Raw genomic sequence first — 57332 nt, 5'->3', positions numbered from 1 at the left:
GTCCGGGAGCGTCGCCGCGCGTCCCGGCACCGCATCCTGGTCCGGCCCGAGCGGTCGACGGTCAGTGAGTTCTGCCGAGAGCTGACCGGGCTGACGCAGGACGAGGTGGCGCGGGGCGTGAGCTTCGCGCAGGCGTGTCGGACGCTGGTCGAGGAGTACGGGGCGGGGGTGCGTCCCTGGGCGAGTTGGGGCGAGTACGACCGCCGGCAGTTCGCCCGGCAGAGCCGCGCCGACTCGGTCGCGTACCCCTTCGGATACCCCACGGAGCGACTGCACACCAACGCCAAGGCCGTCTTCACCGAGGCGTACGGGCTGCGCCGCAAGCCGGGCATGGCCCAGGCGCTGCAGATCGCCGGCCTGCCGCTCGAAGGCCGGCACCACCGGGGCGAGGACGACGCGTGGAACATCGCCGCGCTCGTACTGGACCTGTTGGGGCGCGGGGCGTGGCCCGGGGCGGGGGCCACGGGGCGGTGAACCCGGCGGCCGACAAGGGGGTGAAGGCCCCGGGCGCAGCCCTGGTCATCGGCCGGACTCAGCCCAGCTTCTTCACCTGCGCGTCCGGTATCGCCGTCGACCGCGTCGCCTTCTCGCCGATCGGCATGGTGTAGAAGTTCGCGATGGTCGCGCCCTTGCGGACCGTCACCAGGTGGGTGTCGGCGAGCTCGCCGTCGACGTCCATCGTCAGGGTGTAGGCGAGGGCCTCGTCCCCGCCGCTGTACGCAGCCGGGGTCACCTTCGCCATCTTGGTCTTGTCGCCTTCCACGGTCACGGTGAAGCCGTCGGCGCACGTCGTGGCCGCCTTCTTCAGGGCCGCCATCGCGTCCGCCGCGCCGGTGCCGTCGTACGAGCTGAGCGTCGTGAAGGTCATGGTGGCGCTGTCGAGGGAGTCGGCCGCGTTCTTGAGCCCGGTTTCGATCTTCTCGTCCGTCGAGGCGCCGGAGGGCGTCGGGGCCGTCTTCGGCACCGGCATGACCATGCGCGTCAGCTGGGCGACGGCGGTGGCGGGAGTGCCCTCGGTGGCGGCTGCGGCTATGGGCCGGCAGTCCGGCTTGTCCGCGACGGCGCTCCCCGGCTTCAGGGCCTCACCAGGCTCCGGGGCCTTGAAGTCGTGGTCCTTGAGGTCGGTCTTGGTCAGGGCGAGCTTCTCCAGCTCGGCCTGGGTCAGCGCCTTCGCCGCGGGCGCGGCGGCCGACGGGGAGCCCTTCGCCACGGCCTTGGCGTCCTTCTTCTCGTCCTCGCTGCCACAGGCGGTGAGGGCGAGGCTCAGGGAGATCAGGGACGCGGCGACGGCAGTTCTTCGGACGGGGACCTTCGACACTTCGGTTCCTTCGAGAGTTCTGGTGTGGCAGGCGGGACGGCCTGAGGCCTTGCCCCGGGTCGGCGTGCAGCCGACGGGGTTGCCGTGACCTTCTTACTCGAACGGACGGACGGGTCGCGGCGCTTCGTGATATTCGGGCCTATCACGCCGTACATCTGGCCTGGACTGGCCTGGAGTGGACTGGCCTGGGGATGGCCGGGCCTGGAGGTGGCCGGGCGACGCGGCAGGCGTCGAAGGCTCCCGCTCCGGCAACCGTGTTGTGACGGCTGCCGGAGCGGGGACGCACTCAGCCCAGCTTCTTCACCTGCGCGTCGGCGATCGCCTTCGGCTGCTCCGTCTTGCCGCCGAAGCTCAGGGTGTAGAAGTTCGCCACCGTCGCGCCCTTGCGGACCGTCACCAGGTGCGTGTCGGAGGTCTTGCCGTCCATCTCCATCGTCAGGGTGTAGGCGACCGCCTCGTCCCCGCCGTTGTACGTCGCCGGCGCCACCTTCGTGAACTTGGTCGTCTCGCCCGCCGCGGTCAGGCTGAAGCCGGCGGCGCAGTCAGAGCCCGCCTTCTTGAGGGCCGCCAGCGCGTCCTCGGAGCCCTTGCCCTCGTACGAGTTGAGCGTGGTGGAGGTGAAGGTCAGGGTGCTCAGCGCCTTCAGCGCGGCCTCCGCCTTCTGCTCCTCCGTGGCGCCGGTGGACGCGCCGCCCGCCGGCATCGGCATGATCTGGCGCATCACCGCGGCGGTGGCGGGGGTCGGGGCGCCCTCGGTGAGGGCCGCGGCCAGCGGCTTGCACTCGGGCTTGTCCGAGGTGGCGCCCTTCGCCTTCGCGAGGTCGGCCGCCTTCGGGGTGTTGAACTCGTGGTCCTTGAGGTCGGTCTTCGTCAGGGTGAGCTTTTCCAGCTCGGCCTGCGTCAGCGCCTTCGCCGCGGGCGCGGCGGCCGACGAGGAGTCCTTCGCGTCGCCCTTGGCGTCCTTCTTGTCGTCCCCGCCGTCGCCGCCGCATGCGGCGAGCACCAGGCTGAGGGAGACGACGGACGCGGCGACGGCCGCTCTGCGGACGGGGGTTCTGTGCACTTTCAGGTCCTTCTAGCGGAGTTGCGAAATTTACGGGGATGGTCACGGGGCGGGGATGGAGACGGGGACGGTCACGGGCCGTGCACCCGGAGCTGTCTGTGCTGACCGGTGAGACTGCTACTGCTTGGTGTAGCGGAGCGGAGCCCCGCTGGAACCGACCAGTTCCCGGATGACGGTGGCGTCGTCGGGCATCACCAGACGGCTCCACTGTCCCGGGGAGCACTTCGTCGGATCGCCGGACTCGACCTTCGTGGGGCCGAGTTCGAGGGGGGTGCGACCCGACTTCAAAGTCGCCGACCACGTGCAGCTGTAGTCGGGTCCCGTACCGGTGAGCTCCATGACCTTCTCGCCGGACGAACCGGCTGTGATGGTCATCGTACGGGCGTTCTGCCCGGTTGCGGACTCGAATTTCGCGCGCCAGGTGCCGAGGTACGCATCGGGGACCCCGCCGTCGACGCCGGGGCCCGGCTCGCCGTCCGCGCCCTTGCCCGCGTCCGGGGCGCCCGCCGACGGCCGCGGCGACGCCTGGTCCTGGCCCCGGGCCCGGTCCTTCCCGTCGTCGGAGCCCGCGTACGAGGCGTACAGCACGCCGCCGACCAGGGCGGCGACCGCGGCGACGGCCACCAGGGCGACGGCCGCCTTCCGCCGACGGGGCCGGCGCGGCTGGTTCGGTTGGTGCAGTTGGTGCGGTTGGTGCGGGACGTGGGGCTGGTGCGGGGCCGGTGGCGCGGAGCCCACCGCGGTGGGCTCCCGGGGCGGCAACGCGTGCGCGTGCGTGGGCGGCGTGGGCGCCTGAACGGCCGCTGCGTGGGCTGCCGCTGCGTGGGCCGCGGCTGCGTGCGCCGCCGCCGCTTCCGCCGTGACCCGCTGCTGGGGCCCGGTGTGCTCCACTTCCAGCAGCCGTACGGCGTGCCGGCCGAGCTCCGCCACCAACGCGCCCGGAAGCCACGGTTCCGCGCTCGGCTCCGTCACCGTGCGCGCCAGGATCTCGGCCACGTCCGGCCGTTCGGCGGGGTCCTTGCGCAGACAGTCCCGTACGAGCTCGACGAGCCCCTCGGGCACCTCCGTCAGGTCCGGCTCCTCCTGTGCGATCCGGTACATCACCGCGTGACCGCTGCTGTCCGCCGCGCCGAACGGCAGCCGGCCGGTCGCCGCGAACGCCAGGATCGACCCCAGGCAGAACACGTCAGCGGCGGGCGTGACGTGCTGGCCGCGCACCTGTTCGGGCGACATGTAGCCGGGGGAGCCGACGATCGCGCCCGTGCGCGTCAGGCCCGAGTCCGTCGCGGTCTCCAGGGCGCGGGCGATCCCGAAGTCGATGACGCGCGGCCCGTCGATGCCGATGAGGATGTTCGACGGCTTGAGGTCGCGGTGGATCAGCCCCGCGCCGTGGATCGACCGCAGGGCGTGCGCGAGGCCCGACCCCAGGATGCGCACGGTGCGCTCCGGCAGCGGGCCGTGGGCACCGGACACCACCGAACTCAGCGCGGGCCCGGCGACGTAGGCCGTCGCCACCCACGGAACGGCGGCTTCCGTGTCCGCGTCCAGCACCGGCGCGGTCCACTCGTCGCCGACCTTGCGCGCCGCGGTCACCTCGTGCCGGAAGCGCTCGCGGAAGGACTCCTGCGCTGCCAGTTCGGGCCGTACGAGCTTCACGGCGACGGTGCGACCGCGGTTGCTGCGGGCGAGATAGACCTGGCCCATGCCGCCGGCGCCGAGGCGGGCGAGCAGCCGGTAGGCGCCTATTCGGGTCGGATCACCCGGTGCAAGCTGTTCCATCGCAGCATCTCCCCGACCCCGTCCCGCGTTGCTGGCTGGAACGAGGATAGGCGCCGATCCCCGCGGTGCGTTCGCCGGCCCTGGTCAGGACCGTGTGAAGGTCTGTTCATATGACCGGGGTTAAGGGGGTGGTCGATCGTTCATCCGTTGGCGGGAAGATCGCAGGTCGTGCCTTTCCCTTGGTCCTGCGCGGACGAACACTTTGCGGGCGGGGCGAACGGGTCGCCCGCGATTGCGAAAGGTGTTCCTATGCGTGCGGTGCGTGCGGGCATGACGGGCAAGAAGGGCAAGAAGTCGCTGTTGGCCCTGGCGGCGGCGGGAGCCGTTGCGGCGGGTCTCCTGACTGGGCCGAGCGCACAGGCGGCGCAGCCCGAGCTGTACGCGGTCCAGACCTTCGCGGACCTGTGCTTCGAGATGCGCGCGGGCACGCCGGGTGCGGCTGGTGCGGCGGCGGACCCGGCGCTGGTGCAGGAGAGCTGTTCGTCGATGGCGAACCAGCAGTTCGAGTTCCTGCCATCGGGCAGCCGGCTGTTCCAGATCCGCAACCTCGACACCGAGCTGTGCCTGGACGTGCGGGGCGCGAGCACGGAGAGCGGCGCGCGGGTCGTCGGCGCGCCTTGCGGCGCGGCGCCGAGCCAGCGCTTCGAGGTGGTGCAGAACATCGAGGGCTACGAGATCCGCACCTTCGCGGACAAGTGCCTGGACGTGCGGGGCGTGAGCACGACGGCGGGCGCGCCGATCGTCCAGTCGGACTGCGCCCTGGCGAAGGAGAACCAGATGTTCGTGATCGAGGTGATCCAGCCCTAATGCTGCGGCGTGCGATGGTGCGGGCCGCGGCGGTGTGGCCCGCGCCGTCTCCCCGCGGGTGTGGTTGCCCCTGCGGCCCGGTGGGTGGCTTGTCGCGCAGTTCCCCGCGCCCCTGATGTGGCTGACCTCCGCTGTTCGTCTGCGGAGCACCGACGGGGGGTTAGGGGCGCGGGGAACTGCGCGGGTGACCCACCACCGGGGCACACGGGGCCTACGCTCCCGCAGGGAAACGGCGGGGTTGCCCGGGCCGCGAGTGACCCGCACCACCTCACCCCGCACAGCACAGCGCAGCGCAGCGCACGCGCACGCGCAGTGGACAGATCGCCGCTGTCCGGCGCCGCAGCCCAGACAACGTGTACGTGTCCGCGCCCACCCGCCCCTGCCTACCCTGGCGCCCATGACCCCTCATGACGCTCCCCCGCCGCCCGCCCAGGGCCCCGCCCAAGCCGCAGCCGTACGCGCCGCGGACCGGGCCCACGTGTTCCACTCGTGGTCCGCCCAGGGCCTGATCGAACCGCTCGCGGTCGCCGGCGCGGAGGGCTCGTACTTCTGGGACTACGACGGCAAGCGCTACCTCGACTTCTGTAGCGCCCTCGTCTACACGAACATCGGCTACCAGCACCCGAAGGTCGTCGCCGCGATCCAGGCGCAGGCCGCGAAGCTCACCACCTTCGCGCCCGCGTTCGCGATCGAGGCCCGCTCCGAGGCCGCCCGGATGATCGCCGAGCGCACCCCGGGCGACCTCGACAAGATCTTCTTCACCAACGGGGGCGCCGAGGCCGTGGAGAACGCCGTGCGCATGGCGCGGCTGCACACGGGCCGGCCCAAGGTGCTCTCCGCGTACCGCTCGTACCACGGGGGCACGCAGACCGCGGTGAACGTCACCGGCGACCCGCGCCGCTGGCCGTCGGACACCGGCACCGCCGGCGTCGTGCACTTCTGGGCGCCCTTCCTCTACCGTTCGCCGTTCCACGCGAGCACCGAGGAGGAGGAAGGGGCGCGCGCCCTGCGGCACCTGGAGGACACCATCGCCTTCGAGGGGCCGGGCACGATCGCCGCGGTCGTCCTGGAGACGATCCCGGGCACTGCCGGAATCATGGTCCCGCCGCCCGGTTACCTCGCCGGCGTGCGGGAGATCTGCGACCGCCACGGCATCGTCTTCGTCCTCGACGAGGTGATGGCCGGCTTCGGACGCACCGGCGCCTGGTTCGCCGCCGAGCACTTCGACGTCGTACCGGACCTGCTGACCTTCGCCAAGGGCGTGAACTCGGGGTACGTGCCGCTGGGCGGCGTCGCGATCTCGCCGGAGATCGCGGCCACCTTCGAGACCCGGCCGTACCCGGGCGGGCTGACCTACTCCGGCCACCCGCTGGCCTGCGCCGCCGCCGTCGCCACGATCGAGGTGATGGCCGAGGAGCGGGTCGTGGAGCGCGCCGCCGACCTCGGGGCGACCGTGCTCGGCCCGGGGCTGCGGGAGATCGCCGAGCGCCACCCGTGCGTGGGCGAGGTGCGCGGCACGGGCGTCTTCTGGGCGCTGGAGTTGGTGCGGGACCGGGAGACGCGCGAGCCGCTGGTGCCGTACAACGCGAGCGGCGAGCAGAACCGGCCGATGGCCGCCTTCGCCGCGGCCTGCAAGGAGAGCGGGCTGTGGCCGTTCGTCAACATGAACCGGACGCACGTCGTCCCGCCGTGCAACGTCAGCGAGGCGGAGGCGAAGGAGGGCCTGGAGGTACTGGACGCGGCGCTGTCCGTCGCCGACGAGTACGTGCTCTGAGCCGACGGGTACGTGGCCTGAGGGACCGTACGTAAAGGGGACCGGGACGCCGGGACGCCCGCACGGCGCCCCGGCGTCCCGGCCGTCAGTGGGTCGGCCGCACGGTGATCGACCAGCGGCACTCCGTCGCCTGCACGGTCAGCAGTCGCGTACCGCCCTGGAGCCGGACCGTCTGCCGGAACGGCCCGGTCGCCCCCGACAGCAGGAACTCCACGCCCTCGAAGTCCGCCGCCGGCTCGTCGATGTCGTGCGGGGACATGGCGACCAGCGTGATGAAGCCGCCGGCCATCCCGGGCGCGTCCTCGATCGCCACCTCCAGGTCCGCGTCCGGACCCGCGTAGGCGAGTACGTCGTACGACTCCCCGTGCACCGGCTGGCCCGGCAGCAGACGGCGGGCCGCGGACACCGGCAGCGCGGTGACCGTCCAGTCCGCGTCACCCGCCAGAACGTTCAAGCACAGGGCGTACGAGCCGGGGGCGACGGCCGGCGCACGGCTGTGGACCGCCGGACCGGACTCGCTCAGCAGGTCGTAGCCGGGCTCGCGGCGCAGGTTGAGCTGCTGCACCTTCACCCAGTCGTCGTTGTTGTACGTCGCCTCCAGGATCACCGGACCGCGGGCGAAGCCCTCGGGGAAGGCGACCGTGCCGTAGCCGCGGCCGTGCACGGTCTGCGGCGCGAAGGAGGGGAAGCGCTCGAAGGGGTCGTCCGCGGCGGGTGCGTTCTGCACCGCCGGCTGGTGGTCGTAGGCGGCGGGCTGGTAGTCGACCGCGGGCGCGTACCCCTGCGCGGGCACGGCCCCTTCGGGCAGGTGCACGGGCGCGACGGGGTCGATGATGCGGTGTCCGGGGGAGTACGAGTGACCGGGCACGGGTGGCCGCGGGGACCCGACCTGCGGTGACACCGGCGCCAGATAGCCCTGCGTCGCGTAACCGACCTGCGGCTGGTAGCCGTTCGACGGCTGGTAGCCGACCTGCGCCTGGTACGCGGCCTGGGGCTGGTACGCGGAAGCCTGGAAGGCGGGCGGGGGCGGCGGGGGCGCCGGCACCGCGGACAGGAACCGGGACGCCGCCCCCGGCAGGCCGAACTCCGCCGCGACGGCGGCCAGTCCGCCGGCGTACCCCTGACCCACCGCGCGGAACTTCCAAGCGCCGTCGCGCCGGTACAGCTCGCCCAGCACGATCGCCGTCTCGGTGGTGGCGTTCATCACGTCGTAACGGGCGACGGGCACCCCGTCGTACCCCTGCACCTGTACGTACAGCCCCGGCACCGCGCCGAAGGCGGTGCCCTCGACCGCGGCGACCACCACGATGCGCTGCACCTCGGGCTCCACGACGGGCAGGTTCACGTCCAGCCAGACCGCGACCTGACCGTTTCCTTCCGTGCGACCCGCGTACGCCACCGTGCCCGAAGGGTGCGGGGTTTGGGACGCGGCCACCACGTCGCCGCGGCCGGGGCGGGTGGTGCCGCCGGCGTCGAGCAGCAGCACGAGCGCGTCGAACGCCGGGACCGCGGGGGACAGCGCGTGCCCCACGGCCAGGCGCAACGGCGCGGTCGGGACGGGGGCGTTCGCGCCCCACGGGATGTTCGCCATGGTGCACATGCTGACATCCGGGACAGGACCGAGTCGACGATTCCTGCGGCTGTGTTCTCCGGGCGGTGTCAACGGGCCGTGTCCGGGCACGATGTGACGGAGGGGGCGGAATGGGACGGACCCGGTCAACGGGCGGTCCGGCAGGGCACGTTCGGAGAGGCCGTGCGCCACCCGTCGCCCTCGGGCCCGCAGCCCGTCCGGACACACATCGCGCGCGCCGCCGCGCCGGGGCGCCGACGAAGGCGCCCGGGAAGTGGGGTGCGGGGTGCTGACCTGCAACTCCGGTCCGCGGGACGGGGAGATCGGTGGCGGCCCCGGTCCGCCTGCGGCCGGGAGGGGCGCGCCGGGGGAGTGCGTCGGCTCCGTGTTTACCGGGCGGACCCCGTGGATCCCGGCTCCGTACGCCAGCGTGCGACCGTCCGACGGGAACGCGGGCGTCGACGTCTGCCCTTCCTCGCCCCCGGGGCGGCGGCGGGGTGCGCGGACATCAGTGCGGCGGCCGACCGGGGGCTGTGCGGTACGGGTCGGCCGCGCTGAACGTCGCTGCTCGCGGGGGCTTTTCGCGCGCTGCGGGTGAGGGCCGCCCGCGGCCCGCCCGTCACCCGCGCGCGGCGTCAACCGCGAACGGCCCCTGGGGTCAAGGGACTCGACGCGATTCCGCCCGGTCGTGTGCGGTTGGCTGCGCCGTGCTGTGCCGGGAGTCGGCGCGGCTCGCAGCTTCCGGCGGTCGCCCGCGCCTTGCCGCCAGGCCCAGGCCCAGGCCCAGGCCCAGGCCCCGGACCGTCCCGCCGTTTCCCTGCGGGCGCGTTGGTCTCCGCGGCCCGGTGGTGAGCTTGTCGCGCAGTTCCCCGCGCCCCTAAACACCCCTGCCCCAGCCCGCAGGCAAGTGACGGGGGTAGCGAAACAGGGGCGCGGGGAACTGCGCGAGCAAGTCTCACCGGGCCGCGGAGACCAGTGCTCCCGCGGTGTTACGGCGGGTGTGTCAGGGTGCTGGGGGTCCCCCATGCCCTCTGGGCATAGGGGGCGGAACTGCGCGACAAGCCCACCACCAGGCCGCAGAGACCAACGCGCCGCAGGGAAACGGCGAGACGGTCCAGGGCCCCGGGGTCCCCGGACACCGCGGCCAGCCCGCAGCCCGCAGCCCGCAGCCCGCCGCAGTCGCGGCGCTCCGCGGAGCGAGCCGCATCACCTCCCGCCCCGCGGAGCCATCCGTACCTCCACCTCCAGGAACCACCTTCCCCTTCCCGCCCGGTACGCCAGGACCTCCCAGCCGCCCGCCTCCTCCAGTACTCCCGCGCACTCCCGCAACCTCTCCTCCGTTTCGGTCGCCGCGCCGCTGCCCGGGGCGCCCAGCCAGTCCACGCGGACGACGCCGGGGCGTTCGCCGGGGGCGACGCGGTAGCCCGTGGCGGACCGCGCGCCGGTCGTCGCGTCCAGCGCGGACGGCGCGAACCCCGCCGCCTCCAGCGTGATCGCCACCGCCCGCGCCGGCTGGTTCCGCTCCCACGCCGCCGGCACCGCACCCGTGACCTGCCGGATCTGCCGCAGCCCGGCGTACGCGGCGCGCACCTCCGTCGCCCGTTGGTCCGGTGCCGTACGCGGACCTTCGGCCACCTCGTCGCCGTACGCCGCTTCGAAGACCTCGCCCACCGCTCCGCTCCCCTCTCCCGCGAACTCCGTGATCCGCTGAGTGCTCCTCGCTGGCCTATCGTGTCGGGAGCCCCTGGCGAAGGAGAAGCCATCGATGCCCGGTCCCGGCAGCACCTCTGTCACCCGCAGTACGCTGCGACAACAGATCGCGGACGCATTGCGTGACGAGGTGCTGGCCGGGCGCCTCCAGCCCGGGCAGGAGTTCACGGTCAAGCAGATCGCCGACCAGTACGGCGTCTCCGCGACGCCAGTGCGCGAAGCCCTCGTCGACCTCTCCGCGCAGGGGCTGCTCGAATCCGACCAGCACCGCGGCTTCCGGGTGCACCAGTTCTCCGTCACCGACTACCGGGACATGGTGGAGACCCGCTCCCTGGTCGTCGACGGGATCATCCAGCACGCCGAGCGGTTGGGGCGTACGCAGGTGAACGCCAGCGCGGTCGTGCCGGTCCGGCGCCGTGCCGAGGAGGCGGCCCGGGCCGCCCGCAGCGGGGACCTCGACATCCTGATCGGCTACGACCTGCGGTTCTGGCATGAACTCGGGACGATAGTCTCAAATCGCTACATCTCCGACTTCCTTCATCAGTTGCGCGTTCAGACCTGGGTGTTCGCCGTCCCCCACCTCAAGGGCGAGACGGACTGCCGGCGCTGGCTCTTCAGCGGGTACGAGGAGTTGGTCGACGCGCTCGTCCGGGGCGAGATCACCGAGGCGCGCGACGTGCTGTGCGGCTACACCGAGCTGTCGCTCTCCTGGGCGGACCGGTTGGACGAACGGATCGGCTCATGAGCCCGCAGCCGCACCCCGAACCGCAGCCCGAGTCGTCCTCGCCAAGCACGACAACCGACACCACCACCGGCGACATCGGCCTCAGCATCGTCGTACCCGCGTACAACGAAGAGCACCGCCTGCGCCCCACCCTCGACGCCATCCGCGCCCACCTCGACGCCGAACCCGAACGCTGGGGCGCCTGGGAGCTGATCGTCGTCGACGACGGTTCCACCGACGACACCGCCCGCGTCGCCCGCGAGGCCGCCGCCGAAGAGCCCCGCATCCACGTCATAACCAGCCCCCGCAACCGCGGCAAGGGCCACGCCGTGCGCAGCGGCGTGCTCGCCTCGTACGGGCGGCGCGTCCTGCTCACCGACGCCGACCTGGCCACGCCCATCGAGGAGCTGGACCACCTCGACAAGCTGCTTGCCGCCGACGACGTCTGCGCGGCCATCGGCTCCCGCGCGCACCCGGACTCACAGATCGACGTCCACCAGTGGCGCGGCCGGGAGTGGCTGGGCCGCGCCGGCAACCGCTTGATACGGCTGGCCGCCGTCCCCGGGATCCACGACACCCAGTGCGGGTTCAAGCTCTTCGACGGCGAGCGGGCGCGCACCGCCTTCGCCGCGTCGCAGCTCGACGGCTGGGCGATCGACGTGGAGATCCTGCGGCACTTCCAGCGCGCGGGCTGGCCGGTGGTGGAGGCCCCGGTGAACTGGTCGCACCGCTCCGGTTCCAAGGTGCGTCCGCTGGACTACGGGCGGGTGCTCGGCGAACTCGTCCGGCTGCGCGTGCGCACCGCCCGCACCAACCACACCGCCCGCACCCCCGGCCCCGCCCCCATCCCCACCCAGGCCGTCGGTGCCCAGAAGCCCGTTCCGCGCGCCACCGCCCGCCGCACGCACCTGCTCGTCGCCCTCCTCTTCTGCGTCGCCTCGTTCGTCCTCTACCAAAACCTGTGGCAGGACCTCGACCGCGGCTATCTGGCCGACGCCGGCCAGGACCAGAACCAGTGGGAGTGGTTCTTCGCCGTCACCGCCGACAACGTCACCAACCTGCGCAACCCGCTGTTCACCACCCTCCAGGGCTACCCGGACGGCGTGAACCTGATGGCGAACACGGTGATGCTCGGCGTCTCCGTGCCGCTCGCGCCCGTGACGCTGCTGCTCGGGCCGACTGTCACCTGGGCCCTCGTGCTGACCTTCGGCCTCGCGGCCACCGCCTTCGCCTGGTACTGGCTGCTCGCCCGCCGGCTGGTCGCCCACCGCGGGGCGGCCGTGCTCGGCGCGGCCGTCGCCGCCTTCGCGCCGCCGATGATCTCGCACGGCAACGCCCACCCCAACTTCCTCGTCCTCTTCATGATCCCGGTGATCCTGGACCGGGCGCTGCGGCTGTGCGAGGGCCGTGCCGTGGTCCGGGACGGGGTGCTCCTCGGCCTCTTCGCCACGTACCAGATCTTCCTCGGCGAGGAACCGCTGCTGCTCGCCGCGATGGGCATGCTGCTCTTCGCCGTCTGCTACGCCCTGCTGGACCGGGACGCCGCACGCCGCTGCTGGCGCCCCCTGCTCCAGGGGCTCGGCTGGGCCCTCGCGGTCTGTCTGCCGCTGGTCGCGTTCCCGCTGGGCTGGCAGTTCTTCGGCCCGCAGAGCTACTCCGACGTCATGCACGGGTCGAACACCTTCAACAGCCCGCGGGCGTTCGTCGAGTTCGCCGGCCGTTCGCTCTTCGGCACGGACGCCGCCGCCGACCCGCTCGCGATGAACCGCACCGAGCAGAACGCCTTCTACGGCTGGCCGCTGCTCGCGCTCGCGCTGGTGGTCGTCGTCCAGCTGTGGCGGCACACCCTCGTGCGGGCGCTCGCGCTCACGGCCGCCGGGGCCGCGCTGCTCTCGCTCGGCAAGGAGGTGTACGTCCCCTTCACGGACCTCTCCTTCCCCGGCCCCTGGGCGCTGCTCGGCAAGGCGCCGCTCTTCGAAGCCGTCATCGAGTCCCGTACGGCCCTGATCTGCGCGCCGCTGTTCGGCATGCTCGTCGCCCTCGCCGTCGACCGGCTGTCGGACGGGCCCGCCCGGTCCTTCCGCACCGCGGGGCTGGTCGCCGTCGCCGCGGCGCTGCTCCCGATCGTCCCGACGCCCTACCCGGTGCGCGAGCGCGCCGAGGTGCCGGCCTTCGTCACCGATGGGCTGTACCGCACCTACCTCGGCCCGGGCGAGTCGCTGGTGATCGTGCCGCTGCCGAACCCGGGCTCGGCGGACGCGCTGTACTGGCAGTCCTCCACGGAGCTCGACTTCCCGATCGCCGGCGGCTACTTCAACGGCCCCTGGGGGCCCGACGACGTCGGCATCTACGGCATCGCGCCCACCCACACCGCCGCCCTCCTCGACGACGTACGGGGCAGCGGCCGGGTCCCCGACATCGGCCCCGCCGAGCAAGAACAAGCCCGTGTCGACCTGGCGTCGTGGCAGGCGGGCGTGGTCGTGCTGCCGCCGCAGTACAACGAGGAAGCGCTGCAGACCGCGGTGGAACGCCTGCTGGGCCGGCCGGGACAGTGGGTCGGGGGAGTGCTGGTGTGGGACCTCGACCCCCCGGGCGCCCCCGGTCCGTGACCGCGACCTCGCCACACGCCCTTCGCCACGGCCCCGCCGACACCTACGCTGTTACGACGCGTCCCCGTTGGAGAGCGAGCCTCCCTTGGCATGTGACCTGTGGCTGGTCCCCCTCGTCGATGTGCTCTGTCACAGCCCCGACAACCCCTTCGCCGAAGAGCTCGCCTCGTACGACAAGGCGCTGACGGCGGCGGGCCTGCCGACGGTGCCCGTGTTCGCGTACATGCCCGGGCTCTCCGGGGACGTGGCCCCGGTCGCCGGGTTCGACTACGACGCCCTGCACTTCCTGCGCCGGGCGTACCTGCTCCAGCTCTGCGGCCTCGCGGTCACGCCCGTCGACGAACTCGGCGGCGACTACGAGCAGTTGCTGGAGATGTTCGAGCCCACCGCGCAACAGTCCCACCTGGTGTGGCACTACGACCACGCCGGCGCGTACGTCCCCGTCGACTTCGCCGCGCCCCTGTCGAACGACGAACTCCTGGCCGGCGGCGGCCCGTTGGGCTCCACGCAGGGGCTGCTGCGCGAGCTGGAGTACGTCGCCCCCTCGATCGGCATCGACCCCGCGAACCCGCCCCCGGCCCCCCGCCCCCCGGAGCGCGGCACGGCCCTGGAGGAGCCCGCGGCGCCCGTCCCGTACGACGAGAGCCCCTTCGCCCGCGAACGCCACGTCTGGCTCGGCCTCCACGCCGCGGCCACCCGCAGCCTGGGCCAGGGTTCCATGATCCTCTTCAGCTGAGTCGGCGAGTCGGCGAGTCGGCTGAGTCGGCTGAGTGAGCTGAGGCCCTTCGCCCAGGCCCCAGACCCCCCAGAGTGGGCTGGGCTACGGGCGCTCCGGCGGGCGTTGGCGGGGCATGTTCGGGCGGCCCGGAGGGAGGGGCGAGCGGGGCGGACCCGCCGCCCCGGGCTCCCCCGCGCGCCCCACACCGTTCAGCGGCGGCAACGCCGTCGACTGGAGCACCAACGCGTCCAACCCCCCGTGGAACGACCGCATCCAGTCCGCCGTCTCCGCCCGCACCAACTCCTGCACGTCCTCGGAGAACTTCCGCAGCACCCCCAGGCACCGCTCCGCCGCCTCGCTCGCCGTGCCCTCCGCCGGGCCCAGCACCTCACGCACGCTCTCCGACGCCCAGTCGAACTGGAGCGTCTGCAAACGCCGTTGCACCGCCTGCGCCGTCGCCATGTTCCGCATCCACCCGGCCGTCACGCCGAAGTACCGGTCGCACGCCAGACACGCCGCGCCCAGCAGCAGGGACACGTACCCCCACCCCGCGGCGCCGTCCACCAGGCCCGTGACGTCCAGCAGCGGGAGCACCGCACCGGCGATGGTGCCGGCGGCCGTACCGATGCGCAGCACGCGGCCGGTGCGCCGCTTCCAGACGCGGTCCGCGAGGTACCAGTCCACGGTGCGCAGCGCCGCCGTCTCGACCCAGCGGAACAGTTCGTCGAGCCGGTCCGCCGGCTCGCCCCAGTCGCCCAGCGGGAAGGGCCGGCCGGTCAGATCGCCGCGCGGCACCTCGCCCCGCTCCTCCCGGGCCGGGCCCCCGGGCTGCATCTCCGGCTGGCTCACCGGGGCACTCCTCTACGCGTCCGTATCCGTTGCACGTTGCTGCACTGCACTGTCCGCAACCACTTCAACCACTTCTTACCGTCGAATGATGGGCCGTGTGGTGGAAATCCCGGTATTTCCGTCCACGGGACGGCCTTGATCAGGTAGAGGCCCCGCAGCCTAGTCCCTCGAACGGGTCCCCGCCGCCCGACCCGGCGCTCCGGTGCCCGACCACGTAGGCTCGCTCATGGAGCGGTGCCCCGGCGGCGCCGCCCGCGGAAGTACGCGCAAGTGTCGTCGACGTGCCAGGAGTGACCGTGTTCCCCGGTGGTGGCCAGCCCAACATGCAGCAGCTCCTCCAGCAGGCCCAGAAGATGCAGCAGGACCTCGCGCAGGCGCAGGAGGAGCTGGCCCGTACCGAAGTCGAGGGCCAGTCCGGCGGCGGTCTCGTGAAGGCCACGGTGACCGGCTCCGGCGAGCTGCGCGCCCTGGTGATCGACCCCAAGGCGGTGGACCCCGAGGACACCGAGACCCTCGCCGACCTCGTCGTCGCCGCCGTCCAGGCCGCGAACGAGAACGCCCAGCAGCTCGCGCAGCAGAAGCTCGGCCCGCTCGCCCAGGGCCTCGGCGGCATGCCGGGCCTGCCCTTCTGAGCGCGTCGGGCTCGTCGAGGGCCGCTGCGCCCCGCTGGGCCTTGCTGAACCCCGCTGAACCCTGCTGGACCCTTCTGAACTGGCCGGTTCAGCCACTACCGTACGAGTCGTAGGGGTCGTACGACCCGAGCCTGAGGAGAGGCAGTCCGTTGTACGAAGGCGTGGTCCAGGACCTCATCGACGAGTTGGGCAGGCTGCCCGGCGTCGGTCCCAAGAGCGCGCAGCGGATCGCCTTCCACATCCTCCAGGCCGAGCCGACCGACGTCCGCCGCCTCGCCCAGGCGCTGCTGGAAGTGAAGGACAAGGTGCGCTTCTGCGCGGTGTGCGGGAACGTCGCCCAGCAGGAGCACTGCAACATCTGCCGCGACCCGCGCCGCGACACCGCGGTGATCTGCGTCGTGGAGGAGTCGAAGGACGTCGTCGCGATCGAGCGGACCCGGGAGTTCCGGGGCCGCTACCACGTGCTCGGCGGGGCGATCAGCCCCATCGAGGGCGTCGGCCCCGACGACCTGCGGATCCGGGAGCTGCTGGCCCGCCTCGCGGACGGCGCCGTCACCGAGCTGATCCTCGCCACGGACCCCAATCTGGAGGGCGAGGCCACCGCCACATACCTGGCACGCATGATCAAGCCGATGGGGCTGAAGGTCACCCGGCTGGCCAGCGGTCTGCCCGTGGGGGGAGACTTGGAATACGCCGACGAGGTCACGCTGGGGCGTGCCTTCGAGGGGAGACGACTTCTCGATGTCTGACGCCATGCTGCACGCCGTGAACCAGGACCCGGCCGACTTCGCGGTCCAGATCGCGGACTCGATCGAGTCCTTCATCGTCGCCGTGACCGAGGTCGCGAAGGGCGACGAACCGGACAGCGCCGTACCGTTCCTGCTGCTGGAGATCTCCCAGCTGCTGCTCACCGGCGGCCGGCTGGGCGCGCACGAGGACATCGTCCCGGACGAGCGCTACGAGCCCGACACGGGCCCGGAGCCGGACGTGGACGACCTGCGGGAGCGCTTCGCCCGGCTGCTGGACCCGGTGGACGTGTTCTCCGAGGTCTTCGACCCGTACGAGCCGCGCAAGGCGCCGGTGGCGTTCCGCATCTCGGACAACCTCGCGGACATCGTCACGGACCTGCGGCACGGCCTCGCGCACTACCGCTCCGGGCGGACCACGGAAGCGCTGTGGTGGTGGCAGTTCTCGTACTTCTCCAACTGGGGGCCGACCGCGTCCGCCACCCTGCGCGCCCTCCAGTCCCTGGTCTCCCACGTCCGGCTGGACCAGCCGCTCCAGGAGCTGGACGGCCTGGACACGGACGAGGACCTGACCGAGGAGGCGCTGGCGGAGGAGGCCGGCAGGGTGATGGCGGCCGAGATCGCCGCACCGCTCGGCCTGCGCGCGCCCTGACGCCGCCCCCGACGTCGCGGTGACGTCGTCCGGCTACGCACCGCTGCTGTGACGCCGCACACATGTCGCGTACGCCGCCGTCCCGCGGGCAGGTAGTGAGCCGAGCGGGGCTGATCACCAGGTGAGCGGCGCATCTCAGCATGTGATGTGCCGGAGGCCGGCGCGGTACCGCTCGTTAAACTGAGCCGACCGCAGCACTCATGGACTGCGGTGGAGAACCGAGCGAGGAGCGCACGTGGGCCTTGTCGTGCAGAAGTACGGCGGCTCCTCCGTCGCCGATGCCGAGGGCATCAAGCGTGTCGCCAAGCGGATCGTGGACGCCAAGAAGAACGGCCACCAGGTGGTCGTCGTGGTTTCCGCGATGGGCGACACGACGGACGAGTTGATCGATCTCGCCGAGCAGGTATCCCCGATCCCTGCCGGGCGCGAATTCGACATGCTGCTGACCGCCGGAGAGCGCATCTCCATGGCCCTGCTGGCCATGGCGATCAAAAACCTGGGCCACGAGGCCCAGTCGTTCACCGGTAGCCAAGCGGGCGTCATCACCGACTCGGTCCACAACAAAGCGCGCATCATCGATGTGACGCCGGGCCGGATCCGTACCGCGCTGGACGAGGGCAACATCGCCATCGTCGCCGGCTTCCAGGGCGTGTCCCAGGACAAGAAGGACATCACCACCCTGGGTCGCGGCGGCTCCGACACCACCGCCGTCGCCCTCGCCGCGGCGCTGGACGCCGAGGTCTGCGAGATCTACACCGACGTCGACGGCGTCTTCACCGCCGACCCCCGGGTGGTCGCCAAGGCCCGGAAGATCGACTGGATCTCCTTCGAGGACATGCTGGAGCTGGCGTCCTCCGGCTCCAAGGTGCTGCTCCACCGCTGTGTGGAGTACGCCCGCCGATACAACATCCCGATCCACGTGCGCTCGTCCTTCTCGGGGCTGCGCGGCACCTGGGTCAGCAACGAACCGCAGGGAGACCAGACGATGGAGCACGCGATCATCTCCGGAGTCGCCCACGACGTCTCCGAGGCCAAGATCACGGTGGTCGGAGTGCCCGACAAGCCGGGCGAGGCGGCGGCCATCTTCCGCGCGATCGCGGACGCCGACATCAACCTCGACATGATCGTCCAGAACGTGTCGGCAGCCGCCACCGCGCTCACGGACATCTCCTTCACGCTGCCCAAGACGGACGGCGCGCGGGCGATCGAGAAGCTGGAGAAGGCGAAGGACCGCATCGGCTTCGAGTCGCTGCGCTACGACGACCAGATCGGGAAGATCTCGCTCGTCGGCGCCGGCATGAAGACCAACCCGGGCGTCACGGCCTCCTTCTTCGAGGCGCTCACGGACGCGGGGGTGAACATCGAGCTCATCTCGACCTCCGAGATCCGCATCTCGGTCGTGACCCGCGCCGACGACGTCAACGAGGCGGTGCGCGCCGTGCACACCCGGTTCGGCCTCGACAGCGAGTCCGACGAGGCCGTGGTCTACGGGGGCACCGGCCGATGACCCGCAAGCCGGCGCTCGCGGTCGTCGGTGCGACCGGGGCCGTCGGCACCGTACTGCTCCAGATCCTGTCCCAGCACGCGGACGTCTGGGGCGAGATACGACTCGTCGCCTCCCCGCGCTCGGCCGGCCGCAAGCTGGCCGTGCGCGGGGAGGAGTGCGAGGTGGTCCCGCTGGCCGAGGAGGCGCTGGCGGGCGTCGACGTGGCGCTGTTCCTGGTGCCCGCTGAGGTCTCCGCCCAGTGGGCGCCGATCGCCGCCGCCAAGGGCGCGGTGGTCGTGGACGCCTCCGCCGCCTTCCGATCGGACGCGGACGTTCCGCTGGTCGTGCCGGAGGTCAATCCGCACGCCGCCCGGGTGCGTCCGCGCGGCATCGTCGCCGGGCCGCACGACACCACGCTCGCCATGGCGCCCGCGGTGGGCGCCCTGCACGCCGAGTTCGGGCTGCGGGAGCTGGTGATCTCCTCGTACCAGGCCGTCAGCGGCGTCGGCCGCGACGCGGTCACCGCGCTGCGCGAGCAGCTTTCCCTGGTCGCCGGTACGGAGTTGGGCTCCACCACCGGCGACGTGCGGCGGGCCGTCGGCGACTCCTTCGGCAACGGCTTCGGCCCCTTCCCCGCGCCCGTCGCCCTCAACGTGGTGCCCTGGGCCGGCGAACTGGCCGAGGACGGCTGGTCGTCCGAGGAGTTGGGGCTGCGCGCCGAACTCCGCAAGGTCCTCGACCTGCCCGCGCTGCCGGTGGCCGCGACCTGCGTACGGGTCCCGGTGCTGACCGCGCACTCGCTCTCGGTGCACGCCCGCTTCGAGGCCGAGGTGACGGTCGCGCGGGCGCACGAGATCCTGGCGACCTCACCCGGGGTGGTGCTCTTCGACGACCCGGCGGCGGGGGAGTTCCCGACGCCGGCGGACGTGGTGGGCACCGATCCGACGTGGGTGGGGCGGGTGCGCCGGGCGCCGGACGACCCCTGCGCGCTGGAGCTGTTCGTGTGCGGGGACAACCTCCGCAAGGGCGCGGCGCTGAACACCGTGCAGATCGCGGAGGCGATCGCCGCGGAGCTGCACGGCTGAGCCCGTCGCCCCCGCCGCCCCGTCGCCTCTTCGTCCTGTGCTGCTTGCTCCCGTTCCCACGCTCCCGTTCCAAGATCGGAAATCTTCCCCGATTTGCGGTTGAGCCCTGTCTAAGTGGCCCGCGAACTTTGTAGGATTCGTGAACGCCCCGTGAGAACGTCGCAGGTCCGTACCGTTTCGGCCCGGGGGCGGGACGATGATCGACAGTTCCTTATCCCCGGCCTGCAACCGCCAGTCGGGCCGGGAACGTCTTTGCGAGCACCGCCACCGATCGGTGCCGCAGACTTGGGGCAGGCAAGTACGCATGGCTGGAATCCATCCACAGTCAAAACCGCTGGCGCGCGCGTACAACCCCGACAGGGGGGAGCGTGTCCAACAGGCGTGGCAGAAGTACTCGACTTCACGAGGGCGACGGCGCCCGGCGTTCCGGTGCGTCCCCTCCGCAGGCCCCGTCCCCGCGGGGGCATGCCGGTGATCGCGCCCGTGCCGTCGACGCCTTCCGGCCCCTCGGCTTCCCCGCCGTCCGCGTCGTCTGCTGCGTCTGCTGCGTCCTCTTTGCGGCCGGCTCCGACCGCCAGCGCCATCCCCACCCAGCGCGGCGGCGTCGACGATACGACGGCCGCGGGCACCACCGTCGACCACCTCACCGAGACCTACCGCGCGCACTACCGCTCGCTGCTGGGCCTCGCGGCGCTGCTCCTCGACGACACCGCCTCCTGCGAGGACGTCGTCCAGGAGGCGTTCATCCGGGTCCACTCGGCGCGCAAGCGCGTGCGCGACCCGGAGAAGACCCTCGCCTACCTGCGGCAGACGGTGGTCAACCTCTCCCGGTCCGCGCTGCGCCGCCGCATCCTCGGTCTGAAGCTGCTCTCCAAGCCGATGCCGGACATGGCGAGCGCGGAGGAGGGGGCGTACGACCAACTGGAGCGGGACGCGCTGATCAAGGCGATGCGCGGACTCCAGCGCCGCCAGCGCGAGGTGCTGGTCCTGCGGTACTTCGCGGACATGACGGAAGCCCAGGTGGCCCAGGCCCTGGGCATATCGCTGGGTTCGGTGAAGGCGTACGGTTCCCGGGGCATCGCGGCGCTGCGCGTCGCGATGGAGGCCACGTCATGAGCGGGCACGACACGACGCCCGAGCGACCGCGGTCGGACGGGCCGTTTGACGACCTGACTGGAAACGGAACTGTGAACAACGCGCCGGAACACCGACACGGCGACGAGGCGCCGCCCCACGACCCCGACTCGGGCTCCGGTCCTGGCTCAGGCTCCGGCTCCGGCTCGGGTTCGGGTTCGGAGGAGCAGGATCTGCGGCGGCTCCTCCAGGGCGCGGTGGGCGACCTCCAGCCCTCGACCGGAGCGCTGGACCGCCTGCGCGTCGCGGTGCCCGCGCGCCGGGCCCGCAAGCGCCAACTGCTGATCGGCGCGGTCGCCACGGCCGTCCTGACCGGGACCGCCGTCCCCGCCTTCGTCACCGTGGCGAACTCCGGCGGCGGCAGCAGCACCAACACCGTCAACACCGGCCACGGAGAGGTCTCCGACGGCGGTCGCGGCGAGGGCCCCGGCGCCACCGGCGGGGACCACGACACGGGCGGGCCCGTCGACGGCGACCGCCCCGGCCGCGACACCGACCCCAGCCGCTCGCCCGCCGACCCCTCCGACGCCAGCAGCAGCGACAGCGCCACGGGCGACTCCGCGTCCCCCTCGAACGAGCCCGCCGCCCAGGCCCGGGCCTGCGCCGCCGCCCAACTCGACGTCACCACGGCACGGGCGGACAAGCCCGACTCCGACGGCCGGGTCTACGGAACCTTCCGCGTCGCCAACGTCTCCGCCACGGACTGCGAGGTCAGCGGGCGCGGCACGGTCGACTTCCAGGCGATCGGCGCGGCCGACAAGGACAAGATCAAGATCGTCGACCACACGGCGGGCGACCAGGCACCCGGCCTGCCCGACCCCTCGAAGGAGAAGCCCGCACTGCTGCTGAAGCCGGCCTCCGCGTACGAGGTGCGGTTCGCCTGGGTGCCGAACGAGACGTGCTCCCCCGGCGGCGCGTCCCCGACCCCGACCGCATCCGACGGCGGCGCTTCGGGCGGCGACAACGGCGGCGGCGCCGGCACGCCCCCCGACGGTGAGCCCCCGGCCAGCGCGATGGAGAGCAGCACCGGGAGCGACGGCAGCGTGGCCGTCACCCACACCGCGCAGCCGGGCGCCCCGACGGCCGAGGCGACCATCCCGAACGCCTGCGCCGGCACGATCTACCGCACCGGCGTCCTGGAGGACTGACCGCGGTGCGCACCCTGCGCGACTACCTCACCGAGCGCGCGTCCCGGTCCGACAAGGTCAGCTTCACGCTCCGGGACGGCCGGGAGTTCCTGGGCTGGTTGGTGGAGGTGTCCGCCGACCACGCCCTGCTGAGCTGGGCGCCGAGCCCGCTCTACGCGCAGGCGACGGACGGTGCGGAGTGGGAGCCGGAGGACGAGTGGCTCCCCTTGACGGCGATCGTCCCCGCCACCCCCGCGCACTACTCCCGCGCCGCGGGAAGCTGGATCCCCTTCGCCGGGGACCCTGACTAGGGCCTGATCCAAAAGACAGGCCCTAACCCACCCGCGCCGGCTACTGGTGGGCGGGCTCCCGCTCCTGCGCTGGGTCGGAGGAGGGCTCGGGCGCCTGCTGGGGGGCCAAGCCCAGCGCCTGGTCCTTCATCAGCTCCACGTCGCGACGGAAGAAGCGGAACCACATGAAGAGGATGAAGGCCACCCCGGCGAACCACTCCCCGGAGTAGCCCAGGTTCTGGAACGCCTTCAGGTCCAGCCCGCTGCCCTCCGGGAGCGTCGCCGGTACCGCTCGGAGCCCCGCGTCCCCGGTCGTGAGGGTGATCCACGCGTCGTGCACGTCGTCGGGGACGAGGTTCACCAACGACGCCGCGCTGATCATCGCCAGCTGCCCCGGCGGCAATCCGCCCGCCGAGTGGACCCCGTCCTTACCGACGGTCTCGGACGCCTGGAGGGCGCCCTCCACGGCGACCGTACCCGTCGGCGCGGCGGGCGCCGCCGCGCCCTCGGGGAGCCAGCCGCGGACCACCGGCAGGGTCTTCCCGCTCCCGTCGTCCGTCTTCAGCAGGGTCAGCACGTACGAACCGCGCTCGCCCTCCAGCTCCCGCCCCGGCACGAGGAACTGCTCGCCGTACCGGCCCGTCGCCGTCGCCGTCCGGCCGGACGTCTCCTTGTCGACCGGCAGCAGCTCACCCAGCGGCGTCGGCTTCAGCTCGGCCGCCGTGGGGGCCCGCTCCGCCTCCTTCTGCGTGGCGGCGCGGTCCTCGAACCTGCCGAGCTGCCAGGTCCCCATGAAGATGCAGAACGGGATCGCCAGCACGACGAAGACATTGATCCCCCACCAGCGGGGCGTCAGCAGGAACCGATACACCCCTCCACGGTACGGAACGCCCCCGGGCTACTCCTGCGCGCCCCCCTCTCCGGACCGGTCCTCTCCGGCTCCGTCCGGGCCCGGCAGGTGCTTCGCCGCGAAGGCGATCTCCTGCGCGACCTGCTTGATCCGCTCCTCGACCACCAGCGAGCCGTGCCCCGCGTCGAAGCGGTACACCTCGTGGACGGCGCCGCGGGCGGCGAGGCGGTCCACGTAGTTGTCCACCTGGCGGATGGGGCAGCGCGGGTCGTTGACCCCGGCGGAGACGTACACGGGGGCGCGGACCGCGTCCACGTACGTCAGCGGCGACGACGCGGTGAAGCGCTCCGGCACCTCCTCGGGCGTGCCGCCGAACAGGGTGCGGTCCAGCGCCTTCAGCGCCTCGATCTCGTCGTGGTACGCCGTGACGTAGTCCGCGACGGGGACCGCGGCCAGGCCCAGTGCCCACGCGTCGGGCTGGGTGCCGAGGCCGAGGAGGGTGAGGTACCCGCCCCAGGAGCCGCCGGACAGGACGAGGCGCTGCGGATCGGCGAGACCGGACTCCACCGCCCACGCGCGGACCGCGGCGACGTCCTCCAGCTCGATCAGGCCCACCCGGTGCTTGAGCGCGTCCGTCCAAGCGCGGCCGTACCCCGTCGAGCCGCGGTAGTTGACCCGGACGACGGCATAGCCGTGGTCGACCCAGGCGGCGGGGCCGGCCGCGAAGGCGTCGCTGTCGTGCCACGTCGGGCCGCCGTGGATCTCGAAGACCGTCGGCAGCGGGCCGCTCGCCCCCGCCGGCCGCTGCACCAGCGCATGGATCAGACCTCCCGGCCCCTCCACCCAGGCGTCCTCCACGGCCACGGACTCCGGCGCCTTCGCACCCGGCGGGTCCAGCACGACCCCGCCCGCGGTCGACCGCACCTGTGGGGGCAGTGCGGCGGACGACCACATGTACTCCACCGAGCCGTCGGGGCGGGCCGTCGCGCCGGAGACCGAGCCCGTCGGCGTCTCGATCCGCGCCAGCTCGCCCGCCGCGAGGTCGTAGCGCCACAGCTCGCCGCGGGCCTTGAAGCTGTGCGCGATCAGCAGCGCCGAGCCGTCCGGGAACCACTCGGCGCTGACGTCGCCCGGCAGGTCGATCGCGAGGGCGGTCTCCTCGCCGGACGCCACGTCCCACACCATGGGCTCCCAACGGCCCCGCCGCTGGTGCCCCACGAGCAGCCGGGTGTCCCCCTCGACCGGGGCGAACCCGAGGGCCTCAAGACCCAGCTCCTCCGTGCCGCCGGCGGTGTCGTCCAACTCCGCGACCGGGGAGCCGTCGAGGCGGACGACGCGCAGCGCCGAGTGCATCGCGTCGCCGTGCTCGGTGTGCTCGACGGCGATCAGGGTCCCGTCGTGCGACAGGGCACCCACGCCGGCCGACTCGCGGTGCCGATAGATCTCCACAGGGCCGTTGGAGCCGTCGGAGCCCTCGGATCCGTCGGAGCTGTCCGAGCCGGTGGGAGCGCCTTCGCGCACCACGTGGATCGTCGTGCCGTGTTCGTCCGTGGAGCGACCGACGACCGCGACGCCGTGCCGCCCGATGGCAAGTCCGGCGGGGTAGGAGGGGTCGAGCCCGGGGGCGGCGGGCTCGTCGGGCCCGCCGCCGAAGGGCTGCCGCAGCCATATCCCGAACTCGTCCCCGTCCGTGTCCGAGAACCACCAGATCGAGGCGCCGTCGGGGGACAGGACGCCGTCCGTCGTGCCGTTCGGCCGGTCCGTGACCTGGCGCTGCTCGCCCGTCGCGCGGTCCCAGGCGTACAGCTCGAAGGTGCCGGTGGCGTTCGACACGAAGAGCGAGCGGTCCGGGGCGTCCTCGGCCCAGTCGGGGAGTGAGACGCGCGGGGCGCGGAAGCGCCGCTCCCAGACGGGACCGGTGGTCGGCGCGGCCGGCTCGGTCCCGGCGTCCGTCTCCGTCTCCGGCACGGTCACCGTATCCGTCACGGTCGCGGCGTCCTTCGCGGAAGGGGCGTGCGTCGCCTGCGCGGCGGGCGTGGTCTCAGTCATGACCCCATTCTGCGCCGAGGGCCCGACAAACCGTTCGCTTCGCCCTCAGCCTGTGGATAACTTCGGAATCATGTATGCATCCACCCACCCCGACGACTGGCGCGAGCTCAATCGGGCCAACTGGGACGAGCGCGTCCCCATCCACGTCGCCAGCGACTACTACGACCTCGACTCCTTCCGCGCGGGCAAGGACCCGCTGCGCGACTTCGAAATCGCGGAGGTCGGTGACGTCAGCGGCCGTAGCCTGCTGCACCTCCAGTGCCACATCGGCCTCGACACGCTGAGTTGGGCCAGGCGCGGCGCCCGTGTCGTGGGGCTGGACTTCTCCGAGCCGGCCGTGGTGGCGGCGGGCGGGATCGCCGGCGAGATCGGCCTCGGGCCCGAGCGTGCGACGTTCGTGACCTCAGACGTGTACGACGCGGTCGCCGCCGTGCCCGACGACGCGTACGACATCGTCTACACCGGCGTCGGCGCCCTCGGCTGGCTCCCGGACGTCGCACGCTGGGCCGAGGTCGCCGCCTCGCTCGTGGCGCCCGGCGGCTTCCTCTACCTGGCCGAGTTCCACCCGCTGACCGACATCCTCGACGACGACACCGGATCCCGGATCGTGCACGACTACTTCTCCCGCGACGCGTGGGTGGAGGACGCCGACGGCACGTACACCGACGTGGACGCCCAGCTCGCCAGCAAACGCACGGTCGAGTGGCAGCACCCGATCGGCGAGGTGGTCTCCGCGCTCTGTGCGAACGGGCTGCGGTTGGAGTTCCTGCACGAGCACGACGTGTCGCTCTTCCAGCGGTTCGGCGCGCTGGAGAGCCAGGACGGCTACTACCGCTTCCCGGCCGACCGCCCGCGCATCCCCCTGATGTACTCGCTCAAGGCGTCCAAGATCTGACGCTCGATCCAGCCTGATCCACAAGACAGGGCCTAGCTCCGGGGTAGCCGCACTATCGCGCGGCCGGCGTCCAGGTCGACGGTGGAGCGGTGCGGCGGGGCGCCGTCCTCCTCGTCGTCCTTCAGCAGCAGGGCGCTCTGACGTTCCTTCAATTCGCTCTGCTTCCCGGGCGAGAAGGTGGCGTGCAGCTGCTCGAACCCGGTGGAAGACACCTGGCCCGACCGCTTCCCCAGACCCACGGCCCGCAGGATCTGGTCGAAGAAGGCAATGACCGTCAGCAGGATCACCAGGCCCGGCAGCGTCATGAAGACGATGAACTCCATGCCGGCAGTCTCCTTCAAGGGCGAGTGCTGGAGCCAGGGTTGGAGCGGTGCGACGGGCTCCGGAGGGCGACGGAAATGCGCGACGCCCCGGGAGCAGGACGTCTCCCGGGGCGTCGCGCGAACGCCTTAGGCCCGATGGCCGGAACTACCGAAGAACTCAGACGTTGACGCCGAAGTCCTGGGCGATGCCGCGCAGGCCCGAGGCGTAACCCTGGCCGACCGCACGGAACTTCCACTCGTCGCCGTGGCGGTACAGCTCGCCGAAGACCATCGCGGTCTCCGTCGAGGCGTCCTCGCTGAGGTCGTAGCGGGCGAGCTCGGCGCCGCCGGCCTGGTTGACCACGCGGATGAACGCGTTGCGCACCTGGCCGAAGGACTGGCTGCGGCTCTCGCCCTCGTGGATCGAGACCGGGAAGACGATCTTCTGGACCTCGGCGGGCACGCCCGCGAGGTTGACCTTGATCTGCTCGTCGTCGCCCTCGCCCTCACCGGTGAGGTTGTCACCGGTGTGCTCGACGGAGCCGTCGGGGCTCTTGAGGTTGTTGAAGAAGACGAAGTGGCCGTCGGACAGCACCTTGCCGTTCCCGTCGATCAGCAGCGCGCTGGCGTCCAGGTCGAAGTCGGTGCCGGTGGTGGTGCGGACGTCCCAACCGAGGCCCACGACCACCGCAGTCAGGCCCGGGGCCTCCTTGCTCAGCGAGACATTGCCGCCCTTGGAAAGGCTGACACCCATGGAAATCCCTGCGCAATCCGGCGCGGGCCGCGCCTCTTGACGTTTCCTTTGCCCACCGTGCCCAACGAGTCGTGGGCGACTCCGGTTCCCGGCACCCTCGGACGAGTGATTAAGTTTTGACTTATATAAGCTACGGCTGTAAGAGTGGGGTCGTGCACGCATTCGATGTCCTGGGGGATCCGGTGCGACGCCGGATATTGGAACTGCTCGCGGCAGGGGAGCAGCCGTCGGGCTCGGTCGCGGCGGTGATCCGCAAGGAGTTCGGGATCTCGCAGCCGGCGGTCTCGCAGCACCTGAAGGTGTTGCGCGAGGCCGGCTTCGCCTCCGTGCGGGCCGACGGCGCCCGACGGCTGTACGCCGTCGAGGCCGCGCCCCTGCGCGAGGTGGACGTCTGGCTCGACCGGTTCCGCGGCTTTTGGGAACAGCGGCTCGACGCGCTCGGCACGGAGCTGGCCCGCGGCAAGCGCGAGCGCCGCATCGCCGCGGAGCACGGCACCGACGCGGAGCGCCGAGCGGTGACCGACGCCCGTCCGCCGACCGGCGCGCTACCGCCCGGCGACGGACGATCAGAAGAGGGCGACGAACGACGCGCAGCCAGCGGCGGCACGTGAAGCACGGGCCGGCCCCGACGGAACGACAAGGGAACGACAGAGGAGCAACAGCGATGAGCGAGATCGTCGACCGGATCAACCAGGTCCACCGCGAGGTGGGCAGTCGGTCCGTCCCCAGCGGGGAGGCCCACACCGTCCTGCTCCGGCGCACCTACGACGCTACCGCCGACGACGTGTGGGGCGCCTGTACCGACCCCCAGCGCCTCCGCCGCTGGTTCCTGCCGGTCACCGGTGACTTCCGGCTCGGCGGCACCTACCAGCTCCAGGGCAACGCCGGTGGCGAGATCCTGCGCTGCGAGCCCCCGAAGCTGCTCCGCGTGAGCTGGCTGTACGGCCCCGACCCGGGCTTCAGCGAGGTCGAGGTGCGGCTCGCCCCCGAGGGCGACGACCGGACCGTCTTCGAGCTGGAGCACGTGGCCGTGGTGCCGCAGGAGTTCTGGGGCAAGTTCGGCCCGGGCGCCACCGGCGTGGGCTGGGACCTGACCCTGCTCGGCCTCGGCATGCACCTGGCCGCCCCGGACGAGATGCCCGACCCGGCGGAGTGGGAGCGCACCGAAGAGGCCCGGGCGTTCAGCACCCGCAGCAGCGAGGAGTGGGGGCGGGCGTACACGGCGTCCGGCGCGCCCGACGACGTCGTGGCCGCGGCCGTACGGGACACGACGGCGTTCTACGTGCCCCCGCTGGACGGGCCGGACGCCCCGGGGGCCTGAGGCACCGAATGCGGCGGGAGTCGGGCCGGTACGGGGGACCGGCCCGCCCCCGCGCCCTCTTGAAGAGGGCCCAAGACAACAGGCCTTAAAGACAACAGGCCCCAAGACAACAGGCCCCAAGACAACAGGCCCCAAGACAACAGGGTCAGCTTCTTCAACCGGCCGATCCTTTGGACGGGCCAGTCCCTTAGACCGGCCGGCAGGTCTAAACGGCCTCAATTGGCCGTTCTCTTCAGGCCGTGCGCCCCGGCCCCTTCAGATGGTCCACCAGCTCCGCGGTGACGAACCCGACGACCGAAGCCACCGCGATCAGCGGCATCTGGTTGGTCGCGTCCGGCCCCATCAGCAGCGCCGCCAGGACTGCGCTGGTGACCGGAAGCCGTGTCACCACCGCGGTGGCCGCCGAGATCCCGAGCGCCAGCCCCGGCGTCGCCCCCATCCCGGGCAGCCCCGCACAGGCGACCCCGAGCGCCGCGCCGAGCAGTACGGCCGGAAAGATCGGCCCGCCGCGCAGCGAGCCGAGCGCGACGCCCCACGCGAGCCCCTTGCACACCACGAGCGCGACCAGCGCCGCCACCGACCAGGCGCGCGGATCCGCCGCGAGCGCGCCCAGCGTGGTCTGCCCGGAGAGCGCGGCTTCGGCCGGCGAACGGCCGGTGAGCAGGGCGTACGCCGAGATCAGTACGCCGACGGCGACGGCACAGGCCACCGTGCGCCCCGCGGTGTGGCGCTCGGTCCACTCGGCGGTGACGAAGCCGATGCGGTGCGCCGCCGAGACGACGACGCCGATCAGTACGGCGACGGGGACGCCCCACAGGAAGTCCCCCGCGTCCGGAGCGAGGTCCGGCGGCACCGTCGGCAGCGACAGCGCCCCCACCGACAGCCCCGTCCACTGCCCGAAGCCGGTGAAGACGAGGGCGCCGACCCCGCTCGCCAGCAGACAGGGCAGCAGCAGGATCACCAACTGGGGCCCGGCGAGCCCGGCCGCCTCCACCATCATCACGACCGCCACCAGCGGACCGCCGAAGATCGTGGAGATCGCCGTCGTCGAGCCGCTGACGGCCAGGACCGTGGCCATCTTCGGGTGGGCGTCGCGCTTCGCCGACCGTACCGCGAGCAGCGCGAGGCCGCTGCCGAGCGCCATCAGCGGGGCCTCGGGGCCGAGCACCACGCCCAACGGCAGCGTCAGCAGCGCGGCGAGCAGCACGCCCGCCAGCGCGTTCGGCCCCAGCGGCGGGCCGCCGAGCCCCTTGACGGGCTTGTGGCCGCCGCCGCCCGGGAGACGGGTGACGATCGGCGCGAGGACCAGCCCCGCGAGCAACAGCGCGGGCAACGGCCACCACCAGGGCGGCTCGGCGTATCCGACGGCCTCGGGCAGGTGTTCCCACACGCCGCGCTGGATGGCGTGCTGGAGGCTGAGGAAGAGGAACGCCGCGAACGCGATCGGCGCGCCGATGAGCACCGACAGGAGCAGCAGCAGGGCGTAGCCGCGGCTGCTGAGGACGGCGCGCAGGGACAGGTCGCTCGCCGTGCCGCTGCCGACGGGCGCGACGCTCTCGGCGCCCCGGGCGCCCCGGGCTTCTTCGCCGGCCCCGCTGCCCCCGCCGGTCCCACCCGGTTCGGGGGCCGCGCCCGGCCCTCGTGCTGATGCGGTCATCTGGCCCCGCCGGCGTCCGGGCGCCCGGGCCGGCGGTGCGGTGCGCCGGTGTCGTACGTACGCATGCTCCCACTGAAAGCCCGGGGGGAGGTCGGCTGCGCGGGGGCGGGGCGCTGGCGGGGCCGTACGGGTGAGGTCCGCCCCGTACGGGGCACTGCGGCTCGCCCGCGCGGCGCCGCGCGGTTTCCCTGGCTACGGAGCCGGCAGCGCAGACGGGCCGTGGGCCGCGTCTTCAGTTCCGGCGAGTGCGCTCGGCACGGTGGAGGTGACGTACATGGCGGAGGGAACACCGGGCGCCGGGGAACGACCTGACGACGTACCGGGCTCGGGCGACGTACCCACATCGGACCCGTCCCAGCCGTCGGACCCGTCCCAGCCGTCCGACCCGTCCCAGCCGTCGCAGTCATCTCGGCCACCCCAGCCATCGCAGTCGTCCCGGCCGTCGCAGTCGTCCCCGTCGGGGGAGGAACTGCAACAACTCCACGCCCGCATCGCCGCGCTCGAAGGCGCCCAGGCCGGCGCCCGCCCCCGCCGCCACCGCGTCCGCGCCTTCTGGTCCGCCCTCTTCATCGTCGTGGGCTGCGTACTCGCCCCGCTGAGCGTCGTCGCGGCCTGGGCGTCGCAGGAGGTCGGCAACACGGACCGCTACGTCGCCACCGTCGCGCCGATCGCCCGCAACCCCGACGTCCAGGACGCCGTCGCCACCCGCGTCACCGACGCCCTCATGCAGCACATCGACCTCAACAGCCTGCTGGAAGGCGTCGCGCCGGCCGACCGGCCGCGGGTGGCCGCCGCGCTCGGCCGGCTGGGCGGCACCCTGGAGAACGCCCTCAAGAGCTTCGTTCACGACAAGGCGCAGGCCGTCGTCGCGTCCGACCGGTTCCAGACCTTCTGGACCGAGGCCAACCGCAAGGCCCACGACGCCGTGGACAAGGCACTCACCGGCAGCGGCGGCGGCGCCATCACCCTCACGAACAACGCCGTCGAGATCGACCTCGGCCCGGTGATCGACCAGGTCAAAGAGCGTCTCGTGGCGGACGGCCTGACGGCCGCCGGCAAGATCCCGGAGATCCACACCCAGTTCACGGTCATCAAGTCGGACGACATCGGGAAGATCAAGACCGGCTTCCGGCTGCTCCAACTCGCCGGCTTCTGGCTGCCGGTGATCGCCGTGCTGCTGGCCGGGGCCGGCGTGCTGCTCGCCCTGCGCCGACGGCGCGCCCTCGTCGCCGCCGCGCTCGGCGTCGCCTTCGCGACCCTGCTCCTCGGCGGCGCGCTGACCGCGTTCCGCGCCGTCTACCTGGACGCGCTGCCGGCCACGGTGTCCCAGCCGGCGGCCGGCGCGGTGTACGACGCGATGGTCCGGCTGATGCGGGTCACCGTGCGGATGGTCGTCGCCCTCGGCATCGTCGTGGCGCTGGGCGCCTGGCTCAGCGGCCCGGGCCGACGGGCCGTCTTCGTCCGCGGGTTCTGGCACTCGGGCATCCGGGCGGTGCGGTCCACCGCGGACCGGGCGGGGCTGCGCACCGGCCCGGTCGGGCGGTGGGTGCACCGCCACCGCCGCTGGATCGTGTGGGTACTGGTGGCCGCGGCGCTCCTCGCGTACCTGCTGTGGAGCTATCCGACGGGCTGGGTGGTGGTCGGGCTGGCGCTGGCGCTGCTGTTCGCGCTCGCAGTCGTGGACTTCCTGGACGAGCCGGAGGAGCGGGACGGGCCGGAGGAGCAGCAGGGCGCGGCCCGGGATGCTTCTCCGTGAGGACCTGGGGATCCCGACGCCCCTGAGGCTCCTGAGGTCCTTGACGTCCGTCCTGGCCCGTCTCCGTACGCATCCATCCGATTCACTCGAACGGGTGCATCTGGATGGCGGCGCCGAGGTCCCGGTCACACGCTCGAAGTCCGGAGCAGTCGGTCCGGATCCGTCCGGCCGGCCTCCGGAAACCCGTGCGCGTCGGGCGTACGGGACGACGAAGGGAAGTCCCATGACCCAGGCATCACAGCCGACCGGGACCCCGCCGCCGCACAGGTCGAGCCATGGTTCGCACAACGGTCCCGGCCAGCACGGGAACAGCGCTTGGGCGGCCGGCGGGGTCGTTTTCGCCGGGGTTCTGATGCTGTGCAGCGGTGTGCTCGGGATCCTCCAGGGCATCGCCGCGATCAGCAAGGACGTGGTGTACGGCACGGTCGGCGACTACGTCTACCGGATCAACCTCACCGGTTGGGGCTGGATCCACCTGATCATCGGCGTGCTGCTGGTGATCACCGGCTACGGGGTGCTCAAGAGCATGGAGTGGGCACGCTGGTTCGGCATCTTCCTCGCGTCGCTCAGCCTCGTGGCGCAGTTCCTGTTCCTGCCGTACCTGCCGGTCTGGGCGCTGATCGTGATCGCGATCGACCTGTTCATCATCTGGGCGCTGGCGGTGTACCGGGCGCCCGACGACCAGCCGCTGCTCTGACGCGGCGCGGACGCGGGTCCGTTCCCTTCCGCCTTTCCCGGACCGCTCCTCACCGGGTGAACGCCGGGGCATCTGCTCCGGCGTTCACCCGGTGAGCCGTGCGTTGAGCACGTGCGGATCGGTCAGCGTGTACGCGGCGGAGTTCGCGACGTGGACCGTCGAGCCGCGTCGGGCCAGCGCCGTGGGGTTCTGCAGGCCGTCCTCCTCGGTCAGCACGTCCTCGGTCAGCGTGTCGACGGCCGTTCGCTCGCCGCCGCTTCGTGCGTTGCGCACGAGGACGACGCGGTTGTCCGTGACGCCCGTGACGAGGAACGCGTCGCCGTGGCCGACGAACTCCAGGTCGTCGACTTCCCCGAGCCCGTCCACGACGGTCTCGGGAGCGCCCGCCTTCGCCCCCGTGCGGGGGAAGCGGAGCACCGTGCCCCGGTCGTGATTGGTGACCCAGACGGACCCGTCGTGGACCCGGATGCCGTTGGCGCCGAGGAAGTACTCCTCGTCCGACGGGGTCAGCGACGGGTGGTCGCTCCACTTCACGGCCCGCCCCCCAGCCAGCGGTGCCCGCCAGACGGCGCCGGCGACGGAGTCGGTGACGTACAGCTGCCGTGCGCGGGCGTCGACGGCGAGCCCGTTCGGCAGGGAGTCGGCGGGCAGCGGGATGGTGCGGCGCGGCTCGCCGCCGTCCGGCGGCAGCCGCCAGACGCCGGTCAGTTCGGCGGTGCCGGTCGCGTAGACGGTGTACAGGGCGCCGTCGTCGGTACGGGCGATGCCGCCCAGGAACGGCTCGCCGACCGCGGGGGTCTCCGCGTGCGGCGGGGGAGCGGGCAGGGTGGCGAGGACCCGTACGGAACCGTCCTGGTGGATGCGGGCGATCTGGCGCGCCTGGGAGAAGGTCGCGACGACCGAGCCGTCCGGCTCCGCGACGATGCCTTCCGGCTGCTGCCCGGAGTCCAGGTCGAGCTCGGCGAGGACCTCGGGTTCCACCAGCCCGACCGACCCGACTGCCCCGACCGACCCGGACGGTTCCGCGGCCTCCCGGGCCTTCTCGGACGCCGTCGATCCGGTCGGTGGTGACGCCTGGGCGGCGGCACCGGACGACGGGGCGACGGCGGGGGCTCTGGGCGCCGACTCGGGCGGGCAGCGCTTGACCCGTTCGTTCTTCGCGGCGAGTGGCGCCGCACCGGCCTGCGTGGTGTAGAGGCCGACGACCACGGCGACGGCGGCGACGGCGGTGAGCTTGCGCGGGGGCTTGGACATGGGGGTCTCCTGAGCGGAAGCGCATGCACGGGCCGTGTCCGGCGGGAGGAACCCGGTACCGGGCCGGCCGGGGCCATCACCATACGAGCCGGAACCGGTCCAATCCCCGCAACGCTCCAACTCGGCCGCGGCCTTGCGGTGCTGTCTGGGCAGACTGTGCTGTCCCAGCCCGTGCTTCCCGACTCTCCCCGTCGCAAACCTCGGGCGCATGGCGTACGACTGCCATTCAGGTGACGTCGAACGGTCCGCTAGGACACCCGCGTCGGCCGGTATCGGGCTCAGGCCGTCTCGGGTGTGACGAGCCCCGTTTCGTACGCCAGGATCACCGCCTGCGCGCGGTCGCGCAGGCCCATCTTGGCGAAGATGCGGTTGATGTGGGTCTTCACGGTGTGGTCGGAGATCGTCAGGGAGTCGGATATCTCGGCGTTCGACAGCCCGCGGGCGATCAGCACGAGCACGTCCATCTCCCGCGGCGTGAGGTCTGCCGTGGCCCGCCCAGGCAGCGCCGGCGGTCGGTGCAGCCGCGCGAACTCGGCGATCAGCCGCTTGGTCACGGCGGGCGAGAGCAGCGCCTCGCCCGCGGCGACCACGCGCACCGCGTGGAGCAGCTCCGGGAAGGTCGCGTCCTTGAGGAGGAAGCCGCTGGCGCCGGCGGCGAGCGAGTCGTAGATGTACTCGTCGAGGCCGAAGGTGGTGAACATCAGCACGCGGGTGGCCGCACCGGCGTCGGCGACGATGTGCCGGGCGGCGTCCACACCGCTCATGACGGGCATGCGGACGTCGAGCAGCGCGACGTCGGGGCGCTGCTCCCGGGCGATCCGTACGGCCTCGGCGCCGTCGGCCGCCTCGCCGACGACCTCGATGTCGTCCTGGGTGGAGAGCAGATTGACGAACCCGGCGCGAACCATGGCCTGGTCGTCCGCGACGACGGCCCGGATCACCACGAACGCACCGCCTCTCCCGGCTCCTTGCCCTTGCGGCCCTTGCTGCCTTCGCCGTCGCGCCGGCCCTCGCCGCCGCCCTGTCGCCCGGGGCCGATGACGCTCCATTCGTTCGTACCGTCCGCCGCGGACACCGGCAACTCGGCATGGACGGCGAAGCCGCCGCCCCGGCCGGGGCCACAGCTCAGCCGTCCGCCCGCCAGGGACACCCGCTCCCGCATCCCGACGAGCCCGTGTCCGTATCCCTGCCCCTTTCCCTGCCCCTGTCCATGCACCTGGCCTTGCCCGTGCTCCGCTCCGGCGCCAGGTCCGTCGTCCACCACCCGTACCACCAAACGATCGGCCCCGTAGCGGAGTTCCACCTCCGCGGTCGCGTTCGGCGCGTGGCGGCGGACGTTCGTCAGGGCCTCCTGGACGATCCGGAACGCGGTCAACTCGGCGGAGGCCGGCAGCCGCCGCCGTACGCCGATGACCGTGAGCCCGGCCCGCCCGCCGCCCGCGCCGTGCTGCGCCAGCAGTTCGTCGAGCCGGTCGAGGGTGGGCTGGGGCGCCTCCGCGCCCCGCCGGCCCGGCACGCCGTCCGCGGACCGCAGCACGCCGTCGGACGACCTCAGCACGTTGAGGAGTTGGCGCAGCTCGTTCAGCGCCTCGCGCGACGAGCCGGCGATCTGCTGGAAGCCGGTGCGGGCTTCGGGGGAGAGCCCCGGCGTCGTGTACGTCGCGCTCTCCGCCTGCACGGCGATCACCGACACCGAATGCGCCACGATGTCGTGCAACTCGCGAGCCACGGAACGCCGTTCCGCTTCCGCTGCCTCCTGCCGCGCCAGCCGGATCAGCTCCGCCTGTGCCGCCGCCCGCTCCCGGCTGGCGCCCTCCCGGCTGCGCACCGCGTCACCCGCGCTGACCGCCGCCACCACCGCCACCCCCATCAGGAAGGACTCGGCGAAGTACGCGAGCGAGCCGGGCGCACCGAGCGGCACGGGGTCGGAGTGCGGGCCGTCGAAGACGTCCGTCGCGACGTGCAGCAGATCGACGACGACCATGAGGCCGACGCCGTACGCCGCCACCACGCCCGGGTGGTGCACCCGGTGGCGGGCCAGGGTGTAGAAGCCCAGCAGACCGCCGAGGCACACCGCGACGAACAGGTTCGGCCGGACGAGGAAGTTCAGCGGCGCGGCCAGGATGACGAGGTGCCCGGCCAGCCCCGGGTGCGCCCGCCGCCACATCAACGGCAGCGTCGCGGCCAATGCGGTGGCGACGGCGGCCACGGCGGTCGCGTCGCCCATGCGCAGGGCCTCGCCCATCCCCAGCGCGCCGAGCAGGGCGCCGCTCACCCAGGGGAACGCGGGCGCGTCGAACCACGCCTTCGCGCGGTGCGCCCGGGCCCGGCCGGTCGGGCTTTCGGAGGCCGACGGCGGTTCAGGAGCGGTGCGTTCCATGTGCTGCTGCGGCGAGAGCAGCAGGAAGCGCGCCAGCCGCCCGGCGGGGCGGTCGAGATGTCGGGCCGGTCGGCTCATGGGGACATCGTGCTGGTCACGGGGGTGGGAGCGCGTCGAACCAGGGGTTGATTTCGGCTCGGTGGTGGACCCAGGGGTGACGCGGAAGACCGCACTCCGGTGTGACGAGTGCATGCCCCTCGCCTTCCTAGCCTGCATCGACATCGACAACAGCGGAGGTAAGGGGGGCTCGTGACCGTACTTCCGACGGCACCGACGGCATCGGCAGCACCGACGGCACCGGCAGCACCGACGGCACCGGCAGCACCGGCAGCACCGACGAGGCCGGAACGACTGCGTCCGCCGCGCCGGTCGTACGTGCTGTACGTGCTGTACGCGGCGCTCGCGGCCGGGTTCGCACTGGTCACGCAGCTGCCGACGCACCGCTTCTGGGGCGCCGTCGCGGCCGTCGGTTATCTGCTGGCCGCGCTGGTCCCGGCCCGCCGCGCGCCCGCGACGGCCTTCGCCCTCTCCGCGCTGCTCCCCCTGCTCGTGCTGACCGCGACCGGCGGCGCACAGTTGGAGGTGCGCGTGGTCGAGGAGTCCGCGGCCCGGCTGCTGGACTCCGGCACCCCGTACCACGGCGCGCCGGCGCACGCGCCGGACTACAACCCGTACCTCCCCGGCATGGCGCTGTTCGGGCTGCCGGCCGCGGTGTTCGGCGACGGTCCCTTCACGGACGCGCGGTGGTGGCTCGCGCTCTGCTTCGTGGTGCCGCTGCTGGTCGCGACCCGTACCCCCAGGACGATCGAGGCCGCCTCGACCTCGCCCGTACGCCCCGCGAACGTACTCGCGCTGCTCGCCTGCCCGCCCGTCGCGATGTCCCTCGCGGTCAGCGGCATCGACCTCCCCCTCATCGGCCTGACGTGCCTGGGCCTCCTCCTCGCCGCGCGCGGCCGGGCCGGGAGCGCGGGCCTGCTCCTCGGGCTGGCGTCGGCGATGAAGTGGACGGCGTGGCCCGCGCTCGCGGTGGCGTGCGCGGTGCTCTGGGCCGTACGCGGAGGCCGCGCCGTCGGCCGCTGCGCACTCGTCGCGACGGCGCTGGTCACCGCCCTGGTCCTCCCCGTGGCCCTGCGCGACCCCGGCGCCTTCGCCCAACACGTCATCGCCTTCCCCCTGGGCCTCGCGGACGCCCCGACACCCGCGGCCAGCCCACTGCCCGGCCAACTGCTGGCCACCGCCCTCCCCGGCGGCAGCGGCCGGGTCGTGGCCCTGGCACTGCTGGCCGCGGGCGCGCTGCTGATGGCCGTGTCGCTGTACGTACGCCCCCCGGCGACCGCGACCGCCGCGGCCAACCGGGTCGCCCTGGGCCTCCTCCTCGCCCTCACCCTCGCCCCCGCGAGCCGCTTCGGCTACCTGCTCTACCCGCTCGTCCTGTTCCTCGTCTTCCGCCCCGACCGCGGCGCCCGACGGAGCCGAGGCCGGCCGGCCCCGCGGGCACAGGCCCCATTGCCCTCCCGGCCCTCCCGACCAGGAACGTGAGACCACCACCCGTGCCCAAGACCCTGATCGTCACCAACGACTTCCCGCCCCGCCAAGGCGGCATCGAGACCTTCGTCCACGCGATGGCCGTGCGCTTCGCGCCGGGCGAGGTCGTCGTCTACACCTCCGCCGAGCCGGGCGCCGGCGCCCACGACGCCGCCCTCCCCTTCCCCGTCGTCCGGGACCGCGCCCGCACGCTGCTGCCCACGCGCCGCGTCACGGACCGCGCCGTGGACCTCGTCCGCGCGTACGACTGCGACGCCGTGTGGTTCGGCGCCGCGGCGCCCCTCGCCCTGATGGCGGGCGCGCTGCGCCGCCGCGCCCCGTCCGTACGCCGCATCGTGGCCACCACCCACGGCCACGAGGTCTGGTGGGCGCGCACCCCCGGCACCCGCCAGGCGCTGCGCCGCATCGGTGCGACCGTCGACACCGTCACCCACCTCGGCGACTACACGCGCCGCGCGATCGCCCCCGCGCTGGGCCGCTCCGCCGCCGCGCGCATGCACCCGCTGACGCCCGGCGTCGACCCGGAGGCGTTCGCGCCGCGCCCCGACGCAACGGCGCTCCGCACCTCGTACGGCGTCGCCCCCAACGCCCCCGTGATCCTGTGCGCGGCTCGCCTGGTCCCCCGCAAGGGCCAGGACGTCCTCATCCGCGCACTCCCCCTCGTCCACCGCAGCGTCCCGAAAGCCACCCTCCTCCTGGTGGGCGCCGGCCCGTACGCCCGCCGGCTCCGCCGCCTGGCCGCCGCGGAAGGCGTCCCGCACTCCGTGATCTTCGCCGGCGGCCACCCCCACTCCGCCCTGCCCGCCTTCTACGCCGCGTCCGACGTCTTCGCCATGCCCTGCCGCACCCGCCGCGCCGGCCTGGAGGTGGAGGGCCTGGGCATCGTCTACCTGGAAGCCGCCGCCACCGCCCTCCCCACCCTCACCGGCACCTCCGGCGGCGCCCCCGCCACGACCCGCGACGGCGAAACGGGCTACGTGGTCGACGGCCGCGACATCCCCACCATCGCCGACCGCCTTACCCACCTGCTCACCCATCCCGAACTGGCCCACGCCATGGGCCGCAAGGCCCGCTCATGGGTCCGCTCAACCCGGACCTGGAACCACACCCACGACACCCTCCGCGCCCTCCTCGCACCTGCTCCGCCGTGCTGAGCGCCCAACGCCTGATCCGCTACGTCTACGTCCGACGGCGACGAAGCAGGACGAGCCCGCGCCAGCGCTGCCGGGTCCGCTGCTCCCCGTCGGTCCAGCGTGCGCGCGCCGTGTGCCCTGACAGCGGCAGATCGGCCATGAAGTGGGCGATCTCGACGTAGTAGGCGTAGTTGTCGTTCTGGGTGAGCTCGCGGAGGCGGACGATCCCGGCTGCCACTCCGTCGCGGTCGTCGAGGACCGCGTGGTGGAAACAGAGCGCCAATTGCAGCTTGGTGGCGGCGTAGGCGAGACCCGAGTGCTCGATCTCCGCGAAGAGAACGGCAGCCCGCTCGGACAGGTCCGCTTCCCACCCCGCATCCCGTACGACATCGGCGATGCGGGCGGTCGTCTCACTGGAATGCGTACTGATGCGGGACAGCAGCCGCTGGGCCAGTTCGAGTTCGGCTTCGGCACGTGAGCGGTCGGCGAAGGCGCACGCAAAGGCGAGGTGCACCTGCACCATGGCGGCCTCCCCGATCGCCCCGTGCTCTTCCGCCTCGCGCCGCGCTGCCAGATAGGCGTCTGCTGCCCGCTCCATGTCCCCCTGGACCCACCACACATCCCCCAGCACTCGGTGGCCGACGCCGTCGATGCCCTCACCGCGGCCTGGGCTTTGGCGAGTGGCAGTGTCTGGGGCATGAGCCCCCTTCGGAGGAGACACGGGCGACCCGGTGTGGGACCGAGTCAACCCCCGGATGTTCATCCGGAACGGCGGCGGGTTCTCCCGTACCCAGGCGGCCTTCCGGGCTGCTTACTGCCTCCCCCGAGTCGGCACCCTGGCCGTCGGCACGGACGAACCCGCTCATCTGGCCGAACTGCTCGACGCCCTCGCAGCCGAAGCCGACGATCCACGAGTACCGCGCCCTCCTTCAGGAGCGTTCGAGCGGTCAGCCCGTCTGAAGCTCCGCGATGACCTGCCGTGCCGTGTGCCGGGCGGGTTCGATCCGGGGGTCCTCCGGGTGGGCGTCCGGCCCGAGGATCTTCGAGGCGGTGAACAGCGTCATCAGCTTGCCGTCCCGGCTCTCGAAGTCGTGCCGCCGTTCGTTCCGTACGCGGTCGGCGAGAGCCGGGACGGCGAGGGAGGCGGCCCACAAGGTGGCGGCGTCGAGGCTCCGAGGGGCGTTGCCCCAGTCCTCCCAGTCGAAGAGGGAGAAGACGGGCGCGCTCATGTTGGCCCAGTTCAGGTCGGCATGGGCCGGGACCCACCGCTCGACGGTCGTGTCGATCTCCTCGGGGAACACGCCGCGGATCGACGCGGTGACCAGGTCCTGCGTGATCGTGACGGTGTCCGGGGTGGCCACTCGCCGGGTGGTGTTCCGCGCGAGCGCGTCCAGGGAGGCTCCCAAGGCCCGCCACCACTCCTCGGGCAGTGCGCGCTCCTCGCTCAGCACGGCGGTTCCGATCGGCTCGCCGGGGAGGAGCCCGGTCTCGTCGGCCCGCCACATCACCGGCTCGTCCGCGTCCCGCCAGACCACACACCCCTGCCACGCCGGCTGCGCGACGCCCTCCAGCCGGGCGGCGCTCTCCGTACCGTTCCACCCCTGGTCGGTGATCTTGCCGAGCGGACGACGCTCCACCCGTACCCAGGTATCGCGCTCGGTCCGGACGCCGACCGACCGGCGCTTGCGCACCACCGTGCCCGGATCCAAGCACGTCTGAAGGGAGCGCTCGACGCGATCAAGCAACTCGTCGACCGGCTCGACTCGGAGGTCAACAGCGCGAACAGTGGAGACCGAGTGCGTCACGCGGGGACGGTAGCAGCGCCAGAACCCCAGGAATCGACGGAACGCAGTTGGTCACGCACAACGAATCAGGGCCAGCGACTCACGTGAGTCGGTGGCCCTGACCTGATACTTCACTGTCGGGGTGGCGGGATTTGAACCCACGACCTCTTCGTCCCGAATGAGGTTCGGCAGAGATCGACACCAGGGCTGATGAGTATCTGTGCTGGTCAGGGGCTTGGAGTGGGCTGGTTCTGAGCGGCCTCGATGGGCTTCGGGGCGTAGATCATCTCCCAGATTTCTCCCAGGCCGTGTGGCAGCCGATGCGTCCGTGGTGAAGCAACTGGCATGGTCGACCATTGCCCTCGCATTGGCAGCTCGACGACCCAGCGGGCCAGGGCGTCGAGGCCGTCCGCCCGATCCGCGACGAGATCAAGCAGCGCGTCCTCCTGCTGTGGCGGGAGCGGTTGCTGAATCGGGGACCGCGACGGCCTCGGTCTATCGGAGGCCGTGTGCGGTAGGGCCTCCGGTAGATGTTGGGCCAGTCGGTCTGCGCCCGTGTGCGGGGTGGAAAGTCAGCTACAGCTATCCCATCATCACAGGATGAGCGGACAGACGGACCTGGTGCAGTTGCGAGCCCTGATTGACCATGTGTTCTCTGCGCGGGCTCAGGCCAGCGGTCACCGGGACCTGCCCGCGTTGTGCGATCGGCTCGGCCTGCCGCAGCCACCGCCTCGGGAGGGAAATACCAAGGCCCAGCGGGCCGACGCGAGCCTTGCAGCCTGTCCGGACACCCACCTACCTGCCGTGGCAGAAGCAATCCTGTCCGGGGAGCCATTGACCGCGGTCGAGCGCAATGACCTTCAGGACATGCTGTGGGCCGGCCAACCCCACGTCCCCATCCCCGCCCGCACGCGTCGTGAACTGGCGCAGGACCTCGACCTGAGCGAGCACATCCGCTACGCCGACCGGTTCATGGCGCTCCTGGACTCCGTATGGGTTCTTGAACAGGATGTTTTCGGAGGATGGGTCACTAATCAGCCCAGCTTGCGCAGCGAGATCCAACGGCACGTCATCCGGTTCCCCGACGACTGGAGCACTGAGACCCTCTTTGAGGAGCTGGGGGCGTTCGAGGCACCTCATCCCCGCTTCGGCCGATTCCTCGAGCAGCTTGCCTCGTCCGCATTCCTTCCCGACGAACCGGCCCAGCGCGCCTACGTTGAGATGGCAAATCGGCACCTACAGCCGGTAGGCGCGCAGCTGCGGCACGACGGAGACCAAGACGGCTATCCGCTGTTCAATCTCGTCGGACACGGCCGCGGTACGGCGCGCCGGCCACGCAACCTCATCTTCGCCACCCTGGGCAAACCCGACATCAGGTTCACCAGCGCCCTCGACAACGACATCGAGATCGCCGAGCGTGCTGATCAAGTCCTCGTCTATGACCGGCCCGTCGGGAAGGACGGGCTGCGCTGGCGCGATCTGCGGGCCTGGTGGCAGGAAACCCGCCAGATCCAGCAAGGTGAGGATGCAGGGAAAGCTCTCTACGACCGCATGGAAGCCTGTCTGCCTTCTAACTCGCCGGGCCAGCGGAACCTGTTCTGGCTGTATCACCGCATCCACCGGGACCAGCTGGATGACGCCCCTGCTCTGCTGCCCGAGATATGGATCCACTGGGACCCCAAGAGCGTCCGCGCTCGCGGGGACAACGCCCTGAAGAACCTGCGCATGGACTTCCTGTTGTTGCTGCCCGGCGGCCGGCGCGTAGCCCTGGAAGTCGACGGGCTCCAGCACTACACCCGAAACCAAGGCACCGAGCCGGACAGCAGCCGGTACGCAGCCACCATGGCGGGTGATCGGGACCTGACGCTTCGTGGCTACGAGGTGTTTCGCTTCGGTCACGATGAACTTCGTGACCGCGACCGTGCGCAAGATCTACTCACGAACTTCTTCCAGCAACTACTCAACCGCTCACCGCAGCAGCGCACCTGACATACCGGTGTATCCGCAAGTGAGCCGCTCAGCCAGCATCGGGGGCGAACTCACTCCTACCTGTCAAGGGATCTGGGGGTTCCACAGTCGGCACGAGAAGGCCGTTGTCCTTTGCCATCCAATCGAGGCGTTTGACAGCGAATCTAATCGTGCGAGGTGAGCACGCACCTACGCCCAGGGGTGTTACCTGCGAGCCGGATCGGCGGACTACCGAAGACCTCAAGCCATTTCGTCCGGGATCGTCAGATTGTGAGCAAAGGGAGCGATGGCCGCAGCGGTGAGAGGGGAGGACAAGTACGCTCCGAAGGTGTGGAAGTCGATACGCCCAATAGGAGTGTCGGCGTGCTGGTCAACCGGGAATCGGTCACCGAGCCGACGAGGAATCGCCACCAGGTCACCTGTATCGGCAAGGTTTACCCAGTAGCGGACTCCGGCAGGCCGGGCGCCTCGATCGGCGATCGGCGTGGGTACGAGGTGATCGAAAATCCCACCCGGTAGGCCAAGGGGAGATCCCAAGGTCACGAAGCATTCCACGGTCAGTTCCGGGTGAGCATGGAGGGCCTCGTACGCTGCGACCGAGCCGAGGGAGTGAGCCAGCACCACGCGAGGGCGTACCCGTCGTATCGACTCGGCCACGGTCGAGCGGGCGGCAGCCCGTACCTGCGGTACGTGGAGGTAGCGACGGACCTCGCCCGCCAGCTGGACGGCGAGCCGAATAACCGTCCCGATGGGGAGGTTGCGGCGTTGGGAGACCCAGGACAGGACCTGCCGCATGGGTGCAGTAATCAGTCCCTGCCGTTCCTGGAGGGTGGGTGATCCCAGGGCCAGCGCCCAGGCGATGATCACGGACTGTTCGCGTTCGTCGAGGGCAAGTACATCCGGCGCGCCAGTCTGCCGCTCCGCTGCGTGGGTGTGGTGAGCGTAGTACGCGGCGTGCAGGGCGGGGAGTTGGTGCTCTCCCAGTCCGGCTGCCGTGAACCCCTGCTGAAGCTTGAGCTTCCACTGCCCTGCTAGTTCGGTGGCCGCCTGATCCGGCGAGCGGCCACTTTGGTGGTTGCCGATGCCGTGCACTGCGACGATCGTCACTGCTCTGGCCCTTCCTCTGAATGGCAATGAACGGAGTACGCCGGAAATCGCCAAGGACCCTCGCCGGTCACGCCGTTGACCTTGCTGATCTCGTACCAGTGTGCCTCCAGACGAACGACCTCAAATCCGTCGCGCGTCAGTACGTCGACGAGAGCATCCTGGAGTTCGGCCGTCGTCGCAGTGATGGGGCGGGTGTAGACGAGGCCGTGGGAAGGCGGCAGTCCTCCCTCCCACTCGTCGACAGTGTGCAACTCCCATCCGTCTGCGCGCGCATCACCACAGAGCAGTTCTCCCGGCAACCACGCCAGGACGTGGGTGACGTGGACGGCCGGCCGCGTTGGGCGGGGTGTCGACACCGCTGTGGAGCAGGCCCAGCCGAGGGCCGTGACGTGGCCGGTCTTGCTACCTACCAGCACGCCGCTCTCGTAGGGGACGAGCGTGTGCACTCGATCTGGCACTGGGGCCGGAGGTCCGAGTGGATCGCCGGATTCGGCATCCCAAGCCTGGACCTCCGCCTCGTTGACGGCGGCCACGAGTACCGGCCTGCCGTTCACTTGGCTGACAGTCATCACCTGCGGGCCGGCCACGGAGACAGAGCCCACGAGCCAGGCCGTCACAAGGTCCCAGATCCGCACCTGGTCGTCGTCCGACGATTGCTCGGCTGCGAACAGGCGTCCTCCTTGCATCGCGATCGCTCCGATCCGGTCTAGCGTGATCGATTGCAGCAGCGTGCCGTCAGCCATGGACCAGAGACAGGCCCTGCGTTCGTTGTGGACGCTGATCAGGAGAGATTCGCCGCCGACGTCGCCCGCGACCAGCTCCGTGACCGGTCCGTCCACGCCGGTGAGGACGTGGGAAGGCGACTCCTTGCTCGTGTCCCACACGTGGATATCACCGTCGGCACTGCCGAGCACGGCCCACACCGAATCGCCGTGCGGCACAGCGGCCAGCGCGGTGGCCGGAGCGGGGAGGCGGACCGTCGATTCCAGGGCGTCCTCACGGACATTCCAGGTGTCGAGCTCATTCTCCGTGGTCACTGTGACGACGTAAGACGCATCGCCAGCCGTCACGGTGGCGGCATGGCCAAGCCCGCCCAGGTCGGTCAGTTCGTGCTCCTCGGCGCCGGTGCTCAGGTCCCAAGCCTTGATCTCGCCAGACGCGAGTTCGGCGCTGAGGACGAGTTCCGAGCCGCCGAGCTGGATGGTGCCGAGGATTGTGGCAAGGTGCCAGTGGTTTTGGCCGTGGCCGAATTGCGGGCAAACGTCGAGGTCCCACACCCGCATGTTGCCGTCGCGATGGGCGGTCAGCGCGAGCTGAAAGCGGTCTACATGACGGATGTCTGCGAGGGTCAGCCTGCGGTCTTTGGCCCCCGTGACGACGTGGACGGTCTCACCGTTCCCCCTTACCGCATACATGCTGGGGTGGTAGGCGATGAGGGAGAACAGCGCAGTGCGCGCGTTGGTGGGCTGGATCCGCACCTCCCCGAGCGGTCCCTCCGACGAGATGGTGACGGGCCGCTCGCCCAGATTCCGCAGCACCCTCGGCCCATGTCCCTGAGGCGCGGGGGAAACGCAGTGGAAGGCGAGGGAGCCGTCTGCGGACTCCACGCCGAGCAACGAACCGATGGCGGCGCCCCCGGCTTCGACGGTGTCGAGGATTCTGCCGAACGACTCGCCTAGCAGGCCGACCAGGCTGATCTCGCCGCTGACCCGACCGACTGCAAGAGCCGTTTCGTCGCCGGTGCCGACGACCGCCAGGGCTGAGACCTTCGCGCCGTCGAGGCGTGTGTCGGCGACGAGTACACCCGTGGCGAGGTCGTACAGCAGGAGAGCGTTCTGGTCAGTCACCGAGGCGATGACTGCCCGCTCATCCAGATCCGCGATCGCCATTTGGGTGATGGCGCCCTTGTCTGTCCTCGGAGCCGAGAAGTACTGGACCGCGCTGTCAGGGCTCGGTGTGATGTCCCACGCTTGGAGGGAGCCATCGGTGCCGCCGAACACGGCGAGGAGCCGTCGATCGACGGCTCCCAGGGCGAGGGCTGACACGGTGGCGCCCAACTCATCCTCGCTGATGACGTACAGCAGGGACTCCTCGGGCAAGCCCGTGCTCCAGTGCGTGCGGAGCGGGGTCCGTTCGTCGTGGAGGCGGCGTGCGAGCCCGGCCGCCTGGTAGGTCACGAGGCTCTGCTGAAGCCTGGCACGTCGCGTCTCCAGCGGCATGCGTTGGCCGAAGAGGCTGTTGAGGTCGAAGCGGCCGAATGCCTTCCGGTACGCGACTCCGGCCCGCCGCGCCGTGGGGGTCTTCGCCCTGTGGACGGCCTCCCAGATGCCGGCGTGGTCGGCGCGGACTAGGTACTCCGGGTCTAGGAACAGCTGGTCGACCGCGGATCCGCCCGGAACAGCGACGGCATGCTCCATGAGATGTCGCAGCAGATACGGTGCGGCGAGGTCCCACCGAGGCCCTTCAGCGGCCCACTGCCCGGGGACGGCCGACAATAGCTCGTGAAAGAGCGTGTCGGCGAGCCCGTCGAGTTCGGCCCCGACGTCACGGAAGTGCTCGGTGATCGTCTCGTGGAAGAACCGGTAGAGCTGACGTCCGTCCGAGTCGATGTTCGTCCGTAGATAGAAGCGGGCGGTAGCCAGCTTCTCGCGGGCCTCGCCCGGGGTCAGCGGGCGGAGCTCCTGACCCGCGGCCATGGCGGCAGCGGTGGCCGCTGCGGCCACAAGCTCAAGAGGCATACCCTGACCCCGCGCTTGTGCCAGCCCCACCATCAAGTGCCGCATCCACGGGTCGCCGTCCAGCGTGGTCCGCAGGTGCAGTTCGAGCAGGTGCGGCAGGTTCTGCGGCAGTTGGGCGACCGCCTCCGCGGGATTCAGTGGTCCACCGGTTCGCAGGAAGTCGGCGAAGAGTGCTGCGACGAGGAAGGTGCTGCGATCGGGGCTATGAGCGATCTCGGTAGCGACCGCACGGGCTACGGACTCACGAAGGGCCTGGTCGCTGTAGTCGGGTGCGCTGTACAGGATGTCGGCGATGTAGGTCGTGAGGTCGTCCGCGAGGTCCTCGACATTGGAGGAGGTGTCCAGGTCGAGCACCATCGCGTGGTCACCGGGCACCTCGCGGAACCGGTGGCCGTCCGCCTGCGGCGGGCGCATCCCCACGAGCGCCCGGAAGGCGGGGCGGCCGTCCGAGCGGAGCGTGCGCAGAAGCTCGGGTAGCAGGTTGCCGATGATGCGGCCGCTCTCCAGGGATTCGTCAATGGCATCGAGGACGAGTACCACCGGTTCTGGCAGGTCCTGGGCGATGCGTTTGAGCTCGTCCAGAGCTTGCTCACTGCTAGCGATGGCCAGCTCCGCGCCCTCGGGCATCAGTTGAACCGTGATCGAGGCGACCACCTCGTCCATGTTCCGGTGCCGGGCATGGACGGCGACAAGAGTCGGATACCGACGCTCCGGGCGGTACTGAGCAGGAATGCGACCAACCAGCACGGTGCTCAGCTCCGCGAGCTGGTTGTGCGACAGAAAGACTGTCACCCCCAGCAGCGCCGACTTTCCAGCCCCGGGGCTTCCGGTGACCAGTAACAAGGGTTCGTCGCTTGCCAACCAGGAGCGAATCAGGGCCAGCTCTTGGGTCCGCCCAGTGAACAGGCTCGTCATCGCAGCGGCGTCGTCCAGGCGCCCGGACGCCCGGGTGAGGAAGTGCACTGGGTCCAGACCGGGGTCGAACTCCACCGCCAGTTCCCGAACTGCCAACCGGAGTCGGCTTCGAAGCCGCTGCCAGCCGTCGGTGCTGAACGCCGGATTGGCGAAGAACTCCGGCACCGGCAATGAGGCGGCTCGGCGCGGCGAGTGCATCACGGTCTGCGGATACCCCTCGCCGAGGCGGAGCAGCTCCCGCGCGATCTCGTCCGCGACAGCCTCCACCGGCACGTGGGACAGAGCCGGAGAGATATCCCAGTGCCCCAAGCGGAGCCGCTCCAGCGCCTGGGCTGTGGCCTTGGTGAACCGTGCGTCGAAGGCACTTTCGCCTGCAGTGCTGGCCGCAATTACCCAGGCCCTTCGGTCGCCCTCGGGAACATCCTGGAACAGCTGGTAGTCCGTCGCGGCCCCTGCACCGCAAACATCGAGGAGGAACAGAACGGGAGACTGGTCGGATCCGTGCTCGACCTCGTTCAGCCATCGGCCGATATCGATCGCCGAGTCCGGGAGGTCGGTCGGACGACTGTCGTGCGCGGGCAGATACAAGACCCGGCCACGAGGAATCCCGTGACCTGCAAAGTGAACGATATGCGGCGGGCCCCCCGAATCGTGGCGCAGCTGCCGCCAGCTCTCCTCAATGCTGGCCCGGTCCGCGTCGATCACCGGTTCACCGACGTTCAGTCCGTCGAAACGTGAGAGCGTCACAGCGAGTTCACGTACCCGCGGTTCAACGGACGGCAGCGGAGTCAACCCCTCCGACGTGGGGCTCCACTCGCCATCCGCCCCGTTCTCGAAGGTCCCAACTCCGAGCAGAAGTGCTCGAACCATCATCCCCCCCGTGCCTGTGCGATTCAGTCGCCAGGCTATCGGGATGGAGGCTATTGATCGTGCGGGATTAGGTTCACTGTCAAACGGCTTGCTTGGATGACAAAGGACAGTCGTTCGCCGGGGGCAGACAGAACACCTCGTGAAAGGACTGGTCCGCAGGCCAGGGCCATGCCAACGTACAACGCTCTGCTGGAAGTTCTACCTTGCCCCCTGGGAGCTGCTTCTGCGCCCGCACCACCCCATAGACCCTTCTGCCCCTGTGGCGGGCCCGCCGTCCTGGGTCACTCCGCGCCACTTGGCCGGCGACGACGGTGCTCTCGCCGAGCGGGTCGGCGACATGCTGGCCGGCCTCGGCTGGCGGATGTGGCCCACCGCTCGCAACACCCTTCTCCACGTGAGTCCGAACGGACTGTACGGCGCCGAGTAGATCCTCGCCGCCTACCCCTTCGAGCTGGGTGGACTGCCTGTCGCCTGGCAGTTGAGCGCCCGGCCGCATGCCGACTCCGCGATGGCGGAGTGGAACGCGTACTTCACCACCGACGTCGCCTACGAGGCCCTGACCGATCTCCTCATCCCGCTCGGCACGCGTACGGTTCCGGACATCGGCACCGCCGGGCCCCAGACGGTCCTCAACGCGCTGAGCGCCAAGGGCTGGATTCGCGATCTGGATCGGCCTCAGACCACCGCGACTGACGCCGCGTTCACGTGCAGCGTCTCCTTGGAACTGCTGCCGCCGCTGATTCAGGATGCTGATCCACGGCCTGATCAACTCGGTTGGCAGGCATGGGCTGAGCCGGTACTCGGCGCCCCCTACCTGTGGTGCGCGACCTTCAGCCTCAGCGTCCCCCATGACCTGGTCGCTGCGTTTGCCTCCTCGCTCGCGTCGCCAGCCTCTGTGCCCCGGCACTCCTTGCCCAAGAGCAGCGAGGGCCGTCTCACCGTCGTGCGCAGCGGCTGACGCTCACAGATCCGCATGAGCTTGTGCCGTACCGCGCCGTTCCTGAGCGGTGCGGTACGCCGAGCCTGCTGACAGAGAGGAAAACCCGCATGTTCCGACTACGTGCTCGTGACGACCGTGAGTTCCGTGAAGCCCAGCGCGCTGGCCAGGCGCTCCTGGCATTGCATACCGAATGGCCCCTGCTCGACCCTCCAAGACCGACGGCTGCTCCAGAAGCGGCGGCGCACCCCGATTTCCTGACACCAGACTTCCGGGCGCCGTCGCGGCAGGACGTAGAAGGTTTCATGATGCGCTGGGAGCGGCCCCTCGTCATCGGCGGCGACGTTCACGCGTGCCCGACGTGCGCCGAGTACCGCGACTGGATCGTCCTCTGCATGCGCGATGACTCGGTGTGGCTGCGCTGCAGGGCTGGTCACCAGGTGCGGGAACCGCGTCTCGATGCGGCCTGGTACAACCGCAACTCCGGTCCCGCCGACCGCTTCCATCCCACCCTGGAGGACGGCCTGCGCTACCTCGGGCACTGACGGCCTCAGGCGAACGCGAGGGCCCGGAAGGCGTTGCGGACATCGGTCAAGGGCTGCCGATCGCGGGTGTAGTAGAGCTTGTTCGTCAACAGCACCGCCCATCGGCCTTGTCGGGGCGAGATCCAGATGCCGGTCCCGGTGAAGCCGTAGTGGACCCAGATGTCGTCGGCGGGGTCGCTGCCGGGAGCTGGGTGCCAGAACAGGCCACGTACCGGCTCCAAGCTGCCGGTCTGGATGGTCAGTGACTCCTTGGTCCAAGCGGGACCGAACCCGGCTCGGTCCGGGGCTTTGGCGAGCATGTGGCGCAGGAAGATGCCGAGGTCATCGAGGACGGTGAAGGCGCCGGCGATGCCGCAGACTCCGCCCAGGAGCCGGGCGGAGAAGTCGTGGGCGACGCCCTTGAGGTGCGTGCCGGTGTCCTGGTCGAGTTCGGTTGGCGCGCAGCGCGCGGTGACCTCGGCGGGCAGTGGTCCGAAGCGCGTGTTGTCCATGCCCAGTGGTTGCCAGGTCCGGCGTGTGACCAGCTGGTCGAGCCGCTGTTCGGAGAGGTGCTCGGCCAGGTATCCGAGGATGAGGGCGGCCCGGTCGGTGTACTCGACGGCGTCGCCCGGCGGCCGGTGCAGGGCCTCGTGCAGGACTCCGTCGCGGACGTCTTGGGGGTCGGTGCCGTAGAGGTTCTTGAGCTGGGCTCGCAGCGGTAGACCGGCGGTGTGGGTCAGGAGGTTGCGAGCGGTCACGGCTTCCAGGGGGTGTCCGTCGACCTCGGGCCAGAAGGCGCCGAGCGGGACGTCGAGGTCGAGCTTGCCCTCTTCCCAGAGGGTCCCGATCGAGGCCCAGACGGCGAGGATCTTGGTGAGGCTGGCGGCGTCGAAGACGGTGTTGAGTCGCATCGGCACGTCCGGATCGGCGGGGTCGAGAACTCCGGCGAAGCCTTGGGCGTGGGTGCCATGGGCGTCACCGACAGCCCATACGGCACCTGGATAGACCTTGTCCCGAGCGCCTTCGCTCAGGAGCTGTTCGATGCGGTCGGTGCGGTACGTCATGGTCTCCCTGTTCGCAATCGGTGTCCCGCCGCGTCAGCGTAATGACGCGGGTGGAGCTGGTGGGGCAATGGCGCGTCGAGACCGGGCCATGGCCGTGTTTCAGGTGAGCTGGCGGCCGAGGTCGGCCAGGGTTCTAGCTGTCGCCGAGAGCGGGTAGCGGGCGGCGTTCGCGTAGCCTGCCTGCTGAAGGGCGGGGAACAGGCCCGGTGCGGCTCGGATCCGGTCGAGTTCGCGTGCGAGTGCGGCGGGGTGCGTGAAGTCGGTGGCTACCCCGGACGCGGCGAGGACTTCGTTGAGGCCGGGTACCGGCTGGTGCAAGACGGGCAGGCCGCAGGCTTGGGCCTCCAGCGCGACCAGGCCCATGGCCTCCAGCGTCGTGGAGGGCATGACCAGCAGGTCGTGCTCGGCGAAGGCTTTCCACAGTTGTGGGCGTCGGAGCCAGCCGAGATATCGCGGTCGTACTCCGACCCGTCTGAGTAGCGGGGCCATGGCGTGGAACTGGGCTCTGGGGGCGGCGATGCTCAGCTCGACTCCTGGAAGGGCTGACACGCTGGTGATCAGGTGCCCGACGCCCTTCTCCGCGGTCAGGCGACCGGCGTACAAGAGCCGTAGGTGGCTGGTCGGGGTTCGGGCGGGTCTGAACGGTGGATCGGTGAGCAGATGGTCGGGGATGCCCCAGGGGACGTGGACGATCTTTCGGCGGTCGGTCTGCGGGGCGAGCTTCAGAAGGTGGTCGGCCATCGCCTTGGTGGGCACGACGATGGCGTTGGCCGCCCTCGCGGTCTCGCGGAGCACTTGGAGTTGATCGCGGTGTGCTTCGGCGAAGATCAGGTCGGTGCCGTGGACGAGGGCGATCCTGGGGCGCGATGGCAGGGCCCGGAGCAGTGCGGGGGTGGCGCCGAAGGCGAGGTGCTGCAGGTGCAGGACCTCGATCTGGGCCGGGTCGACCGCGGCCACCAAGGCGCGTCGTAGAGCTGCGACGTAACGTGCGAATGCTGGGCCCTCCAGGCATTTGCCGGGTGCCGTCAGCAGGCCGAGGTTGGGGGGAAGACGAGGACTGACCCCGGCAGGGGCCAGCATGAATGCTCGCGCGGGGATGAGCGGCTGATCTCCGGTGTAGAGGTCGAGGAAGAGCTCGACGCTGCCGCCGGGGCTTCCGGCCGGCAGGTCGAGGAAGGTTGCGGCCACCGGACCCGCTTCCTGGCTTATGGCGGGGTTCACAGTGCTCCTTGAGGGATCTCTTCGTACAGACGGGAGATGTCGATGCCCTTCGTGGCCGCGTACTTGGCGTGCACCTGCTGGTAGCTGGAAGGGGCGCCGAGGGAGGTGAGGAAGACGAGCTTTCCGAAGGTCATTCCCGGATAGACCCGAGTAGGTAGAGCGGCGCGGATCTCCAAGGTCCAGCGGATCGCGTGCCCTTGGTGGCCGAGTGGGGCTGAGACGTGGACCCAGATGCCGAGGGCGCCGATGGTGCGGTTGCCGTTCAGTAGCTGCGCGTACGTTTCCGAGCCGGTCCGCTCCAGCGTGGCACCGAGGTAGAGCACGCCTGGCTTCAGGATCAGGCCGGAGGCGGGAATGGGGTGCTCGGTGAAGGCTGTGGGCGTTGCCGCGTCCAGGTCGTCGGCACAGACGCGGATGGTGTCGCCGAGGCGCCAGTCGTAGGCGTTGGGTGAGAGGCGCGCGGGGTCGTAGGGGGCGATGGTGATCTCGCCCGCGCTGACGGCGGCGGCGATGGCCGGGCCGGTGAGGATCACGAGGCGACCACCGGGATGGGGGCAGCGTCCCGCCAGTAGCCGGAGGGCTGGGGGCCGGCGGCGCCCTGGTACTTGCCGCGGTACAGATCGACGTCGCCGGTCGAGGCGAAGAACATGACCTGCCCGATCTTCATGCCCGCGTAGACCCGTAGCGGTCGGACGGGCGAGAGCATCAAGGTCCACTGGCCGTGGAAGCCGAGATCACCGATCGGGGCGGTGATCTCGACGAACAGGCCGAGGCGTCCGACCGAGGAGCGGCCAAAGAGCAGGGGGACGAAGACGTCCGAGCCGACCTCCTCGACGGTGTGGCCGAGGTACAGCTCGCCGGGCTGGAGGACGTGACCGTCCTTGCCGATCAGGACCGAGCGGGTGGGGTTGGGGCGGTGGGCGTCGATGACCTCGGTGGCGTACGTCAGCAGGGTCGGGCCGAGCCGGACGTTGTAGCTGTTGGGGTTCGTCTGGTCCGGGGCGAAGGGGGTGATGCGCAGGCGGCCGTCGGCCACGGCGGCGTTGATCTCGGGCCCGGTGAGGATCATCGGCGGTCTCCTTCGTCGGGCTCGGCGGATTCGGGCGGCGGTGAGGTCAGGACGTGGTGCACGGCCTGCCCGAGGCGGATGCCCGCTTGGTGGGTTCGTCCGCCGAGGAAGCTGTCGGCGAGGTAGTCGGTGGTCAGCACGGTGCGGATCGCCGGCGGAAGGGGAGCGGGGGCGACGACGAGAGGGCCGACGTCCTCGGCTAGGCGGCTGAGCAGCTCGTCGTGACCCTGGGCGTTTCCCTCGGGGAGGAACGCGTGCACGAGCTGGTTGCCGAACGGCTCGATGGCCAGCAGATCGCCGAGGGAGAGGGCCGTTCCGAGCCGGACGGTACGCAGAGCCGTCTCGTTGAGGACGACCGCGTCGGCTCCGAGGCCGGTGTGCAGACGCCCGGCGATCTCCTCGAGCAGCCGTCGGCGGTCCAGGGACGTGTTGCGGTAAGGCTCGCTCAAGGTGCCGACGGAACCCCTCAACTGCTGGTCGATGCTTGAGATCTCGTCCAACAGCGCGGCGAGGTCGCGTGGGACCTCCGTGACGTCGGGAAAGAGGCAGCTGCGAGCGGCCCAGCCGCCGTCGACCGGCTCTGCGACCGCATACCCCGCGCCGAGTTCGCGTCCCTTGACCACCAGGGTGTCACCGACGCGTGCGGGGCCGAGGACATCGCTGTGGCAGTGCCCGGCGAAGACGACATCGGCGAACGGGCAGGACTCGGCCAGCTTCAGATCCTCCTCGAAGCCGGAGTGGGACAGCACCATCCAGGCGTCGACGCGGTGGTGGTGCTCCAGCATCACCGTGCGCAGGGCCTGAACGGGGTCGCCGACGCGGTGGCCGACGCGCTGGGTGGACGGGATGGCGTTGAACGCCTGCGGGCCGATCAGCGCCGTGACGGCAACCCGTCGTCCGCCGATGTCCAGGACGCGGAGACGGTCGAAGAGCGGCGCACCGCTGCCATCGGTCGCGTTCGCGCACACCGTCATCTGGTGCAGCTGCGGTTCGAAGTAGTGCGGCCAGCCGTGGTTCCCGGGCGCGAGCACGTCGTACAGGGAGGTGAGGGCCGCACGCTCGATGCGCCCCTTGCCGAGGCGGTAGAAGCCGCTGCCCTCGAAGAAGTCCCCGCAGTCCACGATCAGGCTGTCGGACCTGGCGGCGTGGAGGTGGGCGAGTATCGGGGCGGCCGAGCCGAAGGCGGAGTGGACGTCGGTCGTCGCGACGATCTTCCGGAACTGCCGGTTCACGGGATCACCTCGCAGATGTCGGCGCCCAGGGCGTGCAGCTTCACGGGCAGATCGGCATGGCCGCCACGGAGTTGTTCGAGGCCGCCGAGGGTGGTGACGCCGTGAGCGGTGAGTCCGGCGATGAGCAGGGCGGAGCCCGTACGGATGTCGGTGGCCTCCACTCCGGCACCCGTCAGCTGCTGCGGCCCGGCGAATCGGCAGCGCGTGGGCGACAGTTCGTGGATCGTGGCGCCGAGGCGCACGAGCTGGGGCAGCAGGTTGCCGTGGCGGCCGGGGTTGATGTCGTCGGCGAACAGATGGGTGCCGGGAAGGGTGAGGGCCAGGGCCATCAGCGGGGGCTCGAAGTCTGCGTCCAGGCCGCCGGGGGCCAGGGAGGCGGCGGCTCGGAGCGGCAGGCCGGTGGCGCGGGCGTCCTCGGCCTGGACGGTGAGGGAGCCGTCCTCGGCGTCGGCGGGGACGCCGAGTCGGCGCAGTATGGCGACCAGGGGAGCGATGTCGTCGCGGCGCACGCCGAGGATGCGTGCGTTGCCGCCGCTCACCGCGACCGCGCAGGCCAGAGTGCCTGCCTCGATCTTGTCGCCGGGCACCCTCCAGGCAAGGACGTCATCGGACACGGACCGAGGCGGCCGGAGTACGAGGGCGGGCTCGCTGACCTGGCACTCCCACCCCGCGATCTCCAACGCCTCTATGACACGGAGTGCTTCGGGCGACAGGTTCGGTTGCCCCAGACGCAGCGGCTGCCCGGCGACGACCGCGCGCAGGAGAGCGGCGACAGTCGCTCCGCGGGACCGGAAAGGCAGCATGATCGACACCGTCCCGCGCCCGCCCGTGGCCTCCTCCACGAGGTAGCCATGGTCGTCGACGTACGAGCGGTCACCGAAGCGCTCGTACACCTTGAAGTGTTGCTCCATCCCGCGTTGCCCGATGGCGCAACCGCCTGGCCAGGGCAGGCGGGCCCGTCCGTACGCGCCGAGCAGTGCCGGGACCAGGTAGTACGAGGCCCGGATGCGGGCCGCGACCTCGAAACCGGACTCGGGACGTGGTCCGTCGCCCGGCAGGATCACCGTGACGTGGGGATCGCTGAGCGACCGGGTGGCGTGCCAGCCGGCCTGCCGGAGAAGGGCGAGCATCGTCTCGACATCCGTGTTCGCCGGGACGTTGCTCAGGTGCACCGGTCGGCGCATGGCCGCAGCAGCGGCGATCAGGGGCAGGGCCGCGTTCTTCGACCCGTCGACGGTCACAGCCCCGGCGAGCGGGGCGCCTGGCCGTACGGCGACCACTTCCGCGGCGACTGGAGGAATGCGTAAGGCTGTCAACAGTCAACTCCTCTGCTGGGGCATGTGTGTTGTGGCGGGCAGGGTTGCGGGGTCATGTACTCGAACTCGGCCCAGCAGCGCTTACCGGAAGGCAGCGGGTCGCATCCGTGGCGGTCCGCGAGCGCGGCTACGAGGAACAGGCCGCGCCCGCTCTCCGCCTCCGTGTCCGGCAGGCCGACCTCGGGGATCGCGAAGCCGGTGTCGGTCACTGCGATACGCAGAGCCTTGCCGTTCAGTTCGACGCCGGCCGTGATCGGGCCTCCGCGCGCGTGCCGCAGCGCGTTCGTGATCAGCTCGGAGGCCACCACCTCGGCCGAGTTCAGGAGTTCGGGCCCGAGCCCGGCGCCCCACGTCCGCATCTCCTCGGCGATCCGCCGGCGCGCGGACACGGCACCGGCAGGTGTACCGGAGACGGGAACCCGGATGCGGTGCACTTCCATCAGTGGCCTCCTGGATCGGTTCGGCACTCCACGCAACCGCCGTGCGGGCCTCTCGGACCAGGGCATGTGCCGGTGCTGCATCGTTCATGCAGGAGCTGCATCACGGTGAACTGCCAGTCGATTACGCTCAGTTGATCAGGCAGGATCAGCGACGGCGGGAGGAGCCGTGGCGCAGATGGCCGATGCGCAGAGCGAAGAGAGACTGATCGGCGAAGTGATCCGTCGGGCGCGCGTATTACAGCGGCGCTCACAGGCGGACGTCGCCTCCGCCCTGGGCTATCACCAGTCCAAGGTGAGCCGTCTGGAGAACGGCAGGGGTACAGGCGACGTCCGTATGCTGCGCGAGGTTGCTCAGGTGCTGGCGATTCCGCCGCATGACCTCGGCCTCTCTGCCGTACCGGACACCAGCCCTTCCTCTTCCGACTGCGAGACAGAAGACATGCGCCGCCGTACCGTTCTCGCCGCCGGCATCGCCGCACTCGCGGCCCCGGCCGCTTCCAGCACCGTCAACCAAGACCTGGTCCAGGCTCTGCTGCCCGGGACAGCCCAGGCGCCGGCCGAACCCGTGCCGGACCTCCAGAGCCTGAAGGACCAGGTCGCGGGCGTACGGCGCCTGTTCTGTACCTGCGACTACGTGCAACTGGAGAGCACCCTGCCCGTCCTGATCGGACAGCTGCGCCAGGCCATCAGCGACAACCCCGGCTCGACCGAGCTGTCCGGTCTTCTCGCCACGACGTTCCAGACCTCGGCGAGCCTGCTGCTCAAGCAGAGCGACCAGGGCAACGCCTGGCTCGCGGTCGGACGCGCCATGGCCGAGGCCGAACGCTCCGGCGATCCCGTCGTCCTCGCCTCCAGCGTCCGTGTCCATGCCCACGCGCTGGCCCGTGACAGCCACACCGCGCAGGCCGTCACGCTCGTCCGTCACACCGCCGACCAGCTCACGGGCTCGTACGACCGCCGCTCCCCGAAGTACCTCGCCGCGCTCGGCCTGCTGCTTCTGCGCGGGGTCACCGCCGCCAGCAGCGGCGGCGACCGCTCCGCCACCCAGGACTTCCTCACCGAGGCGAAGGAGGTCGCCCGTTTCGTCGCGCTCGACAGCCCTGACGTCTGGGCCAACTTCAGCCCGACCAACGTCGCCCTGCACGGGCTCAGCGCGGCGGTCGCCTTCGGGGACGCGGGCGTCGCCCTCGACACGGCCCGGCCGCTCATGCGCCGCCACATCCCCGTCCCCGAGCGCCGAGCCGCCCTGTGGGTCGAGGCGGCCCGCGCTTATAACCAGCAGGGCCGCCTCACCGACGGCTACCAGGCCCTGCGCATCGCCGAGAGCTGCGCGGCCCAGGACATCCGCCGCCCGGCAGTCCGTGAGCTGGTCGCCGACATGGCTGCCCGGGACCGTCGTCGTACCCTGCCTGAACTGCACCGCTTCAGCCGTCAACTGGGAGTCCCCGCGTGAGTGATCAGCCCGAGCCGCAGGCCAAGAA

At 71.3% G+C, this 57332-nt stretch carries 49 protein-coding genes and 2 pseudogenes (2 of these 51 cut by a window edge); 26 read left to right on the top strand and 25 right to left on the bottom strand.

Annotation, left to right across the window (positions count from 1 at the left end; translation table 11 throughout):
• Positions 1-474, top strand: partial view of a 3'-5' exonuclease gene (locus ABZ842_RS28810; RefSeq protein WP_361542895.1) — the 3' portion only. The gene continues 117 nt to the left of window position 1, outside the view; 474 of the gene's 591 nt are visible here — the last part of the coding sequence; the start codon falls outside the window, past its left edge; it ends in the stop codon at positions 472-474.
• 58 nt (positions 475-532) lie between these two features.
• Here ABZ842_RS28810 and ABZ842_RS28805 read toward each other — a convergent pair whose 3' ends face one another.
• From ABZ842_RS28805 to ABZ842_RS28795, 3 genes are all read right to left on the bottom strand, one after another.
• Positions 533-1318, bottom strand: coding sequence for a hypothetical protein (locus ABZ842_RS28805; RefSeq protein WP_361542892.1), 786 nt, complete (start codon positions 1316-1318; stop codon positions 533-535).
• Positions 1319-1604: 286 nt separating this feature from the next.
• Positions 1605-2381 carry a hypothetical protein gene (locus tag ABZ842_RS28800; protein ID WP_361542889.1) on the bottom strand — a complete coding sequence of 259 codons (777 nt, stop codon included), beginning with the start codon at positions 2379-2381 and terminating at the stop codon, positions 1605-1607.
• 117 nt (positions 2382-2498) lie between these two features.
• On the bottom strand, positions 2499-4160 hold the full coding sequence (locus tag ABZ842_RS28795; protein ID WP_361542886.1) for a serine/threonine-protein kinase: 1662 nt from the start codon (positions 4158-4160) through the stop codon (positions 2499-2501).
• A 249-nt stretch (positions 4161-4409) separates the two neighbouring features.
• Between ABZ842_RS28795 and ABZ842_RS28790 the strand changes: the two genes are divergently transcribed.
• Together ABZ842_RS28790 and ABZ842_RS28785 are read left to right on the top strand one after the other, a co-directional pair.
• A complete protein-coding gene (locus ABZ842_RS28790) occupies positions 4410-4967 on the top strand; it encodes an RICIN domain-containing protein (RefSeq protein ID WP_361542883.1) in 558 nt (185 codons plus the stop codon).
• Positions 4968-5364: 397 nt separating this feature from the next.
• On the top strand, positions 5365-6741 hold the full coding sequence (locus tag ABZ842_RS28785; protein WP_361542880.1) for an aspartate aminotransferase family protein: 1377 nt from the start codon (positions 5365-5367) through the stop codon (positions 6739-6741).
• 85 nt (positions 6742-6826) lie between these two features.
• Here ABZ842_RS28785 and ABZ842_RS28780 read toward each other — a convergent pair whose 3' ends face one another.
• Both ABZ842_RS28780 and ABZ842_RS28775 read right to left on the bottom strand, forming a co-directional pair.
• Positions 6827-8332, bottom strand: a complete 1506-nt coding sequence (locus ABZ842_RS28780; RefSeq protein ID WP_361542877.1) for a TerD family protein — start codon at positions 8330-8332, stop codon at positions 6827-6829.
• Positions 8333-9517: 1185 nt separating this feature from the next.
• Positions 9518-9982, bottom strand: coding sequence for a hypothetical protein (locus tag ABZ842_RS28775; RefSeq protein ID WP_361542874.1), 465 nt, complete (start codon positions 9980-9982; stop codon positions 9518-9520).
• 94 nt (positions 9983-10076) lie between these two features.
• Between ABZ842_RS28775 and ABZ842_RS28770 the strand changes: the two genes are divergently transcribed.
• The 3 genes from ABZ842_RS28770 to ABZ842_RS28760 all read left to right on the top strand — a co-directional run bounded on the left by ABZ842_RS28770 (position 10077) and on the right by ABZ842_RS28760 (position 14090).
• A complete protein-coding gene (locus ABZ842_RS28770) occupies positions 10077-10766 on the top strand; it encodes a GntR family transcriptional regulator (protein WP_361542871.1) in 690 nt (229 codons plus the stop codon).
• Entirely contained in the window at positions 10763-13354 is a 2592-nt protein-coding gene (locus ABZ842_RS28765; protein WP_361542868.1) for a dolichyl-phosphate beta-glucosyltransferase, read from the top strand. The genes ABZ842_RS28770 and ABZ842_RS28765 overlap by 4 nt, the downstream gene beginning before the upstream one ends.
• A gap of 85 nt (positions 13355-13439) precedes the next feature.
• Positions 13440-14090 carry a hypothetical protein gene (locus ABZ842_RS28760; protein WP_361542865.1) on the top strand — a complete coding sequence of 217 codons (651 nt, stop codon included), beginning with the start codon at positions 13440-13442 and terminating at the stop codon, positions 14088-14090.
• Positions 14091-14174: 84 nt separating this feature from the next.
• Here the strand turns inward: ABZ842_RS28760 and ABZ842_RS28755 are convergent, their stop codons facing one another.
• Positions 14175-14921 carry an SLATT domain-containing protein gene (locus tag ABZ842_RS28755; protein WP_361542862.1) on the bottom strand — a complete coding sequence of 249 codons (747 nt, stop codon included), beginning with the start codon at positions 14919-14921 and terminating at the stop codon, positions 14175-14177.
• A 296-nt stretch (positions 14922-15217) separates the two neighbouring features.
• On the opposite strand from ABZ842_RS28755, the gene ABZ842_RS28750 reads away from it, so the two are divergent.
• From ABZ842_RS28750 to ABZ842_RS28715, 8 genes are all read left to right on the top strand, one after another.
• Complete coding sequence (locus ABZ842_RS28750) at positions 15218-15553, top strand: YbaB/EbfC family nucleoid-associated protein (RefSeq protein ID WP_361542918.1); 336 nt, start codon at positions 15218-15220, stop codon at positions 15551-15553.
• A 149-nt stretch (positions 15554-15702) separates the two neighbouring features.
• Entirely contained in the window at positions 15703-16302 is a 600-nt protein-coding gene (gene recR / locus ABZ842_RS28745; RefSeq protein WP_361542859.1) for a recombination mediator RecR, read from the top strand.
• On the top strand, positions 16295-16951 hold the full coding sequence (locus ABZ842_RS28740; protein ID WP_361542856.1) for a DUF5063 domain-containing protein: 657 nt from the start codon (positions 16295-16297) through the stop codon (positions 16949-16951). Before recR ends, ABZ842_RS28740 begins: the two co-directional genes overlap by 8 nt.
• 235 nt (positions 16952-17186) lie before the next feature.
• A complete protein-coding gene (locus tag ABZ842_RS28735; protein WP_361542853.1) occupies positions 17187-18458 on the top strand; it encodes an aspartate kinase in 1272 nt (423 codons plus the stop codon).
• On the top strand, positions 18455-19522 hold the full coding sequence (locus ABZ842_RS28730; RefSeq protein WP_361542850.1) for an aspartate-semialdehyde dehydrogenase: 1068 nt from the start codon (positions 18455-18457) through the stop codon (positions 19520-19522). Before ABZ842_RS28735 ends, ABZ842_RS28730 begins: the two co-directional genes overlap by 4 nt.
• A gap of 381 nt (positions 19523-19903) precedes the next feature.
• Entirely contained in the window at positions 19904-20638 is a 735-nt protein-coding gene (locus ABZ842_RS28725; protein ID WP_361542847.1) for a SigE family RNA polymerase sigma factor, read from the top strand.
• Positions 20635-21804 carry a hypothetical protein gene (locus ABZ842_RS28720; protein WP_361542845.1) on the top strand — a complete coding sequence of 390 codons (1170 nt, stop codon included), beginning with the start codon at positions 20635-20637 and terminating at the stop codon, positions 21802-21804. The genes ABZ842_RS28725 and ABZ842_RS28720 overlap by 4 nt, the downstream gene beginning before the upstream one ends.
• A gap of 5 nt (positions 21805-21809) precedes the next feature.
• Positions 21810-22094, top strand: coding sequence for a hypothetical protein (locus ABZ842_RS28715; RefSeq protein WP_361542843.1), 285 nt, complete (start codon positions 21810-21812; stop codon positions 22092-22094).
• Positions 22095-22134: 40 nt separating this feature from the next.
• Here the strand turns inward: ABZ842_RS28715 and ABZ842_RS28710 are convergent, their stop codons facing one another.
• The gene (locus ABZ842_RS28710) at positions 22135-22944 is read right to left on the bottom strand and encodes an SURF1 family protein (RefSeq protein ID WP_361542841.1); all 810 of its coding nucleotides are present in this window, start codon (positions 22942-22944) and stop codon (positions 22135-22137) included.
• A 27-nt stretch (positions 22945-22971) separates the two neighbouring features.
• Positions 22972-24972, bottom strand: a complete 2001-nt coding sequence (locus tag ABZ842_RS28705; protein WP_361542838.1) for a prolyl oligopeptidase family serine peptidase — start codon at positions 24970-24972, stop codon at positions 22972-22974.
• 70 nt (positions 24973-25042) lie between these two features.
• Here ABZ842_RS28705 and ABZ842_RS28700 point away from each other — a divergent pair, with 70 nt between their 5' ends.
• A complete protein-coding gene (locus tag ABZ842_RS28700) occupies positions 25043-25867 on the top strand; it encodes a class I SAM-dependent methyltransferase (RefSeq protein ID WP_361542835.1) in 825 nt (274 codons plus the stop codon).
• A gap of 32 nt (positions 25868-25899) precedes the next feature.
• Here ABZ842_RS28700 and ABZ842_RS28695 read toward each other — a convergent pair whose 3' ends face one another.
• Together ABZ842_RS28695 and ABZ842_RS28690 are read right to left on the bottom strand one after the other, a co-directional pair.
• A complete protein-coding gene (locus ABZ842_RS28695) occupies positions 25900-26190 on the bottom strand; it encodes a DUF6191 domain-containing protein (RefSeq protein ID WP_361542832.1) in 291 nt (96 codons plus the stop codon).
• Positions 26191-26347: 157 nt separating this feature from the next.
• Entirely contained in the window at positions 26348-26923 is a 576-nt protein-coding gene (locus ABZ842_RS28690; RefSeq protein ID WP_361542829.1) for a TerD family protein, read from the bottom strand.
• Positions 26924-27075: 152 nt separating this feature from the next.
• Here ABZ842_RS28690 and ABZ842_RS28685 point away from each other — a divergent pair.
• Positions 27076-27402 (top strand): annotated as a pseudogene (locus ABZ842_RS28685) (metalloregulator ArsR/SmtB family transcription factor); the annotation flags it as partial.
• Between the two features lie 185 nt (positions 27403-27587).
• On the top strand, positions 27588-28244 hold the full coding sequence (locus ABZ842_RS28680) for an SRPBCC family protein (RefSeq protein WP_361542827.1): 657 nt from the start codon (positions 27588-27590) through the stop codon (positions 28242-28244).
• Positions 28245-28476: 232 nt separating this feature from the next.
• Here the strand turns inward: ABZ842_RS28680 and ABZ842_RS28675 are convergent, their stop codons facing one another.
• Positions 28477-29901, bottom strand: a complete 1425-nt coding sequence (locus tag ABZ842_RS28675) for a chloride channel protein (protein ID WP_361542824.1) — start codon at positions 29899-29901, stop codon at positions 28477-28479.
• Positions 29902-30175: 274 nt separating this feature from the next.
• Here ABZ842_RS28675 and ABZ842_RS28670 point away from each other — a divergent pair, with 274 nt between their 5' ends.
• Positions 30176-31657 carry a hypothetical protein gene (locus tag ABZ842_RS28670; protein WP_361542821.1) on the top strand — a complete coding sequence of 494 codons (1482 nt, stop codon included), beginning with the start codon at positions 30176-30178 and terminating at the stop codon, positions 31655-31657.
• 223 nt (positions 31658-31880) lie between these two features.
• A complete protein-coding gene (locus ABZ842_RS28665; RefSeq protein WP_361542818.1) occupies positions 31881-32354 on the top strand; it encodes a hypothetical protein in 474 nt (157 codons plus the stop codon).
• A gap of 84 nt (positions 32355-32438) precedes the next feature.
• Here ABZ842_RS28665 and ABZ842_RS28660 read toward each other — a convergent pair whose 3' ends face one another.
• The 3 genes from ABZ842_RS28660 to ABZ842_RS28650 all read right to left on the bottom strand — a co-directional run bounded on the left by ABZ842_RS28660 (position 32439) and on the right by ABZ842_RS28650 (position 36066).
• Positions 32439-33608, bottom strand: coding sequence for a hypothetical protein (locus ABZ842_RS28660; protein WP_361542815.1), 1170 nt, complete (start codon positions 33606-33608; stop codon positions 32439-32441).
• A gap of 278 nt (positions 33609-33886) precedes the next feature.
• On the bottom strand, positions 33887-34552 hold the full coding sequence (locus ABZ842_RS28655) for a response regulator transcription factor (protein WP_361542812.1): 666 nt from the start codon (positions 34550-34552) through the stop codon (positions 33887-33889).
• Positions 34546-36066 carry a histidine kinase gene (locus ABZ842_RS28650; protein WP_361542809.1) on the bottom strand — a complete coding sequence of 507 codons (1521 nt, stop codon included), beginning with the start codon at positions 36064-36066 and terminating at the stop codon, positions 34546-34548. The genes ABZ842_RS28655 and ABZ842_RS28650 overlap by 7 nt, the downstream gene beginning before the upstream one ends.
• Positions 36067-36237: 171 nt before the next feature.
• On the opposite strand from ABZ842_RS28650, the gene ABZ842_RS28645 reads away from it, so the two are divergent.
• Both ABZ842_RS28645 and ABZ842_RS28640 read left to right on the top strand, forming a co-directional pair.
• Entirely contained in the window at positions 36238-37527 is a 1290-nt protein-coding gene (locus ABZ842_RS28645) for a glycosyltransferase family 87 protein (protein WP_361542806.1), read from the top strand.
• A gap of 11 nt (positions 37528-37538) precedes the next feature.
• Positions 37539-38687, top strand: coding sequence for a glycosyltransferase family 4 protein (locus tag ABZ842_RS28640; protein WP_361542803.1), 1149 nt, complete (start codon positions 37539-37541; stop codon positions 38685-38687).
• Positions 38688-38712: 25 nt separating this feature from the next.
• Here the strand turns inward: ABZ842_RS28640 and ABZ842_RS28635 are convergent, their stop codons facing one another.
• Together ABZ842_RS28635 and ABZ842_RS28630 are read right to left on the bottom strand one after the other, a co-directional pair.
• Complete coding sequence (locus ABZ842_RS28635) at positions 38713-39264, bottom strand: hypothetical protein (protein ID WP_361542800.1); 552 nt, start codon at positions 39262-39264, stop codon at positions 38713-38715.
• A 349-nt stretch (positions 39265-39613) separates the two neighbouring features.
• On the bottom strand, positions 39614-40471 hold the full coding sequence (locus tag ABZ842_RS28630; RefSeq protein WP_361542797.1) for a hypothetical protein: 858 nt from the start codon (positions 40469-40471) through the stop codon (positions 39614-39616).
• A gap of 579 nt (positions 40472-41050) precedes the next feature.
• Between ABZ842_RS28630 and ABZ842_RS28625 the strand changes: the two genes are divergently transcribed.
• Entirely contained in the window at positions 41051-42439 is a 1389-nt protein-coding gene (locus tag ABZ842_RS28625) for a hypothetical protein (protein ID WP_361542795.1), read from the top strand.
• Positions 42440-42658: 219 nt separating this feature from the next.
• Here the strand turns inward: ABZ842_RS28625 and ABZ842_RS28620 are convergent, their stop codons facing one another.
• A complete protein-coding gene (locus ABZ842_RS28620) occupies positions 42659-43525 on the bottom strand; it encodes a serine peptidase (RefSeq protein WP_361542792.1) in 867 nt (288 codons plus the stop codon).
• Positions 43522-47925 (bottom strand): AAA family ATPase, encoded by a 4404-nt coding sequence (locus ABZ842_RS28615; RefSeq protein WP_361542789.1) that lies wholly within the window; start codon positions 47923-47925, stop codon positions 43522-43524. The genes ABZ842_RS28620 and ABZ842_RS28615 overlap by 4 nt, the downstream gene beginning before the upstream one ends.
• A 460-nt stretch (positions 47926-48385) precedes the next feature.
• Between ABZ842_RS28615 and ABZ842_RS28610 the strand changes: the two are divergent.
• Both ABZ842_RS28610 and ABZ842_RS28605 read left to right on the top strand, forming a co-directional pair.
• Positions 48386-49006, top strand: a pseudogene (locus ABZ842_RS28610) (DUF317 domain-containing protein).
• 89 nt (positions 49007-49095) lie between these two features.
• A complete protein-coding gene (locus ABZ842_RS28605; RefSeq protein ID WP_361542786.1) occupies positions 49096-49530 on the top strand; it encodes a hypothetical protein in 435 nt (144 codons plus the stop codon).
• Positions 49531-49535: 5 nt separating this feature from the next.
• Here the strand turns inward: ABZ842_RS28605 and ABZ842_RS28600 are convergent, their stop codons facing one another.
• From ABZ842_RS28600 to ABZ842_RS28570, 7 genes are all read right to left on the bottom strand, one after another.
• Entirely contained in the window at positions 49536-50573 is a 1038-nt protein-coding gene (locus ABZ842_RS28600; protein ID WP_361542783.1) for a serine hydrolase domain-containing protein, read from the bottom strand.
• A gap of 99 nt (positions 50574-50672) precedes the next feature.
• The gene (locus tag ABZ842_RS28595) at positions 50673-51761 is read right to left on the bottom strand and encodes a glycosyltransferase family 4 protein (protein WP_361542780.1); all 1089 of its coding nucleotides are present in this window, start codon (positions 51759-51761) and stop codon (positions 50673-50675) included.
• 29 nt (positions 51762-51790) lie between these two features.
• A complete protein-coding gene (locus tag ABZ842_RS28590; RefSeq protein ID WP_361542777.1) occupies positions 51791-52327 on the bottom strand; it encodes a deoxycytidine triphosphate deaminase in 537 nt (178 codons plus the stop codon).
• Positions 52324-52863: a dCTP deaminase gene (gene dcd, locus ABZ842_RS28585; protein WP_361542774.1), complete on the bottom strand. Its 540-nt coding sequence runs from the start codon at positions 52861-52863 to the stop codon at positions 52324-52326. The genes ABZ842_RS28590 and dcd overlap by 4 nt, the downstream gene beginning before the upstream one ends.
• The gene (locus tag ABZ842_RS28580; RefSeq protein WP_361542771.1) at positions 52860-54095 is read right to left on the bottom strand and encodes a metallophosphoesterase; all 1236 of its coding nucleotides are present in this window, start codon (positions 54093-54095) and stop codon (positions 52860-52862) included. The genes dcd and ABZ842_RS28580 overlap by 4 nt, the downstream gene beginning before the upstream one ends.
• Positions 54092-55375, bottom strand: coding sequence for a UDP-N-acetylglucosamine 1-carboxyvinyltransferase (locus ABZ842_RS28575; RefSeq protein ID WP_361542915.1), 1284 nt, complete (start codon positions 55373-55375; stop codon positions 54092-54094). Before ABZ842_RS28575 ends, ABZ842_RS28580 begins: the two co-directional genes overlap by 4 nt.
• A 32-nt stretch (positions 55376-55407) precedes the next feature.
• The gene (locus tag ABZ842_RS28570; protein ID WP_361542768.1) at positions 55408-55851 is read right to left on the bottom strand and encodes an ATP-binding protein; all 444 of its coding nucleotides are present in this window, start codon (positions 55849-55851) and stop codon (positions 55408-55410) included.
• Positions 55852-56026: 175 nt separating this feature from the next.
• Here ABZ842_RS28570 and ABZ842_RS28565 point away from each other — a divergent pair, with 175 nt between their 5' ends.
• A complete protein-coding gene (locus ABZ842_RS28565) occupies positions 56027-57304 on the top strand; it encodes a helix-turn-helix transcriptional regulator (protein WP_361542912.1) in 1278 nt (425 codons plus the stop codon).
• Positions 57301-57332, top strand: the 5' portion of a protein-coding gene (locus ABZ842_RS28560) for a flavoprotein (RefSeq protein WP_361542765.1). Its footprint extends 526 nt past the window's final position; 32 of the gene's 558 nt are visible here — the first part of the coding sequence; the start codon lies at positions 57301-57303; its stop codon lies off the right edge, out of view. The genes ABZ842_RS28565 and ABZ842_RS28560 overlap by 4 nt, the downstream gene beginning before the upstream one ends.

The organism is Streptomyces sp. NPDC047315, assembly GCF_040643215.1.
GTDB lineage: Bacteria > Actinomycetota > Actinomycetes > Streptomycetales > Streptomycetaceae > Streptomyces.
Note: the sequence above shows the minus strand (reverse complement) of the source record. Positions and strands in the feature narration are given on the sequence as shown.

What these genes read in the sequence shown, in the direction of transcription:
- ABZ842_RS28795 (WP_361542886.1), bottom strand. Translation starts at nt 4,160, where the DNA reads ATGGAACAGCTTGCACCGGGTGATCCGACCCGAATAGGCGCCTACCGG.
- ABZ842_RS28790 (WP_361542883.1), top strand. Translation starts at nt 4,410, where the DNA reads ATGCGTGCGGTGCGTGCGGGCATGACGGGCAAGAAGGGCAAGAAGTCG.
- ABZ842_RS28785 (WP_361542880.1), top strand. Translation starts at nt 5,365, where the DNA reads ATGACCCCTCATGACGCTCCCCCGCCGCCCGCCCAGGGCCCCGCCCAA.
- ABZ842_RS28780 (WP_361542877.1), bottom strand. Translation starts at nt 8,332, where the DNA reads ATGGCGAACATCCCGTGGGGCGCGAACGCCCCCGTCCCGACCGCGCCG.
- ABZ842_RS28770 (WP_361542871.1), top strand. Translation starts at nt 10,077, where the DNA reads ATGCCCGGTCCCGGCAGCACCTCTGTCACCCGCAGTACGCTGCGACAA.
- ABZ842_RS28765 (WP_361542868.1), top strand. Translation starts at nt 10,763, where the DNA reads ATGAGCCCGCAGCCGCACCCCGAACCGCAGCCCGAGTCGTCCTCGCCA.
- ABZ842_RS28740 (WP_361542856.1), top strand. Translation starts at nt 16,295, where the DNA reads ATGTCTGACGCCATGCTGCACGCCGTGAACCAGGACCCGGCCGACTTC.
- ABZ842_RS28730 (WP_361542850.1), top strand. Translation starts at nt 18,455, where the DNA reads ATGACCCGCAAGCCGGCGCTCGCGGTCGTCGGTGCGACCGGGGCCGTC.
- ABZ842_RS28720 (WP_361542845.1), top strand. Translation starts at nt 20,635, where the DNA reads ATGAGCGGGCACGACACGACGCCCGAGCGACCGCGGTCGGACGGGCCG.
- ABZ842_RS28705 (WP_361542838.1), bottom strand. Translation starts at nt 24,972, where the DNA reads ATGACTGAGACCACGCCCGCCGCGCAGGCGACGCACGCCCCTTCCGCG.
- ABZ842_RS28700 (WP_361542835.1), top strand. Translation starts at nt 25,043, where the DNA reads ATGTATGCATCCACCCACCCCGACGACTGGCGCGAGCTCAATCGGGCC.
- ABZ842_RS28695 (WP_361542832.1), bottom strand. Translation starts at nt 26,190, where the DNA reads ATGGAGTTCATCGTCTTCATGACGCTGCCGGGCCTGGTGATCCTGCTG.
- ABZ842_RS28690 (WP_361542829.1), bottom strand. Translation starts at nt 26,923, where the DNA reads ATGGGTGTCAGCCTTTCCAAGGGCGGCAATGTCTCGCTGAGCAAGGAG.
- ABZ842_RS28680 (WP_361542827.1), top strand. Translation starts at nt 27,588, where the DNA reads ATGAGCGAGATCGTCGACCGGATCAACCAGGTCCACCGCGAGGTGGGC.
- ABZ842_RS28675 (WP_361542824.1), bottom strand. Translation starts at nt 29,901, where the DNA reads ATGACCGCATCAGCACGAGGGCCGGGCGCGGCCCCCGAACCGGGTGGG.
- ABZ842_RS28670 (WP_361542821.1), top strand. Translation starts at nt 30,176, where the DNA reads ATGGCGGAGGGAACACCGGGCGCCGGGGAACGACCTGACGACGTACCG.
- ABZ842_RS28665 (WP_361542818.1), top strand. Translation starts at nt 31,881, where the DNA reads ATGACCCAGGCATCACAGCCGACCGGGACCCCGCCGCCGCACAGGTCG.
- ABZ842_RS28660 (WP_361542815.1), bottom strand. Translation starts at nt 33,608, where the DNA reads ATGTCCAAGCCCCCGCGCAAGCTCACCGCCGTCGCCGCCGTCGCCGTG.
- ABZ842_RS28650 (WP_361542809.1), bottom strand. Translation starts at nt 36,066, where the DNA reads ATGAGCCGACCGGCCCGACATCTCGACCGCCCCGCCGGGCGGCTGGCG.
- ABZ842_RS28635 (WP_361542800.1), bottom strand. Translation starts at nt 39,264, where the DNA reads ATGGAGCGGGCAGCAGACGCCTATCTGGCAGCGCGGCGCGAGGCGGAA.
- ABZ842_RS28625 (WP_361542795.1), top strand. Translation starts at nt 41,051, where the DNA reads ATGAGCGGACAGACGGACCTGGTGCAGTTGCGAGCCCTGATTGACCAT.
- ABZ842_RS28605 (WP_361542786.1), top strand. Translation starts at nt 49,096, where the DNA reads ATGTTCCGACTACGTGCTCGTGACGACCGTGAGTTCCGTGAAGCCCAG.
- ABZ842_RS28600 (WP_361542783.1), bottom strand. Translation starts at nt 50,573, where the DNA reads ATGACGTACCGCACCGACCGCATCGAACAGCTCCTGAGCGAAGGCGCT.
- dcd (WP_361542774.1), bottom strand. Translation starts at nt 52,863, where the DNA reads ATGATCCTCACCGGGCCCGAGATCAACGCCGCCGTGGCCGACGGCCGC.
- ABZ842_RS28570 (WP_361542768.1), bottom strand. Translation starts at nt 55,851, where the DNA reads ATGGAAGTGCACCGCATCCGGGTTCCCGTCTCCGGTACACCTGCCGGT.
- ABZ842_RS28565 (WP_361542912.1), top strand. Translation starts at nt 56,027, where the DNA reads ATGGCCGATGCGCAGAGCGAAGAGAGACTGATCGGCGAAGTGATCCGT.